We start from the raw sequence: 54,894 nt of genomic DNA, 5'->3' as shown, positions 1-54,894 counted from the left end.
CGCGTGTTCGAGGCGCTGCAGGTCTATCTCGGCTCCACTTACGTTAACGACTTCAACCTGCTGGGGCGGACCTATCACGTCACCGCACAGGCGGAGGCCGATGCGCGCAAGACGCCCGCCGACATCGCCAACCTCAAGACCCGCTCCAATTCGGGCGCGATGGTGCCGATCGGATCGGTGGCGACGTTCGAGAGCAAGACCGGCCCGTATCGCGTGATGCGTTACAATCTGCACCCGGCCGTCGCGGTCGATGGCGATACGGCGCCGGGCTATTCGTCGGGCCAGTCGCTGGTGACGATGGAAAAGCTCGCCGATACGACGTTGCCGAAGGGCTATAGCCACGAATGGACCGGTATCGCCTTCCAGCAGAAGCTCGCGGGCAATACCGCCGGCGCTGTGTTCGCTCTGTCGGTGCTGTTCGTCTTCCTGGTGCTCGCCGCGCAATATGAAAGCCTGGTGCTGCCGCTGTCGATCATCCTGATCGTGCCGATGTGCCTGCTGGCGGCGATGATCGGCGTGAACCTGCGCGGCATGGACAATAACGTGCTGACGCAGATCGGGCTGGTCGTGCTGATCGCGCTGGCGGCGAAGAACGCGATCCTGGTGGTCGAATTCGCCCGCCAGGCCGAGGAAGAGGACGGCTTGTCGCCGGTCGAGGCGGCGGTGCGCGCGGCGCGTGATCGCCTGCGGCCGATCCTGATGACCAGCTTCGCGTTCATCCTCGGCTCCGTGCCGCTGCTGATCGCCAGCGGGGCGGGCGCCGAACTACGGCAGGCGCTCGGCACCGCGGTGTTCTTCGGAATGCTGGGCGTCACCGGCTTCGGCTTGATCTTCACGCCGACTTTCTACGTCGTCTGCCGCGCGCTCGGCGATCGGCTCTCGCGTCGCCGCAAGCGGCCGGACGCCGAGCCGATGCTGCAGCCCGCCGAATAAGGACACATTCTATGTCACGTCTTCGTGCTTCAATTGCCTCGCTATCCGCGCTCGCGCTCGCCGCGTGCGCGGTGGGGCCGGACTATGTCGCTCCTGCCCCTCCTGCGGCGGCGTCCGGCCCCTTTGTTGCCGCCGATACGCCCGCCGTTTCGACTGCGCCGATCGATCAAGACTGGTGGCGGCTCTATAACGACCCGGTGCTGGACGGTCTCGTCGGCGATGCGCTGAAGGCCAATACCGACATCCGCGTCGCGGTGGCGAACATCGCCAAGGCGCGCGCCGGCTTGAAAGGCGCGCGCGCCGACGAGTTGCCACAGACCACGCTGAGCGCCGATCCGACCTACGGCCGCCTGCCCGCGAGCCAGCGTGCCCCGGGCGCCAAGCGGGAGGATTGGTCGATCGATGCCGGACTCGACGTGTCGTACGAGGTCGACCTGTTCGGCCGCGTGCGCCGCGATGTCGAGGCGGCCAAGGGCGACGTCGCGGCCGCGCAATATGACGCCGATGCCGTGCGCGTCGCGGTGGTTGCCGATACGACGCGTGCCTATGCCGATGCCGCGTCCGCCGCGGCGCGGCTCGCGGTCGCGCGGCATATCGTGGAGCTGCTCAACCAGTCGCTGACGTTGACCGAGCGCCGCCATTCGGCCGGGCTTGCCAACGGCCTCGATACCGCGCGGATCGCCACGCTGCGCGATCAGCGCGCTGCCGATGTGCCGGCGATCCAGGCCGAGCGCGATGCCGCCTTGTTCCGGCTCGCGACGCTCACTGGCCGCGCGCCGGCCGATTTGCCGCCGATCGCCGGCGAGCGATCGACCACGCTGGAGATCACCCGGCCGATCCCGGTCGGCGACGGTCAGGCGCTGATCGCGCGCCGCCCCGACGTGCGGGCCGCCGAACGCCGGCTGGCGGCGGCCACCGCACGGATCGGCGTCGCCACCGCCGATCTCTATCCGCACATCTCGCTCGGTGCCTCGATCGGGTCGACCGGCACCTCGATCAGCGACATTTTCGGGGCGGGCCCGCTGCGCTGGCTGCTCGGCCCGCTGATCAGCTGGTCGTTCCCCAACCAGAGCGCGGCGCGCGCCAAGATCGCCGGGGCCAGGGCCGATACCCAGGCCTCGCTCGCCACTTTCGACGGCACGGTGCTGACCGCGCTGCGCGAAACCGAGACGGCGCTGTCTGCTTATGGCCACGATCTCGATCGTCGTACCGCGCTCAAGGCGGCCTATGACCAGGCCCAGCATGCCGCGGTCATCACCCGCGCGCAGCAGCATGAAGGCGCAGTCAATTCGCTCGACCTGCTTGATGCGGAGCGGACCTTTGCCGACGCGCAGGCCGCGCTGGCCGATGCCGACGCGCGGATCGCCGACGATCAGATCAACCTGTTCGAAGCGCTCGGCGGTGGCTGGCAGGGCCCGCCGGCGCAATCTTCCTAGAGCGCCTTTTGTAGCGGTTCGCCGGCGGAAAGGAGGTCCGGCTTTCGGGCTTTTCGAAGATGATGTAGAAATAGCTCCCGTGTTGCGTGAATGGGGGCAGCGTGACTCATCTTCATCTCGATTACGCCATACCGGATGCGGCGCTGTCCGATTACATCACGGTCTTCTATCGATTTCGCTCCGACCTGCCGGGCCTTGAGGAAACCGAGCGGGCCGATCGCGCGCAGATCCGGTTCGTCCTGCATGATGGCGGCGGCGAATATCGCTTCGCCGATGGCCGCGTCCAGCAAGCCATGGACGTGCATATCGTCGGCCCGACGACCGGGCCGCGCGTCATCTGCGCCGATCGCCCGGTCCATGTGTTCGGCGCGGGGCTCGCGCCGTGCGGCTGGGCGGCGCTGATCGGCGTGGACGCCTCTACCATGGTCAACCGCCTGGTCGATGCCGCCGATCTGTTCGGCGATCGGGTGATCGCCGCGCGAGAGGCGCTACGCTCGGCCGCCGACCTTGCCGGGATGCAGGCGATCGCCACCGCCTTGCTGCTCGAGCTGCTGCGAGACAGCTGCAGCGACACGTTGCGCTTCGTGCGCCAGGTCAACGACTGGCTGGCGGCGCATCCGTCGCCCGATATCGAAAGCCTGATCGGCGCGACCGGGCTTTCACGCCGTCAGCTCGAGCGCAATTGCAACCGCCTGTATGGCATGCCGCCCAAATTCCTGGCGCGAAAGTATCGGGCGTTACGCGCGGCCGTGTCGCTGATTCTCGATGGCGATTCACTGGATGAGGTGATCGATCGCGGCTTTTACGATCAGTCGCATCTGATCCGCGAGATCAGGGAATTTACCGGCCTTACGCCGCGTCAGCTCAAGGCCGATCCCGGCCGGATCGCCGCGTTGAGCGTCGGGCTCCGCCACAATCTGAGCGGGCAGATCGATCCATTGGTGAGCGACGCCTGACCCTAGATTCCATCTGCGGGTGCGGGGAGGGGGCGCCGCATCGCGACACCCCCGGCCAGCTCAATCGACCTTGGTCGTGCGCAGATAGGGCCGATGCTCGGTCCAGCCCTGCGGGAACAGGCCCTTGGCTTCCTCGTTGCTGATCGAGGGCGGGATGATGACCTCCTTGCCTTTCTGCCAGTCGGCGGGCGTGGCGATCCGCTTGGCATCGCCGAGCTGCAGCGAATCGATCACCCGCAGGATTTCGTCGAAATTGCGGCCGACGCTCATCGGATAGGTCATCGTCAGGCGGATCTTCTTGTTGGGATCGATGATGAACACCGAACGCACCGCCGCGGTTTCGCTCTGCTCGGGGTGGATCATGTCGTAGAGCCGGGCGACCTTCAGATCCTTGTCGGCGACGATCGGGAACTGGAGGTCGGTCTTCTGGGTGTCGTTGACGTCGGCGATCCACTTGCGATGCTCCTCGGCGGTGTCGGTCGACAGGCCGAGCGGCTTCACGTTGCGCGCGGCGAACTCGCCGGCAAGCTGCGCGGTGCGACCCATCTCGGTGGTGCAGACCGGCGTGAAATCGGCCGGGTGGCTGAAGAAGAACACCCAGGCGTCGCCGGCCCAGTCGTGAAAGCTGATCGGGCCCTGCTGGGTCTCGACGGTGAAATCGGGGGCGGTATCGCCGATGTGCAGGCTCATTGCTGTCTCCTGTGGTTACGTGTGGGTTGAGGGTTCAAAGGGCGGCGGCGCTCTTCCAGAGCATATAGGCGGCGACGACGAAGATCAGGATCGCGAACACCGTGGTAAGCGTGCCCGATCCGGACAGGCGCCTGGCCAACATCGTGCCCAGCACGCCGCCCGCGACGCCACCGACGATGAAGATGCCGGCGAGCGGCCAGTCGACCAGGCCGGACCAGGCATAATTGGCCGCGGTCGTCAGCCCGAAGGCGGTGACCGCGACAAGGCTGGTGCCGACCGCGTTGATCATCGGCATGTCGGTCGACAGGCGCAAGCCCGGCACGATCAGGAAGCCGCCCCCGATACCGAAAAAGCCGGAAAACGCGCCGGTGCCGAAACCGTAGCCCATAATCTTCGGCGCGTTCTCGCGGCTCAGATGCGCGCCCGGCATGCCGCCCGCCTTGCGCCCGCGCAGCATCAGCACACCGACCGCGACCATCACCAGCGCGAACAGGAACAAGAGCTTGTGCCCGTCGAACGCCTTGCCCGCAGTCGAGCCGATCAGCGCGCCGACGATCCCGGCGGCGGCATAGACTGCGCCGCAACGCCATTTGACGGTATGCGCGCGGGCATGGCTGGCGAGCCCGGTGGCGGCGTTGGCGGCGACCGCCAGCGCGCTGGTGCCGATCGCCATGTGCGGGCTCGGCACGCCCACCAGATAGACCATCAGCGGCACTGCGAGGATCGATCCGCCGCCGCCGACCAGCCCGAGCGAGAAGCCGACCAGCCCGCCGGACAAGGCGCCGAGCACATATTGGAGCGGATCGAGCACGCTCGTCAGACGGCGTCGAGCGGAATCTTGAGGTAGCGCGTGCCGTTGTCCTCCGGCTCCGGCAGCCGCCCGCCGCGCATGTTGACCTGCACCGCGGGCATCAACAGCGTCGGCATCGCCAGCGTCTCGTCGCGCGCAGTGCGCATCGCGACGAAATCATCCTCGCCGACGCCGTCATGGACATGGACGTTGGCGTCCCGCTCGGCCCCGATCGTCGTTTCCCAGGCAAAGGCATCGCGGCCGGGCGCCTTGTAATCGTGGCACAGGAACAGCCGTGCCTCGCGCGGCAGCGACAACAGCCGGCGGATCGATCGGTAGAGCTGGTGCGCGTCGCCGCCGGGGAAGTCGGCGCGCGCGGTGCCGAAATCGGGCATGAAGATCGTGTCGCCGGCAAACACGGCGTCGCCGATGATATACGCCATATCGGCCGGCGTGTGGCCGGGCACATGCAGCACGGTGGCGCTCAATTCGCCAATCGTGAAAGTGTCGCCATCGTCGAACAGCCGGTCGAACTGCGATCCGTCACGTTCGAATTGGGTGCCGGCGTTGAACAATTTGCCGAACACCTCCTGCACCCGGCAGATGTCGCGGCCGATCGCCAGCTTGCCGCCGAGCTTCGCCTGCAGATAGGGCGCGGCCGACAAGTGATCGGCATGGGCGTGCGTTTCGAGCAGCCACTCGACCGTCAGCTTTTCGGCCTCGACATAGGCAATGATCGCATCTGCCGAGGCGAAGGAGGTGCGCCCGGCGGCGGGATCATAGTCCATCACCGAATCGATGATCGCGGCTGCGCGTGTGGCGGGATCGTGCACGGCATAGCTTGCCGTGAAGGTCGCCTCGTCGAAAAACGCCTTCACGACCGGCCGCTTGCCATTGTCGGCGCGGGCGGCCTTGATCACCGCGGTTGCGCGCGCCAGCGCGTCTGTCTCTCGAGTGGCCATTGCCACCTCCCGACCAATAACACTTTACAATTACAAATAAGTGTGTAATTTGAAAATGTCAATGTTGCCGATGGGCGCGTTCGCCCCTTTTTGACGGGAGATCACTGTTGGAGTCCACCCCGCCCGCCACGATGCTGCGCCTTGGCGACGAGGCACCAAATTTCACTGCGCGCAGCACGCAAGGCCCGATTTCGCTGAGCGATTATCGCGGCCGCTGGCTGGTGCTGTTTTCGCACCCCGCCGATTTCACCCCGGTCTGCACCAGCGAGTTCGTCGCGCTGGCCAAGGCAGCCGGCGAATTCGCCGCGCTCGATTGCGCGCTGATGGCGTTGTCGGTGGATTCGCTCTACTCGCACCTCGCCTGGATCCGGCTGATCCACGACATGTTCGGCGTGACGGTCGACTTCCCGATCATCGAGGATCCCACGCTGGAGATCGCCCGCGCCTATGGCATGATCGGCTGCGATGCGGTCGATGCGGCGGCGGTGCGCACCACCTATTTCCTCGATCCCGACGGGGTGCTGCGCGCCTCGACCTGTTACCCCGCCGAAGTGGGGCGCTCGGTCGACGAGATGCTGCGCATCCTTACCGCGCTTCAGCGTGTGCACCGCGGGTCGTGTCTGGTTCCCGCCAACTGGACGCCGGGCGACGACCTGCTGCGCGTGCCGCGCGCCTCGGTGGCGGAGATCGTCAAGGAAAAGAACGCCGGCGACTGGTTCTACACCACGATTCCCGACAAGGGGGCGGCATGAGCGACGCACCCGATTTCACCGCGCGCGCCGAGGTGCTGCGCGCGATCGCCCATCCGGTGAGGCTTGAATTGCTCTGGGCGATCATGCCCGGCGAGCTTTCCGTCGGCGATATCGAAAGCGCCACCGGGATCACCCAGCCGGGGCTGTCGCAACAGCTCGGCGTGCTGCGCAAGGCCGAGCTGGTCGAAACGCGGCGCGAGGCGAAGCAGGTCTTCTACCACATCGATGCCGCCCGCATGGGTGAGATCGCCGATCTGCTGTGCCGGCTCGCCGGGACGACCCGGACACCCGGAACCTCGCCGCCCGGCCGGCCGGCCAAGCGCCATGGCAGCGCCGCGACCTTCGCCCGTGTCGGCTGACCGTTTCCCGCTCGATCATCCGTCTCCGCCGGCGGTCCGACCGTCGAATACGCGCTGCGCTGCCTGTTCCAGCGCCTTCATCGCGAGAAGGTAAGGCGCCGGCCCATAGCTCAATCGCGCCGCGCCTGCCTGGGCGAACGCTGCCGGCGCGGGCGAAGTCGCGCTCAGCATGATGTTGACGGGCAGGGGGCTGGCAGAGGTGAACTCGGCGATCATTGCCATATCCGTCAGGCCGGGCACGAAAATGCCGTCCGCGCCGGCATCCGCATAGGCCCGCGCGCGTTCCATCGCCAGCTCTAGCATGGACGCGCCGGCTGTCTTGGCGCCCGGCTGGAAGAAGACGTCGGTGCGCGCATTGATGAAATAGTCGACCCCGCTGGCGTCCGCGGCACGTCGGATCGATCGCAGACGGTCGACCTGATCGGCGACGTCCCGCAGCGTTCCGTCGGCCGGAAAACTGTCTTCGACATTGCAGCCGATCGCGCCGGCCTCGATCGTCCGCGCCGCGGTCTGCGCCGGATCGTCATAGCCGCTTTCGATATCGACGCTGACCGGCAGGGCTGTTGCCGCGGTAATGCGCGCGACATTGGCGATCACCAGATCGAGCGGTACGGTCTCGCCGTCGGTCATGCCGAGCGCGGCTGCCACTGCCCAGCTGCCGGTCGCCAGCGCTTGCGCGTTCGCCGCCGCGACCGCCTTCGCGCTCCCCGCGTCCCATATGTTGAAGAGGACGAGCGGGTCGCCGGGGACATGGAGTGCCTTGAAACGCTCGGCCTTGAGTTGTTGCTCGGTCATGTCTGGTCCTTCAGCAATAGTTGATGTGGAAGCCGGGATAGCGAGCGGCAACCGCTGCGAGAAAGTCTCGCGGCTCGAACAGGTCGTTCGGCGCGAACGCGCCGCCGCCGGGCACCTTGGTGCGACCGTCCGCGATCCGCACTGCCGCCTCGACGACGATCGGCGCGGTAACCGCGTAAATGTCCTCGCCGGTGGCTGCGGCGCGGCGCTGCATCGCGCCGCGCCCGACGACCACCTCGACCATGAATGCCTCGCGCGATCTTCCTTCCGGACGAGTGGGCGTGGCCGGATCGCGCACATCCGCGAGCGCGCTGGCGTTGATGAAGCTCCGTGCGTCGGCGATGCGTCGATCGCGGGCAAGAAGAACGATCTCGCTGAAGGGGATTTCCTCGATCTTCCGGTGTCGGAAGGGCGCGGGGAAATCCCAGTCACGCTGCCCCTCGGCGCGGCCTATCTCGACAAGGGCACGGTTGGCCAATCTTACCCTCGGCACGTTATTGCGCGCGCCCGTAATGCGCGTTCCCTCGGTCGGATGCCAGTGGTCGAGCGCATAGTGAGTCCGCACCGTGTCGACATCGCGCCAATCTCGCATCGCCGCGTGCGCCAGAAGATCGGCCAGGGCGCCGTAGAAGCCCGCTGCCGGGACGAGCTTGATCCCGGTCCGCCACGCGGCGTTCGCATATTGCGAGAAGCTGTCGCGGGCCGATTGCTGCTCCGCCGTTATGTCCAAATAGCTGGCGTTCGCACGCAATGCCGCCGCGATAACCGGCGCTGCCGTGTCGAGAAAGGGGCCGGCGCAATTGATGATCACGGCTGCGCCCGCGAACGCGCGCTCCAGCGCCGCCGGATCGTCGAGCGCAGCGACGTGCACGGCATCGGCGTGCAGCCCGGCCAGCTTCTGCGCATCGCGGCCGATCGCCACCGACGTCAGCCCGCGTCGGCGAAGCTCTGCGATGACGAAACGTCCGGTGTGTCCCGACGCGCCATAGACGGCGATCGGATTCTTGCCCTCGGTGGTTGCTCTCACGCCACCCTCCATCAATTCGCCTTGGTGATGCGGCGATCGATAGACGGCCCCGGATAGTGCAGATATAGCAAAGACCGAAAATAGCTTGTGCTGAAAGAGCAATAATGAAGCTGGCGAATCTCGACCTGTTCGAAGACGTATGCCGCCGCGGCAGCTTCAGTGCGGCGGCGCGGGCGCGCAACGTCGCGCCGTCGGTCGTGTCGCGCGCAATCGCGGCGCTGGAGGCGGAGCTGGGCGCGCTGCTTTTCTATCGGACGACCCGGAAGATCGCGCCGACCGAGGCCGGCACGCTGCTTCTTCGCGAACTCGAACAGCATCTCGAGGCGCTTCGCGTGCTGCCCGCCACGCTTGCCGAGGCGACCGACGTTCCATCCGGCCTGCTGCGCGTTTCGGCGTCGCATTCGTTCGGCATCCATTGCCTCGGCCGGCTCATTCCCGCCTTCTGCGATGCCTATCCGCAGGTGCGGGTGGAATTGTCGCTGACCGATCAGGTCGTCGACATCGTCGGCGAGCGATTCGATCTTGCGCTCCGTCATGGCCCGCTGGCCGATTCGAGCATGATCGCGGTGCCGGTATTGCGCACGCGCTACCATGTCTGTGCCAGCCCGGCCTATCTTGCGGCAAAGGGCAGGCCGGCGCGGCTATCCGATATTACCGCGCGCGATTGCCTGACCTTTCCACTGGCCGGATTTTCCGACGTCTGGCGTTTTCAGGATGCCGGTGGCGAGGTTTCCGACGTGCCGATACGCAGCGCCATGTCGGCGAACAGCGGCATCGTCTTGCGCGATTGCGCGATCCGCGGTCAGGGCATCGTGCTGTTGAGCAACTGGTTGATCGGCGCCGATCTCGCGGCGGGACGACTGATCGATCTCTTCCCCGATCATGTCGCGACGCCCAGCACGTTTCAGACGGCGATTTCCGCGGTTTACCCCAACCGCAAATTCACGCCGAAGAAGGTGTCCGCCTTCGTCTCGTTCCTGCGGATCGAGCTTGCGAAATCAGGCTAGCGCACTGCCGCCCCGCGCGGCAGTTAGCCAACCGCGCGACAATTTCCGGGTTTCGCGAATGGTGCCCCTGGCCGGACTCGAACCAGCATGCCTTGCGGCACTCGATTTTGAGTCGAGCGCGTCTACCAATTTCGCCACAGGGGCAGCGAGGCGTCTCGCTAGACGAAGCGCCGCTCGCTCGCAAGCGCCCGCTTTGACGCAAGTGGATTGAATGCCGGGGTGTGCGGGGATTCAGTTCAGGGTGCGGCGAAGCGCAGAAGGTCATGCTTTGCAGCCCGCCATGAGCTGAACGCCCGCGCACCTAGTTGCGCGGCGCCTGGCGGCGGTAGCTCAATGCCTCGGCGACGTGGATACGGCCGATGCCGGACGCGCCGGCAAGATCGGCGATCGTGCGCGCCACTCGCAACACCCGGCCGTAGCCGCGCGCGGTGAGCCGCATCGCGGTCGCGGCCTGGCGCAGCAACGCCATCCCGGCCTCGTCGGGCGTCGCGACCGCGTCGAGCAGCGGGCCGTCGGCCTCGGCGTTGGTCCGCGCCGCATGGTCGGTATAGCGCGCCGCCTGGAGCGCGCGTGCCGCGGCGACGCGCGCGGCGACCTCGGCCGATCCTTCGGCGGGCGGCGGCAGCACCAGGTCGGCCGCGCTCACCGCCGGCATCTCGACATGCAGGTCGATGCGGTCGAGCAACGGGCCGGACACCTTGGCCTGATAATCCGCCGCGCATTTCGGCGCGCGCGAGCAGGCCAGCGCGGCATCGCCCAGATGCCCGCAGCGGCAGGGATTCATCGCCGCGACCAGTTGGACGCGCGCCGGGAAGGTGACGTGCGCATTGGCGCGCGCCACGCTGACGGTGCCGCCTTCGAGCGGCTGGCGCAGCGATTCGAGCACCGCGCGCTGGAATTCGGGCAGCTCGTCGAGGAACAGCACGCCGAGATGCGCCAGGCTGACCTCGCCGGGTTTGACCTTCAGCCCGCCGCCGGTCAGCGCGGCCATCGAGGCGGAATGATGCGGGCTGCGGAACGGCCGCGTCCGGGTCAGCCGCCCGCCGGTCAGCGTTCCCGCAACCGATTGCACCATCGAGACTTCGAGCGCCTCGGCGGCGTCGAGCGGCGGCAGGATGCCGGGCAGGCACGCTGCGAGCAGTGATTTGCCCGCGCCGGGCGGGCCGATCATCAGCAGATTATGCCCGCCCGCCGCGGCGATCTCCAGCGCCCGCTTGGCGGTTTCCTGACCCTTGACCTGCCTGAGATCGGGGCCGATCGCGGCGTCCTCCGCCTCACCCGGCTGCGGCGTGGCGAGCAGGCCGTGGCCCTTGAAATGGTTGATGAGGGCCAGCAGGTCGGGCGCCGCGACCACCTCGATCTGCCCGGCCCACGCCGCCTCGGCCCCTTGCGCGGCGGGGCAGATCAGCCCCTTGCCCTGCTCCGAGGCGTGAAGCGCTGCAAGCAGCACGCCGGGCGACGCGGCGATTCGCCCGTCGAGCCCCAACTCGCCGACGATCACGTAATCGGCCAGCGTCTCGGCATCGACCACGCCCATCGCCGCGAGCAGCCCGAGCGCGATCGGCAGGTCGAAATGCGATCCTTCCTTGGGCAAATCCGCCGGCGACAGATTGACCACGATCCGCTTGGGCGGCAGCGCCAGCCCCATCGCCGCCACCGCGCCGCGCACCCGCTCGCGGCTTTCCGCCACCGCCTTGTCGGCCAGCCCGACGACGTTGAACGCCGGCAGACCCGGGATCAACTGCACCTGCACCTCGACCGGGCGCGCCTCGAGCCCGAGATAGGCGACAGTCGATACGATCGCGGTCATCGAAATTCCCCCCGAAACCGTGTCATAGCCGGTTTTGGCCGCAAGGGAACCGCGCGCCGGCGGCGCGTGCGTCTTGCCATTCCAACACACCGCCCCCAAATCGACGCGATGGACGAGCCCGGCCCGCCCAAGACCCGCCATCCGGCGATCCGCTATACGTTGCTCGGCACCGGCTGGCTGCTGATCGCGCTGACGCCGGTGGTCGGCCCGCTGCCCGGCCCCGGGGGCGTTTTCGTGCTCGCCGGCGGGCTGACGCTGGTGTTGCGCAACTCGCGCTGGGCGCGGCGTGCCTTCGCCCGGTCGAAGCGTCGCTGGCCGCGGTTCGGCGATCTCGCCGATCGCGGGTTGCGGCGCAAGAGCGCGCGGCGGCGGCGCGAACGCGCGCGACAGGGCGAAGTGCGTTGACTCACGCACGGTCGCTGCGTATGGGGCACCGTAGCTGTGGCCGCCGCTTTCGGCGGCCTTTTGCATTCAGATTCGAATAGGAATGAACGATGAAGCGGACCTTTCAGCCGAGCAACCTGGTGCGGGCACGCCGTCACGGCTTCCGCGCGCGGATGGCGACGGTCGGCGGCCGCAAGGTGCTGCGCGCCCGCCGCGCGCGCGGCCGCAAGAAGCTCTCGGCGTAAACGCTGATACGCGCGGCGCGGTGACCATCCTCACCGCCCGTCGCGATTTCCTCGCCGCCAATCAGGGCAGGCGAGCGCCGATGCCCGGTTTCGTGCTGCTCGTCCGTCATCGCGATGACGGCGACGCGACGATGCGCGTCGGCTTCACCGTGACCAGGAAGATCGGCAACGCCGTCGTTCGCAACCGCATGAAACGCCGCTTCCGCGCGCTCGCTCGCGAGTTGCTGCCCGCGGCGGGCGTTCGCGGTGCCGATCACGTCCTGATTGGCCGCGCCGGCGGTGTGGAGCGCGATTTCGCCCAGCTCCGCGCCGAACTGACCAAGGCGCTGGGGAAGCTGGCGCGATGATCCGATCCAAACGATTCGGCTCGGCAAGCGGCATGATCGCCCGCCTGCTCATCCTGCTCTGCCGGCTGTGGCAACTCGGCCCGTCGGCCATCATGCCGCCGACCTGTCGCTATTCGCCGAGCTGTTCGGCCTATGCAATCGAGGCGCTTCGCCGCTATGGCGCCGCCAAGGGCGGGTGGCTCGCCGTGCGGCGGATCGCGCGGTGCCATCCCTGGGGGGGACATGGTTACGACCCGGTCCCGGACTGTAATCACGAGCGAGGTCGCTGAAGACGTGAACGAAAATAGCCGCAACATCGTGATCTTTGCGCTGATCGCCGTGCTCGTCATGTTCGGCTGGCCGCTGGTGATGCACAAATATGGGCCGAAGAGCACCGCCAACCCGCCGGTCACCCGGATCGAAGGCGGCAAGACCGAGATCGCGCCCAATCCCGGCGCCGGTCCCGCGGTCGACAGTGCCAAGGCGACGCAGGACCGCGCGACCGTGCTCGCCGCGTCGCCGCGCGTGCGGATCGACACGCCGACGCTCAAGGGCTCGATCAACCTCAAGGGCGCGCGGATCGACGATCTGGTGCTGAGCAAATACGCGCAGACCATCGCCAAGAAATCGCCGCCGATCCGCTTGCTGTCGCCATCGGGCACGCCGGGCGCCTATTTCGCGAGCTTCGGCTGGCGCGGGGAGGGAGTTGCCGCGCCGGGGCCCGACACATTGTGGCACGCGTCGGGCGAGGTGCTGTCGCCGGGCCACCCGGTCACGCTCACCGCCGATAACGGCCAGGGCCAGCGCTTCCGCATCGATCTCGCGGTCGACGATCAATATATGTTCACCGTCCGCCAGTCGGTCGCCAATATCGGCCAGGCACCGGTTGCGATCGCCACTTATGCGCTGGTCAATCGCTCGGGCGCGTCGGCCGATCCGTCGAGCTGGATGCTGCACACCGGGCCGATGCTGGTGCATAACGGCGCCGCCGATTACGATGTCGATTACAAGGATGTCGACAAGGGCGCGCAGCGGTTCACCGGCCCCGGCGGCTGGTACGGCTTTTCGGATCAATATTGGTTGACCGCGCTGATCCCCGATCAGGCGCAGACCGTTACCGCGCAATATCGCGCCGGCGGCAACGATACCTATCAGGCCGATTATACCGCCACGCCCAAGCAGCTCGCGCCGGGCAAGCAGATGACGCAGACCGCGCGTTTCTTCGCCGGTGCGAAGGAAGTCCGCCTGCTCGATCATTATCAGGATCAGGCCGGCGTGCCCGATTTCGGCAAGGCGGTCGATTGGGGCTGGTTCGAGATCGTCGAGAAGCCGATCTTCTATTATCTCGACTGGCTGTTCCGCCTGGTCGGCAATTTCGGCGTCGCGATCATCCTGCTGACGGTCACGATTCGCGGCCTGATGTTCCCGATCGCGCAGCGCCAGTTCGCCTCGATGGCGAAGATGCGCGCGATGCAGCCGAAGATGAAGGCGATCCAGGAACGCTACAAGGACGATAAGCCGCGCCAGCAGCAGGAAATCATGGCGCTGTACAAGACCGAGGGCGCCAACCCGCTCGCCGGCTGCCTGCCCACCTTGCTGCAGATTCCGGTGTTCTACGCGCTCTACAAGGTGCTGCGCCTGTCGATCGAGATGCGCCACCAGCCGTTCGTGCTGTGGATCAAGGATCTCTCCGCGCCCGATCCGCTGACGCCGCTCAACCTGTTCGGGCTGCTGCACTATACTCCGCCCCACGTCATCGCGATCGGCGTGGTGCCGATCCTGCTCGGCGTGTCGATGTATTTCCAGTTCAAGCTCAACCCGGCGCCGATGGACGACGCGCAGAAGCAGGTCTTCGCGATCATGCCCTGGGTGTTCATGTTCGTGATGGCGTCCTATGCGGTCGGCCTGCAGCTCTACTGGATCACCTCGAACTGCCTGGCGATCGCGCAGCAGCAATGGCTCTACAGCCGCCATCCCGAGCTCAAGACCAAGCCCGAGCCGAAGCAGGCGACATGAGCGATCCGTTCGACGATGAGGCGATCGAGGCCGCGCGCAAGACCTTCGCCGGCCCGATCGCCTTCCTGAAATCGGCGCCGGCGCTGCACTTCCTGCCCGATCCGCAGGTGCCGGAGGTGGCGTTCGCCGGGCGCTCGAACGTCGGCAAGTCGTCGCTGTTGAACGCGCTCACCGGCCGCAAGGCGCTGGCCCGCACCTCGGTCACGCCGGGGCGGACGCAGGAATTGAACTTCTTCGACGTCGGCGATCCGCTGGGTTTCCGGCTGGTCGACATGCCAGGCTACGGCTTCGCCAAGGCGCCCAAGGACATGGTCAAGAAGTGGCGCTTCCTGGTCAACGATTTCCTGCGCGGCCGTGTCGTGCTGAAGCGCGCTCTGGTCCTGATCGATTCGCGCCACGGCATCAAGGACGTGGATCGCGAGATGCTCGACATGCTCGACAAGGCCGCGGTGAGCTACCGGATGGTGCTGACCAAGGCCGACAAGATCAAGCCGACCGAGCTCGCCGAGACGCTCGCCGCGACCGCCGCCGACGCGCGCAAGCGCCCCGCCGCGCATCCCGAGGTGCTGGCGACGTCGAGCGAGACCGGCCTCGGCATCCCCGAACTCCGCGCCGCGGTGATCGAAGCGATCGGCTGATCGGGGCGCGGTTCCTCCTTTTGGAGGAGCATGGCCAACATCGCTTGAACCATGGCGATCCGACGCGATATTCTTCCTGCAAGACGGGAGAGAATGATGGCGAAGCTCGGACGGATCGCGGCGATTGCAGGCGGCGTCGCCGCGCTGGCAGCAGGGGGCGCGGCAGTCGTCACCTATCGCGAACGCAAGACCGAAAAGCCCGATTACACGATCGTCGAGGCGGATGGCGATATCGAGGTGCGCGATTATCCCGATCTGCTCGTTGCCGAAACGGTGGCGCCCGGCGACCGGCTCTCGGCGCTCAACGACGGCTTCGAACGGCTGGCCGATTATATCTTCGCCAAGCGGCGCGGCCCCGGCGGCTCGGCGTGCCCTGACGAGAAGATCGCGATGACCGCGCCGGTCCTGTCCGATCGCACCGAGCGCGGCCAGTGGCGCACGCGCTTCATCATGCCGGCCGGCCGTGCCGCCGATGACCTGCCGACGCCCGACGCAGGCGTCCACACCGCCAAGTTGCCTGCCCGGCGTATGGCCGCGATCCGGTTTGCCGGCAGCGCCGGAGACGAATCGCTCGCCGATCACGAGCGCCGCTTGCGCGTCTGGCTCGCGCAGCATGGCTTCTCGCCCGATGGCCCGGCCGAGCATGCTTATTACAACTCGCCCTTCGTGCCGCCGCCGCTGCGCCACAACGAGGTGCTCGTTCCCGTCGCGCGCTGACGCTTGCCGGGGTTCGCAGCGGCGTCTAGGCCAGGCGCCATGAAGCTCATCATCGGCAACAAGGCCTATTCATCCTGGTCGCTGCGCGGCTGGCTGGCGTGCAAGCAATCGGGCCTCGCGTTCGAGGAAGTCGTCGTCCCGCTCTACGATTCGGCGTGGGAACAGCGCCGCGAGGGGGACGAGTTCGCGCCGTCATCGGGCAAGGTGCCGATCCTGTGGGATGGCGAGATCGTCGTGTGGGATAGCCTGGCGATCGTTGAATATCTCGTCGACAAGGTCGGCCGCGATCGCTTCTGGCCGGCCGATGACGGCGCCCGCGCGATGGCGCGATCGATGGCTGCCGAGATGCACGCGAGCTTCGCCGCGCTACGCCGCAAGCATTCGATGAACATCCGCCAGATATTTCCGCCCAAGCGCCCTGACGACGACGTCCTCGCCGATATGGAGCGGATCATGGAATTGTGGGCCCAGGCCCGCGCACGGTACGGCGGCGACGGTGATTTCCTGTTCGGCGACTTTTCGGCGGCGGACATCATGTATGCGCCCGTGTGCACGCGGATCGTCACCTGGTCGCTGCCGATCGCGCGCTTCGCCGGCTCCTATGTCGAGGCCGTGCTTCAACACCCCTTCATGCAGGACTGGATCGCCGCCGCGCAGGAAGAGGAATGGGTGATCGAGCAATTCGAGCAGCCGGCGGCCTGAAGCACAGGTTGGAAAGAACTTTCCTACACGCAGATGTTCTGTTAATGTTCTCCGTTGCTGCTCTTTCTCAGCGTCGATCGTCCTTGTTGCGCGCAAGATACATAGGAGCCGGCCTGATGTCGCTTTCCCGGAACTTTCGGAACCTTCCGCGCTGAAAGCGCCGGAGCCGAACCGATTCGGCTTGGATCAATCCGGCTCTAGCGAGCCCGCTGCGTGTCGTAATCGCTGCCGTCGTTATGGACATAGCGATCGTCGGCGGTGAAGCGCATGTCGATGTCGGGATAATCGCCGCCGAGATTGTCGCCGGCGCCGACCACGACGAACACGCAATCCTTGTCGGAGCGGTTCTGGAGATGGTGGCCGTTGCGATCGCCCATCGGAAAGGCGGCACAGTCGCCGGGGCCGAGCACATGATCGCCGTCATCGTCGACCAGCACCGCCTCGCCGGAGATCATCACCAGGAATTCGTCCTCGCCCTCATGCCAATGGCGTTGCGCAGACCAGGCGCCGGGGCGCAGCACGACGTGACTCACGCCGAACGCGGTCAGCCCGCTCGCCGGGGCGAGGCGGCGATACCAGCGGCCCTGGACGGGCTCGTCGAATGGCGACGGATAGCCGGTGCGGTTGGTTTGCGGGATTGTGTCGAGATCGAGCTTGGGCAATGTCACCTCCCATGTCCGCTGCTACCATGCCCGATCCCGTCGCGCTCACCAAGGCGCTGATCGCCTGCCCGAGCGTCACGCCCGCCCAGCCGCCGGTATTCGACGCGCTGGAGGCGATGCTGCGGCCGCTCGGCTTTTCGGTCGATCGCTTCGTTGCCGGGGAAGCACCGCACGGGCCGGTCGAGAATCTGCTGGCGACGCGCGGGGCTGGTGGCCGCCATTTCGCTTTTGCCGGGCATCTCGACGTGGTGCCGCCGGGTGACGGCTGGACGGCGGGGCCGTTCGACGGCGAGGAGCGCGGCGGGCTCGTCTATGGCCGCGGCGCGGTCGACATGAAGGGCGCGGTCGCCGCCTTCGTCGCAGCGGCGGCGCGCGTCCCCGTCGATGCCGGCACTGTCAGCCTGATCATCACCGGCGACGAGGAAGGGCCGGCGATTCACGGCACGCGCGCGCTGATCGATCGGATGGAGCAGCGGCATATCAAGCCGGATGTGTGCCTGGTCGGCGAACCGACCTCGGTCGATCGCCTCGGCGACATGATCAAGATCGGGCGGCGCGGCTCGGTCAACATCTGGATCACCGTGCCGGGCCGGCAGGGGCACGTCGCTTATCCGCACCTCGCCGACAATCCGATTCCCCGGCTGGTCGCGATCCTTGCCGCGATCGAGGCGATCGAGCTCGATCAGGGTACCGACTGGTTTCAGCCGTCGAACATCGAAGTGACCGATATCGCCGTCGGCAATCCGGCGCATAACGTGATCCCCGGCCGCGCCGAGGCGCGGCTCAGCATCCGCTTCAACGATCTCCATCGCGGCGCCGATCTCGCCCGCCGGATCGAAGCGATCGCCCATGCGCATTGCCCCGCCGCGACGGTCGAGGCGCTGATCTCGGGCGAGGCGTTCCTCACCGAGCCGGGCACGCTCTCCAGCCTCATCGCCGATGCGATCGAGCGCAAGACCGGGCAGCGGCCAGCGCTTTCGACCAGCGGCGGCACGTCGGATGCGCGCTTCTTGTCGAAACTCTGCCCGGTCGTCGAATTCGGGCTGGTCAATGCGACGATGCACAAGCTCGACGAGGCGGTCGCCGTCGCCGATCTTCATGCGCTTGCCGAAATCTACGCCGACATCGTGGCGCGGGCGCTAGACGGCTAGCCTTTGCCGTTGGCCCCGCGCCCAGGTGATCAGCGTCGGCTCGTCCATTGGCGGCGCCACGGCATAGCCCTGCAGCACGTCGCAGCCGATCACGCGCAGCACGTTGGCCTGCGCGTCGCTTTCGATCCCCTCGGCCACCGCTTCGCAGCCGAGGCCGTGGACCAGGCTGATCACCGCATGCGCGATGGTGCGCGCTTCGGCGCGGGTCGCGATATGCTCGATCACGCTGCGGTCGAGCTTGATGCGGTCGATCGGCAGTTCGCGCAGCCGCGCCAGATTCGAATAGCCGGTCCCGAAATTATCGATCGAAATCGTCGCGCCGTCGCCGCGCAACAGGGCGAGCGCGTCGAGCACCTCGCGGCTGCACCGCATCGCCAGCGATTCGCTGATCTCCAGTTCCAGCAGCGCGGCCGGTGCGTGGGCGGCGCGCATCCCATGATGGAGCCGGCGGAAGAACAGCGCGTGATCGAGCTCGCGCTGGCTGATGTTGACCGCAAGCCGCTGGCCGGTCCCGTCGGCGCCCCAGCGCGCCAGCGTCTCGGCGACGCGCGCGATCACCCAGTCGCCGATCTCGACGATCATCCCGCTCTCCTCGGCGCGGCGGATGAAGGTCGCCGGCAGGCGCGGGCCATCCTCGGGATGCTGCCAGCGCAGCAGCGCCTCGACCGCGACGACGGCGCCGTCGCGTGCGCCGATCTGCGGCTGAAAGACCAGAGTGAATTCGTCGCGAGCCAGTGCCCGGCGCAGCTCCTCGTCGAGCCGCGCGCGTTCGGCCACGGCGGCGGCGATCGTATCGGTGAAATGCGCGACGCGGCCGCGGCCCTCGGCCTTGGCCTGGTACATCGCGAGATCGGCGGCGCGCATCAATTCGCCCAGCGTAGCGCCATGCTGCGGTGCCAGCGCGATGCCGACCGAGCCGCCGACTTCGACCGCTGTGCCGTCGATGGCAAACGGTTCGGCGAGTGCGCGCTGGATCGACCGGCCGACCCGCGCGGCCGCCATGGTCTCGCGGATGCCGGGCAACAGCAGGGTGAATTCGTCGCCCGCGAGCCGCCCGATCAGCGGCGTCGCAGCGCTCGCCGCAACCGCTTCCTCGGCGACGACGCGCAGCCGCCCGGCGACGGCGGCGAGCAGCATGTCGCCCCGCGCGTGGCCAAGCGTATCGTTGACCGCCTTGAAGCGATCGAGATCGATAAAAAACAGCGCGGCACCGGGCATATCGGGCGCGGCGAGCGCGGCCTCGGCGGCCTCGCGGAAATGTCCGCGATTGGGCAGGCCGGTGACGAGGTCGACACGCGCGGTGCGGCGGATGCCCTCGATATCGCTGTCGAACTGGCGGAACAGGCTGGTCATCGCGGACGCCAATTGCGGAACCCGGTCGGCGATTTCGGGCGGAATCGGGCTGTCGAGATCGCCTTCGGCCGCATCGGCGAGGCGTGCGATGGCAAGATCGATCGCCGCTGCGGTGCTCGACAGCGCGCGTTCGGCCGACGCCCAGCTCATCGCGCCGCACACGATCGCCGGAATCAGCGCGATCGTGATCGTCGCGCGATCGATCACGCCATGCGACGTTGCCAGCAGGGCCAGGATGAACGCCACCACGCCGACGCACAGGGCGAACACGACGGCGCGGCTCTTCAGAGTCACTTCTTCCATCGCGTCGTCTCGTCGTCCCCCCGGGGCAGATTAGGCAGGATGCGCATTCGCTCTCGCGCGCGATTGTGCCGGGAAGGAGTTAAAAAACTTCAAGCGGGCGAATGCCGTCGCCTTTTCAGGATGATGTAGAGTGCGCCCTGGCCGCCGTGGCGGGGGTGAGCACCGCGCACGGCGGCAATCGACGAGGCGTGGCGCGAGGCGGCGAGCCAGTCGCCGACCGCCTCGCGGATCGCGCCGCGGGCGTGCGGCCGTTCGCTGTCGGGACGCGGCGGCTTGCCGGTGATGAGCAGCATCACGCGGTTGCCCTCGGCAATCGCTTGGTCGAGCGCGGCATCGAGCCGGGCATGAGCCGTGGCCAGCGAATGGCCGTGGAGATCGACGGTGCAATCGGGCTGGGCGATCCCGCGCGACAGCCGGCGGTCCCAGCTGGAATCGAGCGTCGCTGCGTGGTGCGATCGCGGCGGAGACCCCGGACGTTCGTGCGGACGATCGAGCGGAATCGGCCTGGGCGGCGCTTTCGGGGGCGGCGTGACCGACTTCGCCAGCGGCGGCGCGACGCGGCCGGGCAGCGGCCGGACGGTCGCCAACACGCGCGCCCACAGCGCCGCTTCGTCGGGGCCGAGCGGCCTGTTCGCCACCTCAGCCCCCGGCGGAAAGCCGCGCGAGCGTGCCTTTGGGCAGCAGCACGAAGGCGGTGCCATGCGCCGACATGCCGCCGGCGATCGCAGCGGCATTGTCGCCGGCTCCCCAGAAGGTATCGAAGCGGTTGGCGCCCTTGATCGCGCCGCCGGTATCCTGCGCGATCCAGATGCCGGTGGCGTCGGTGCGATCCATCGACAGGAAGACCGGCGCCCCCATCGGCACGAATTTGGGATCGACCGCGATCGAGGCGCCGCCCGCTACCGGCAATCCCAACGCGCCGACCGCAGGGCCATCGAGCGGACGGAAGAACACGAAGCTCTGGTTCTCCTGCATGATCTCGCGTCCCTGATCGGGGTGCGCGCGCAGCCAGGCGACAATGCCCTGCATCGAGGCTTCGCCATGGCCGATCAGCCCGCGATCGAGCATCAGCTTGCCGATGCCGGTATAATCGCGGCCGTTCTGATCGGCATAGCCGACGCGCATCATCGAGCCGTCGCGCAGCCTGAGCTCGCCCGACCCCTGGACCTGGAGGAAGAACACCGCCGCCGGATCGGCGCCCCAGGCGATCACTGGCGCGCTGTTGGCGATCGCGCCCGCCTCGATTTCGCTGCGGTCGTAATAAGGGACGAGCGTGTCGCCGCTGACGCGGCCGCGGATTTTCTTGCCCTTGAGCGAGTCGACGAATTGCCCAAGATCGACATCGACGAGGTCCGCCGGGCGGCCGTAGATCGGCACCTCATAGCCGCGATGCCGCTGCCGCGAGGCGCGCACCTCGGGAATGAAATAACCGGTGGCATAAGCGCGCCCGTCCCCAACCTGGTCGGCTTCGAACCAGCGCGAGAAGAAGGCGCGCGCATCGCGATCGGACACGGCGTTCGCCGCGTCACACGCGGGCTGCCAATCGGCGCCGGTCGTCAGCCCCGAGGCATCGGCGCGGCGAACCAGCGAGGGGCAGGAGGTGCGGAAGGCATCGAGCGCGCGCGCTGCCTGCGCGTCGCTTACCGGCAGGCTGGCGATGGCGGGGCCGGCAACCAGCCCGGCGAGCGCCGCGCTGCCGGCGCCGCCGCCCGCGCCGCCGCCCGACGGCATCGGCACAATCGGCGTGGCCGGCGTCGGCTGGCGGGCGGGGGGCAAACCACCGGATGCGGGCGCGCGTGACGGCGCTCCGCGCTCGATCGGCGGCGGCACGATCGCCCCCGAACACGACGCCAGGAACAGGATCAGTGCGGCAGCCCCCCAGATCCGCATGTCCCGTCAGCAGCCTTTCATCCGTATCGTGAAAACGTGCGCGTCATCGTATGCGGCGCAAGGCGCTCCCGAGCCGCGTGTCGTGGATAGCGTCTTCGCCGCGCTCCTCGCAACGACGATGGAGCGCAAGCTCGACAATCACGCCTCGTCGGTTTCGGCGAGCTTCCAGTTCGGATCGTCGCTCTTGAGCGTGCGGGCGAAGGTCCACAGATCGTGGGTCTGGACGGCATCGCTCAGCGAGCCGGCGACGACATTGCCGTCGCCATCGCGCGTCACCGCGGCGATATCGGCATCGAGGCGGACGGTGATGCGGCCGACGCGCCCTTCGACACTGGCATCCTCGATCCGCGCGCTTTCGATCGAAACGAGGCGGTTGTCGAGCACATGGCCCGCCGTCTTGCGCGCTGCGATCGCCTCGGCGAACGCATGTTGCACGGGCTCCTCCGCGAGATGCGACAGCGCTTCCTCGTCGCCCTTCCAGAACGCCTCGAGCGTCATGCGATAGGCCGATTGCGCGCCTTCGAGGAATTGCGTCATGTCGAACGACGGATCGGCAGCGACGATCGCGCGCAGCCCCTTCTCGGCACCCGGCGCGATGTTGCGATTGACGACTTCACGCGATTCGGGCGTCGCGTCGATCGTGCGCGGTGCCGGCGCCACCGCCACGCGCTCCTCGACCGGCTTGAGCGGCTGTTCGTGTCCGGTGCGCTTGCCGAGCACCGAGTAGAGGCGAAGCGCCAGGAACGCGGCGACCATCGCAAGAAGAATGATGTAAAAAAGCACGTCGCCTCCATTGAGCCGGAACACTCTACATAGGCCTTTGCGCGGCGCGGTTCAAATCGATCGGGCAGCGTTGAACTCATGACCGCCGCCTGCTAGGCGCCCGACCTTGGTTCAACGCGGCAGCGGCCGCCGATATCCGCCAGATACGAGGACTTTTCGACGATGGACGACCAGGACAACGCGACGACGGCCGACAATGCGCAGCCCAATGGCGCCGATACGGCGCCCGCCGCGGGCATGATCTCGCAATATATCAAGGATCTGTCGTTCGAGAATCCGAATGCGCCGGCGATCTATCAGAAGACCGCGGCGCCGCAGATCGACGTGCAGTTCAACATCGGCGCGGCACAGGTCAACGAGGAAGTCCACGAAGTGGTGCTCAAGATCGAGGTCAAGGCCGAAGTCGAAGGCACCGTCGCGTTCGTCGTCGACTTTTCCTACGGCGGCCTGTTCGGCCTGCGCAACGTGCCGGCCGATGCGGTGCAGCCGTTCCTGCTCGGCGAGGCGCCGCGCATCATGTTCCCGTTCGCACGCCGCATCGTCGCCGATGCGATCCGCGACGGCGGCTTCCCGCCGCTGCTGCTCGAGCCGATCGATTTCAACGGCCTCTATGTCCAGCAGGCGGCGCAGCGTGCCCAGGCCGGCGAGCCGACCAGCATTGAAGGCATCGGCAACGCCTGACGCCCGTGCGGACGGGGGCCGGGGACGATGAGCCTCGTCAAGAATACCGCGACGATCGGTAGCCTGACGCTGGTCAGCCGCGTCCTCGGCTTCGTGCGCGACATGCTGATGGCGCGCTATGTCGGCGCGGGCTTCGCGAACGACGTGTTCAATGTCGCCTGGCGATTGCCCAACCTGTTTCGCGCGCTGTTCGCCGAGGGCGCGTTCTCGGCGGCGTTCGTGCCGATGTTCAACCGCGTCGTCGCCGGCGGCGAACGCGAGGGCGAAAAGGGTTTGCCGATCGGCCTGCGCTTCGCCGAGGACGTGCTGTCGATCCTGCTGCCGTTTCTCGCGCTGTTCACCACGCTGATCATGGTGTTCCCCAAGCCGATCGTGTGGCTGATCACGTTCGGCTTCAAGGAAAGCGGCGGCGCGGCGAAATTCGAATTCGCCACGCACCTGACGCAGATCACCTTTCCCTATCTCGCGCTGATCAGCCTCGTTTCGCTGATGGGCGGGATCATGAACTCGCTCAACCGCTTCTGGGTCAATGCGGCGGCGCCGATCATGCTCAACATCTGCATGATCGCGGCGTTGGTGTTCTTCCGCTCCGATTCGACGATCGAGACGGCGCGTAACCAGGCGATTGCGGTAACGGTGTCGGGCGTCGCGCAGTTGCTCTGGCTGATCCTCGCCGCGCGCGCCGCGGGGGTGCGGCTCAAGCTCAAGCGGCCGACGCTCGATCCGCAGGTCAAGAAGTTGCTGCAGATGATCTGGCCGGCGGCGATCGGGCAGGGGGCGATTCAATTCAACATCCTGATCATCACCATGCTTGCCGCCGGGTTCCTGCCGCAGGGATCGGTGTCGTACATTTATTATGCCGATCGGCTGAACCAGCTGCCGCTGGCGCTGGTGGGGATCGGCGTCGGCACCGCGATCCTGCCGGTGATCTCACGCCAGATCGGCGGCGGACAGGAGCGCGAGGCGATCCATACGCAGAACCGCGCGATCGAGCTGTCGCTGCTGCTCGCGCTGCCCGCCGCGGTGGGGCTGGCGATCGCTTCGACCGCGCTGATCCAGGCGACCTTCCAGTCGGGCCATTTCACCGCCGCTGACACGCATGCGTCGGCATCGGTGCTCAGCGTATTTGCCTGCGGACTGCCGGCCTATATTCTGATCAAGGTGTTCACGCCGGGCTATTATGCGCGTGCCGACACCAAGACCCCGGTGCGGATCGCGCTGATCGAGATGGCGTGCAACATGGCGCTCAACCTGTTCTTCGTGTTCGGGACCGACCTTTCCTATGTCGGGCTGGCGATCTCGGGGGCGTCGTGCGCCTGGATCAACGTCGCCTTGCTCTATCTGGTGCTGCGTCGCCGCGGGCAGTTCGCGGTCGATGCGCAGTTGAAGCGCCGCGCGATCCGGCTGGCGCTCGCCGCGATCGCAATGGGGGCGCTGCTGATCTTCCTCGAGCCGTACATCCTGCCGCATCTTGTCGGCTCGCTGGTGATCCGTGCGATGTGGCTGCTGGCGCTGATCGTGCCGGCGGCGGCCTGCTATTTCGGCTGCGCCTTCCTGTTCGGCGCCTTCCGCTGGAGCGAGCTCAAGGCGGTGCTGCTCAGGCGGCGCTTGACCTGACGGGCGCGACCGGCGACAGCGCATGCCTATGAACATGCGTGTCGTCTCGGGCATCCAGCCCACCGGAAACCTGCACCTCGGCAACTATCTGGGCGCCATCAAGCAATGGGTGGCGATGCAGGACGACGTCGCGGCGAGCGGCGGCGAATGCCTGTTTTTCCTCGCCGATCTCCACGCGCTGACGCAGCCGGTGGTGCCGGCCGAGCTTGCCGCCAACACGATCGAGATGGCGGCCGCGCTGATCGCCTGCGGAATCGATCCGGCCAAGTCTATCCTGTTCAACCAGGCGCGGGTGCCGGCGCACAGCGAGCTTGCCTGGCTGCTCGGCGGAACGGCGCGGATGGGCTGGCTCAATCGCATGACGCAGTGGAAGGACAAGGCCGGCAAGGATCGCGACGGGCAATCGGTCGGGCTGTTCACGTATCCGGTGCTGATGGCTGCCGACGTGCTGGTCTACAAGACGACGCACGTCCCGGTCGGCCACGACCAGAAGCAGCATCTCGAACTGGCGCGCGACATCGCGACCAAGTTCAATCAGGATTTCGGCGTCGAGCTGTTTCCGCTGCCCGAGCCGCTGGTTTCGGCGGCGGCGCCGCGGATCATGTCCTTGCGCGACGGTTCGGCGAAGATGTCCAAGTCCGACCCGTCGGAAGCGAGCCGCATCCACCTGACCGACAGCGACGAGGCGATCGCGCAGAAATTCCGCAAGGCGCGCACCGATCCCGAGCCGTTGCCCGGCGAGATGGCCGGACTCGACGAGCGGCCGGAAGCGCGCAACCTGGTGACGATTTATGCAGCGCTTGCCGATACCAGCGCCGAGGCGGTGCTGGCCGATTTCGCCGGGCAGGGGTTCGGCGCGTTCAAGCCCGCGCTGGCCGATCTCGCGATCTCCGTGATCGGGCCGATTCGCGATCGCTTCACGCAATTGCTGGACGACCGCGAGGCGGTCGGGCGGCACCTCGCCCAAGGGGCCGCGCAAGCCGCGGCGCGCGCCGCGCCGACCCTGGCCGAGGCGCAGCGGGCGATCGGATTGCAGGTTTGAGGGCGTGACGACGAAGCGTTGCGCAGCAGCGTTCAACTGCTATTCATGGCGCTGTGGTAGACAGAGAATAACTTTGTTCAGTTTGCCGGAATTCCGCCAAGAGGTCGCGTGTCCATGAAAAAATCCCTGATCTTCGCTACCGCTGCCGCCGCGCTCGCGCTGTCGGGTTGCGCGACCGGCCTTAACACGCGCGTCTCGCGTTTCCAGCAGTTGAGCGCGCCCACCGGCCAGACCTTCGTGGTGCAGTCGAAAGACCCGAACCTCGACGGCAGCCTGGAATTCCAGCATTATGCCGACATCGTCGCCCAGCACATGATCCAGCAGGGCTATCAGCGCGCGAGCGATCCGGCCTCGGCCGATCTCGTCGTCGACATGCACTATATGGTCGATCATGGCCGCGAGAAGATCGTCAGCGATCCCGATCCGTGGGGCCCGTGGGGGGGCGGACCGTGGGGCGGGGGCTTCTGGGGCTATCGCGGCTGGGGCTGGGGCTGGCATGATCCGTTCCTGTTCGGCCCCGGCTACGGCTATGGCGACGTCCACAGCTACACCGTCTACACCAGCGAGCTCGATCTCGACATCGATCGCACCGCCGACGGCAAGCAGGTGTTCCAGGGCCGGGCCCAAGCGCATTCGAACACCGATTCGCTGCCCAAATTGGTGCCGCAGCTGGTCGAAGCCATGTTCACCGGCTTTCCGGGCAACAGTGGCGAGACGGTCAAGATCACGGTGCAGCCCGACCGGCGCTGAAAACGCGATCGCGGTTAGGAAAACAGGCCGGTCCGGCGTTGCGGGCCGGCCTTTTTCGTATCAGCCCTCAAGCTCGCGCATCAGCAGCCGGACTGCGCCGTCGACCTCCCGATCGGCGTCGCGCAGTTCCTCGACGCGGCGCACGGCATGGATCACCGTCGAATGGTCGCGACCGCCGAACTTGCGGCCGATCTCGGGCAGCGAGCGCGTCGTCAGCCGCTTGGCGAGATACATCGCGATCTGCCGCGGCCGGGCGACCACGCGGGCGCGCCGGGCGGAGACGAGGTCGAGCGGCTTGAGGTCGAAATGCGCCGAGACAGCGCGCTGGATCTCGTCGATCGTGATCCGCCGCTGGCTGCCGCGCAGCACGTCGCCGAGCGTCGCAGCGGTGAAATCGAGGTCGATCGCCTCGCCGGTGAGCTGGGCATAAGCGACGACACGGTTGAACGCGCCTTCGAGCTCGCGGATGTTGGTCGTGATCCGGCTCGACAGCAGATCGATCACCTCGTCGGGCACCGGCGTATCGACGAGCTCGGCGCGGCGACGCTCGAGAATCGCGCGGCGCAGGCCCGGCTCGGGCGGCTTGATATCGGCGACGAGCCCGCCCGACAGCCGCGAGACGATCCGCGGCTCGACGCCGTCCAGCGCCTGCGGGCAGCGATCGGCGGTGATCACCAGCCGCTTGCCGGCGATCATGAACTCGTTGACCGTGTGGAAGAATTCCTCCTGGGTCGAATCCTTGCCGGCGATGAACTGCAGGTCATCGATCAGCAGCAGGTCGGCATTGCGCAGGCGCTGCTTGAACGCCAGCGTGTCGCGCGCGCGCAGCGCCGTCACGAACTCGAACATGAAGCGCTCGGCGGACATCGCGATCACCGCGGCACCCGGATTGGCGGCGAGAAAGGCGTGGCCGATGGCGTGCATCAGATGGGTCTTGCCCTGGCCGGTGCCGCTGTGGAGGTAGAGCGGGCTAAACCGTGGCGCGCCCGGCTCGGCGAGCGCCTGCGCGGCATTGAACGCGACGCGGTTCGACGCATCGACGACGAAGCGATCGAAGGTGAAGCGCGAATCGAGCACCGGCGGCGGCGCCGTCTCGGCCGGCTTTGCGGCCCGCAAGGTGGTGATGTTGCCAGCCGGCGCTGCCTCGGCCTTGAGGACCGCAGGAGCGGGCGTGGCGCGGCGCGTTTCGATCGAAACGGCGCGGACGTCCGGGATCAGCGCCCGAAATTCCTGCAGCAGACGCTCGGCATAATGACTTTTGACCCAGTTAGTCATGAACGCGCTGGGTAGGGCCAGGTGAATCGAATCAGCCTCGCCGGTTTCGACCAGCTCCATCGGCTTGAGCCATTGATCGAACAGCCGCGCGCCGGCCGATTCGCGCAGATGCTGTCGCACGCGCGCCCAGGCGGCCGCGACATCCCCGCTTCGATCTGCCAATGCCTCGCGTGCCGTCACCCGTTCGGTCTCCCCTCATATCCGGCACAGGCCCCCCGGCCAGTCCGATGTTCGCGAGGCAACATCATCCCGCAGCCGGAAGTGCCGTCCGGCTGACAAATGTCGCTGTGCTGTGAGCCGCGGTGATGAGCACCGCCGCGGCGAGAAGGTCGATTATGGACAGTCGCGTGAGTCGATCAAGTCCACCAACTGTCAGATTTCTGAAATAATTCCGGTTGACTCGGCATTTGCCGCAGAAACCCGTCAACTATTTAACAAGGCGCTGATTTGAGGCTGTAATATTGCGGACTCGGCATGACTAGCAATCGCGAATCGCGGCGAATCCTCGCTTTTCGAATGGGGCGCAGGTTGGGTGCGGCGCACAACGAAAAGGGCTCGCCGAACAGCGTCCGACGAGCCCTTTTCGATCGCTCAAGCAGGATCAGGCGAGCGCGCCGACCCGCTTGGTGAGGCGCGAGAACTTGCGCGCCGCGGTGTTCTTGTGGACGACGCCCTTGGCGACGCCGCGCGCCAGCTCGGGCTGAACGGCGGCAAGCGCCGCAGTCGCGGCCTGCTTGTCGCCGGCCTCAAGCGCCGCCTCGACCTTCTTGATGAAGGTGCGGAGCCGCGAAACGCGGGTCGCATTGATGGTCGCGCGGCGGTCGTTCCGCCGGATACGCTTCTTCGCCTGTGGCGTGTTCGCCATGCCGTCCTCGAATATATCGCCAATGAAAAAGGGCCGCAGAATCGCATCCGCGCCCCGTCAAGGCGGTGCCTCTAGCGAGACACGGGGCTTTGGTCAACCACATGCGCCTATCCAGCGCGGCACGGCTTCGATAGGAGCAGCGGCATGGTGCTGTCGACCCTCGGCTGGATGGTGCTCGCGGTGGCGCTGGCGGGCTGCGGCTATACGTTGGCGGCGGCGTGGACGCTGCCGCGGTTCTTCGCCACATCATCGCTTGCGCTGGGGCGGCGCGAGGCAGTGACGTTACTCAAGCCGCTGCACGGCGCCGAACCGCGACTCGCGGAGAATCTCGCCAGTTTTCTGGATCAGGCGCATGAGGGGCCGATCCAGTTGCTGTGCGGGGTGCAGCGTGCCGACGATCCGGCGATCGCCGCTGTCGAGGCGTTGCGATCGCACTTACCGGCGGCGCGAATCGACCTGGTGGTCGACGACACATTGCATGGCGCTTCAGGCAAGGTTGCCAATCTCATCAACATGAGCCGTCATATCGCGCATCCGATCGTGGTGATGAGCGACAGCGACATCGCGGTTGCGCCCGATTACCTCGCGCGGGTGCTCGGCGCGCTCGACCGCCCCGGCGTCGGCGCGGTGAGCTGCCTTTATCGCGGGCGCGGCGACGCCGGCTGGTGGTCGCGATTCGGCGCGATGGGGCTGAGCTATCAATTCCTGCCCGGCGCGGTGTTCGGGGTGGCGCGCGGGCTGGGGCGGCCGTGCATGGGCTCGACGATCGCGTTCACGGGCGAGACGCTTCGGGCAATCGGTGGATTCGAGGCGCTGGCCGACGTGCTCGCCGACGATTATGCGATCGGCGAGGCGGTGGCGGCGCTGGGACTCGAGGTCGCGATTCCGCCCATGCTCGTCACCCATGCGTCGGACGATGCGACGCTCGGCGCGCTGTGGCGGCACGAGCTGCGCTGGGGAGCGACGGTGCGCGCGGTGGTGCCGGCGGCCTATGCGCTGAGCGCCATTGCGCTGCCGCTGCCGTTCGGGCTGCTCGGCACGATCGTGCATCCGGCGGCGGGGCTGGCGGTAGTGGCGTTGACGCTGGCGCTGCGGGCGCTGCTCGCCGGGCGGGTCGACCGAATTGCCGGCACGCGCGGTTCGGTGTTGCTGCTGCCGCTGCGCGACTTGTTCAGTTTTGCCGTTTTCGTTGCAAGCCTGTTCGCACGATCGGTTGAATGGCGCGGGCGCGCGCTTACAATGGAAGCCGGCGGCCGCGTCTCGGCCAAGTGAGAGAAATGTCTATGCTGCGCACGCTGTTCCTCCAGGCTCCCTCGTTCGACGGTTATGATGGAGGCGCCGGCGCGCGCTACCAGATGAAGCGCGAGGTGAAGAGCTTCTGGTATCCGACCTGGCTGGCGCAGCCCGCCGCGATGGTCGAGGGCTCGAAGCTGATTGACGCGCCTGCGCATGATCTGTCGTGGGACGATATCGCGCATGAATTCGACGAACGCGATCTCGTCATCCTCCACACCTCGACGCCGAGCTTCAATCAGGACATCCGCACCGCCGCGCTGATCAAGGAGCGCAACCCGAACATTCTGATCGGCTTCGTCGGTGCCAAGGTCGCGGTCGAGCCCGACAAGAGCCTGGCGGCGAGCGAGCACATCGATTTCGTCGCGCGCGAGGAATATGATTTCACCATCGTCGATATCGCCAACGGCATGCCGCTGGCGGAGGTCGACGGCATCACCTGGCGCGCACCCGGCGGCGAGTTCATCCGCAACAAGGATCGCGCGCAGATCGAGGACATGGACGTGCTGCCGATGGTCTCGCCGATCTACAAGCGCGACCTTGACACCTCGAAATATTACGGCGGCTATCAGCGCCACCCCTATATCTCGTTCTACACCGGGCGCGGCTGCAAGAGCCGCTGCACCTTCTGCCTCTGGCCGCAGACGATCAGCGGTCACCGCTATCGCCACCGCAGCGTGCCCAAGGTGATCGAGGAGGTGAAATACATCCTGCGCGAGATGCCCGAGGTGAAGGAGATTTTCTTCGACGACGATACGCTGGCCGACGCGCATGATTTCGTCGTCGAGCTGTCGGGGGAACTGGCCAAGCTGGGGTTCGGCAAGAAGGGCTTCGATGTCACCTGGGGCTGCAACGCCAAGGCGAACGTGCCGCAGCCGGTGCTGAAGGCGATGAAGGAAGGCGGCTGCCGCGTGCTGCTGGTCGGCTATGAAAGCGGCAACCAGAAAATCCTGCACAACATCAAGAAGGGCCTGCGCACTGATGTCGCGCGGCAATTCACCAAGGATGCCCATGCGCTGGGGCTGACGATCCACGGCACCTTCATCCTCGGCCTCCCCGGCGAGACGCTGGAGACGATCGAGGAGACGATCCGATACGCGATCGAGCTCAATCCCTATACGATCCAGGTCAGCCTTGCGGCACCTTATCCCGGCACCTTCCTCTACAATCAGGCGGTCGAGAACGGCTGGTTCGACGGCGGCGACCATCTGTTGACCGACGGCGGCAACCAGATTGCGCAGCTTTCCTATCCGCACCTGTCTTCGGCGGTGATCTTCGACAAGGTCGAGGAATTCTACAAGCGCTTCTACTTCCGCCCGCGCAAGATCGGCGCGATCATGGGCGAGATGCTGACCGACTGGAGCATGATGAAGCGCCGCCTGCGCGAAGGCGTCGAGTTCTTCGATTTCCTGCGCCGGCGGAAGGAAGCGGCTTGATCGATCTCGTCGTCACCGCCGACGATTTCGGCGCGGACGAGGCGGTCAACGAAGCAATCGAGATCGCGCATCGCGACGGCGTGCTGACCGCCGCCAGCCTGATGGTGACCGGCAAGGCCGCCGACGATGCGGTCGCGCGGGCGCGGCGGTTGCCGCGGCTCGGCGTCGGCCTGCATCTGGTGCTGGTCGAGGGGCGCCCCGCGCTGCCGCCCGACGAGGTGCCCGATCTGGTCGACGACGCCGGCCATTTCCGCACCAACATGGCGCTCGCGGGCGTAAAGTTCGCGATCAGCCCGGCCGTTCGCCGCCAGCTTGCCGCCGAGATCGAGGCGCAGTTCGCCGCTTTCGCCGCGACCGGCTTGCCGTTCGATCACGTCAACGCGCACAAACATTTTCACGTCCATCCGGTGATCGGCCGGCTGGTGATCGACGCCGCTCGCCGTCACGGCGCGCGCGCGATCCGCACGCCGATCGAGCCGGGCCCGCCCGGCGGTTCGGCGCGGCTGGCGGTCGCCTTCGCCCGGCGCCTGCGTGCCCGCGCGGCGCGTGCCGGGCTGGTCGCGCCCGATCGCGTATTCGGGCTGGCCGAGAGTGGCCGAATGGACACAGCGCGCACGCTGGAAGCGCTGGCAGGGGTTTCAGACGGGCTCAACGAACTCTATCTCCACCCCGCGGTTCGCGATGACTGGGCGGGACATGCGCCCGGCTATCGCTACCGCGCCGAGTTCGAGGCATTGACCGCCGCGGCCGTGCGCGAGCGCGTGGCGGCAAGCGGGGCACGACTCGGCCGGTTTGTGGATTTCGTGTGAAGGTGGCCCGTGTCTACCAGTCCAGCTCTGCCGCCGCTGAGCATCTCGCCCAAGGATTTCCGAGCGCCGCCGTCATCGGGCGCGATCCGGCGCGGCTCGCCCGAACATCTCGCCTTGATGTGCCGCACGCTGCTCGACACGCACGATCCTTATAAACCGGCATTGATCGACTGGCCCCGGCTCGATGACGAGACGCGGGGCAAGATCGTCTCGCTGCCTATCTGGGACATCGCTGTCGCCACCGAAGGCCGCGCCAGCATCAACGTCGCCACCTATGGCGAGCAGGTCGATGATCCGCTGCTCGCCGAAGCGGTGGCAATGAATGCCTATGAGGAACGGCGCCACAAGGTCGTCCTCTCCGACATGGTGCAGGCCTATGGCATCGAGCTTCAACCCGAGCCGCCCTATCCGCGCCCGCGCGACCCCGAATGGTCGTTCATGCGCACCGGCTATTCGGAGTGCATCGACAGCTTCTTCGGCTTCGGCCTGTTCAAACTGGCCAAGGACTCGGGCTTCTTTCCGCCCGAATTGGTCGATACGTTCGAACCGGTGATGCACGAGGAAGGCCGGCATATCCTGTTCTTCGTCAATTGGGTCGCCTGGTGGCGGCGTAATATGCCATGGTGGCGCCGGCCGCTGTTCGAGGCGAAGGTGCTGCTGGTATGGTGCGCGCTGATCCTCGAACGGATCAGCATCGCCAGGGGGATGGAGAATGACGAGAAGGCGGAGGACAACAATTTCACGCTCAACGGTTCGAAAGAGCTGGGCGTCGAGGTGACCTTTCCCGAACTCGCGCGGATTTGCCTGGCGGAGAACGACCGGCGGCTGGCGCAATATGACGCGCGGCTGATGCGGCCGCGTTTCGTGCCGGCGATGATGCGGCTGGCGCTGAAGGTCGTGGGGCGCAACAAGAAGGAGGCGGTCGCCTGATCCGCAGCGCGCGCTTCTGGCTATTGGCGGTGACGCTGGCGGGCCTTGCCCTAACCGTCTGGATGATCGGCGCCGCCGGGCTCGGCGCGGTGCTGCACGCCGTCGGCCGGATCGGCTGGGGCGGGTTTGCGGTCTATTGGCTCTATTCGGTCGCCGCTGCCGGGTTGCTCGGCGCGGCCTGGGCGGCTTCGGCGCCGCCGCTCGCGATCGCGCCCAATTTCGTGCGGTTCACCTGGGCGCGCCTGGTGCGCGAGGCGGCATCTGATATTCTGCCCTTCTCGCAGGTCGGTGGGCTGGTCGTCGGCATCCGCATGCTGATCGCGCGCGGTATTCCGGGGCCCTTGGTCAACGCCTCGGCGCTGGTCGATCTGACCACCGAGATGGCCGGGCAGGTGATCCTCACCTTATTCGGCATTGCCGGGTTCGTCATGCTGCGTCACGGCGGGGAATCGGGCGACGCGTTGACGCCGGTGCTGATTGGAACGGGCGCGCTGATCGCATTGATGGCGGCGTTCTTCAGTGCGCAGCGCTGGGCGCTGGAGCTTGGCCGGCTGCTGCTGACCCGGCTGCTGCCCGCGGCGAGCGCGGGCCTGGGCGATGTCCGGGCGGCGCTGGCGCGGGTTTATGCCGATCGGGCGCGCGTGCTGCTGGCGTTCGGCTTCAATCTTGCCGGCTGGGTCGCGTCGGTGGCCGGCGCGTGGATCGCGCTGCGGCTGATGGGGTTCGAGCTGTCGCTGGCGCGCGCGCTGGTGCTCGAAAGCCTGATCTTCGTCCTGCGCAGTGTCGCGTTCGCCATCCCCGGCGGGCTCGGCGTGCAGGAAGCGGCCTATGCGCTGCTCGGTCCGATGCTCGGGCTGCCGGCGCCGGCAGCGCTCGCGCTGTCGCTGGCGAAGCGCGCCCGAGACCTGGCGATCGGCGTGCCCGCGCTGATTTTGTGGCAAGTCGGCGAGGCGCGCGCGATCGGCCGAGCGAAAGGATTTCGCGTGCAGCGGGTTGGACTTGCCAGTAGCGAGGCGCATATTGGCCTGTCCGGCGACCGCGCGTCGACGGGCACAGAGAGGACATGATGACCGACGTTACCCCCGATACCCCGCTGCTCGATACGGTGAAGACGCCGGCGGATTTGCGCAAGCTCAAGGCGAAGGACTTGCGCCAGCTCGCTGATGAATTGCGCAGCGAAGTGATCTCCGCGGTCGGCGTGACTGGCGGGCATCTCGGCTCGGGCCTCGGCGTCGTCGAGCTGACCACCGCGATCCATTATGTATTCGATACGCCTAACGACAGGCTGGTGTGGGACGTCGGCCACCAATGCTATCCGCATAAGATCCTGACCGGCCGGCGTGACCGTATTCGCACGCTGCGGCAAGGTGGGGGCCTGAGCGGCTTCACCAAGCGGGCCGAGAGCGAATACGATCCGTTCGGCGCGGCGCACAGCTCGACCTCGATCTCGGCGGCGCTGGGCTTTGCCGTCGCCAACAAGCTCGCCGATCAGCCTGGCAAGGCGATCGCGGTGATCGGTGACGGCGCGATGTCCGCCGGCATGGCTTATGAAGCGATGAACAATGCCGAGCAGGCGGGCAACCGGCTGGTCGTCATCCTCAACGACAACGACATGTCGATCGCGCCGCCGGTCGGCGGGCTATCGGCGTATCTGTCGCGCATCGTATCGAGCCGCGAATTCCTGGGGCTGCGCGATCTCGCCAAGAAGTTCGCCAAGCGGCTGCCGCGGCCGTTCTATTCGGCAGCGCGCAAGACCGACGAATTCGCGCGCGGCATGACGATGGGCGGCACCCTGTTCGAGGAACTGGGCTTCTATTACGTCGGCCCGATCGACGGCCACAATCTCGATCACCTGATCCCGGTGCTCGAGAATGTCCGCGATGCCGAGGAAGGGCCGATCCTCGTCCATGTCGTAACCAAGAAGGGCAAGGGCTACGCGCCGGCCGAAAATGCCGCGGACAAATATCACGGCGTGCAGAAATTCGACGTCATCACCGGCGCGCAGCACAAGGGGCCGCCGGGGCCGCCGAGCTATCAGAATGTGTTCGGCGAGACGCTGGCCAAGCTGGCCGAGAGCGATCCGAAGATCTGCGCGATCACCGCGGCGATGCCCTCCGGCACCGGGGTCGACAAATTTGCCAAGGCGCATCCCGATCGCGCGTTCGACGTCGGGATCGCGGAACAGCATGCGGTCACGTTCGCGGCCGGGCTGGCAGCGCAGGGGATGCGGCCGTTCTGCGCGATCTATTCGACCTTCCTGCAGCGCGCCTACGATCAGGTGGTCCACGACGTCGCAATCCAGAATCTGCCGGTGCGCTTCGCGATCGATCGCGCCGGGCTGGTCGGCGCCGATGGCGCGACGCACGCCGGGAGCTTCGACGTCACCTATCTCGCGACCTTGCCCAACATGGTGGTGATGGCGCCGGCTGACGAGGCCGAACTGGTGCACATGACGTATACCGCCGCCGAGCATGACAGCGGGCCGATCGCGGTGCGCTATCCGCGCGGCAGCGGCACCGGGGTGGCGCTGCCCGAGGTTCCGCAGAAGCTCGAGATCGGCAAGGGACGGGTCGTTCGCGAAGGCAAGAAGGTCGCCATCCTGTCGCTCGGCACGCGCCTCGCCGAGGCGCTCAAGGCGGCCGACGCGCTCGAGGCAAAGGGGCTGAGCACGACCGTTGCCGACCTGCGCTTCGCCAAGCCGCTCGACGAGGCCCTGATCCGCCGGCTGGTTTCGACCCACGAGGTGGCAGTGACGATCGAGGAAGCCGCGATCGGCGGGCTCGGTGCGCATGTGCTGACCTTCGCCAGCGACGAGGGGCTGATCGACGCCGGCCTCAAGCTGCGCACGATGCGCTTGCCCGATCGCTTCCAGGATCAGGACAAGCCCGAGAAGCAATATGCCGAGGCCGGGCTCGATGCCGATCACATCGTCGAGACGGTGCTGAAGGCGCTGCGGCACAATTCGGAAGGGGTGGTCGAGGTTTCGGCGTGATCCTTGCCGCGGCGCTGGCGATGGCGGCCGCCACGGTGCCGGGCGGCACGCTGACGATCCATGTCACCAACGTCCGCAATGCCAAGGGCGTCGTTCACATGGATGTCTGCCTCAAGGCGCAGTTCCTCAAGGATGATTGCCCCTGGTCGGCCGATGCGCCGGCGCAACGCGGCGAGACGATCGTCGTCATCCGCGATCTTCCGCCGGGCGATTATGCCGTGCAGGGTTTTCAAGACGAGAACGGCAACGGCAAGGTCGATCGAGCCCTGTTCGGAGCGATCCCCAAGGAAGGCATTGCCTTCTCGCGCGACGCGCCGATTCATCTCAGCCCGCCGAAATGGGATGACGCCGTGTTCGCATTCGACGGCCGCGCCAAGGCGATCTCGCTGAAGATGCGCTACATGCTCGGCGCGTCGGGGCCGGACGACCGTTAGGGCGATGCGCAACCCCGTTCCTCGCGCGGTCGGCGCCGCGGTGGCGCGGCCATGGGCGACGCTGGCCGCGGCGCTCGTTCTGGCGATGGCCGCGATCGTCTACGTCGCGGGGCATTTCGCGATGACCACCGATACGGCGGAGCTGATCTCCCCGACCGTGCCGTGGCGTGTCCATGAGCGGGCAATGGACGACGCCTTTCCGCAATTGCGCGATTCGATGCTGGTGGTGGTCGACGGTAAGACGCCCGAACTCGCCGAGGACGGTGCGGCGCGGCTGGCGGCGGCGCTGGCGGCGGATCACGCGCATTTTCGCAACGTCAGCCGCCCCGATGGCGGCGATTTCTTCGCCCGCGAAGGCTTGCTCTACGGCTCCGTCAAGGAGGTGAACGATGCGACCGCGGCGCTGATCAAGGCGCAGCCGCTGCTCGGGCCGCTCGCTGCCGATCCCTCGCTGCGCGGTGTCGCGACCTCGCTGGAAAGCGTGCTCGATGGGGTCGACAACGGCTCGGCCAGCCTGTCGGACATCGCCGCGCCGATGCGCGCGCTGGCAGAGACCACCAATCGCGTGCTTGCCGGTCAGCCCGCCTATTTCTCGTGGCAGCGGTTGTTCGCAAGCGGCGGCGGTGCGCTCAACGCGCCGACACGGCGGCTGGTGCTGGTCCGCCCGGTGCTCGATTATGGCTCGCTGACCCCCGGTGCGGCGGCCGGCGATGCGGTGCAGGCGGCGGCCGAGAAGCTCGGCATCACCGAAGCACATGGCCAGACCGTCCGGCTGACCGGCGACGTGCCGCTTTCCGACGAGGATTTCTCCTCGTTGCAGGAAAATATCGGACTGGTCGGCGCGGTGATGCTCGCGGCGATGCTGGTGACCTTGTGGTTCGCGACCCGATCGGCGCGGCTGGTGATCGCGATCATGGCGACGATCGTGTTGGGCCTTGTCATCACGCTGGCGATCGGGCTGGCCGCGGTCGGGCGGCTCAACCTCATCTCGATCGCGTTCATCCCGCTGTTCGTCGGACTGGGCGTCGATTTCGGCATCCAGATCTGCGTGCGTTTCACGCACGAGCGCGCCCAAGGGGCGACCACCCCCGTCGCGCTTGCGCAGGCCGCCGCTGCGCTGGGCGCGCCGCTGACGCTGGCGGCCGGCGCGATCTTCCTCGGCTTCGGCGCGTTCCTGCCGACTGCCTATGTCGGGATCGCCGAACTCGGCATCATTGCCGGGATCGGCATGGTGATCGCGCTGGCGATGAGCATCACGCTGTTGCCGGCGTTGGTGACGCTGCTCGATCCGCGCGCGCCCAACGGCGAGGTCGGGTTTCGCGGGCTCGCGCCGGTCGATCGTTTTCTCGAACGTCGCCGAGGCGCGGTATTGGGGGCGTTCGTGCTGGCGATGGTGGTGAGCATCGCGCTGCTGCCGATGGTCGTGTTCGATTTCAACCCCATGCACCTGCGCGATCCCAATGGCCCGGCGATGCAGACGATTGCCGACCTGACGCACGATCCCGATCGCACGCCCAACACGATCGGCGTGCTGGCAACCGATGCCGCGCATGCCCGCAAGCTGGCGGCGGCGCTGTCGGCGCTGCCGCAAGTGCGGCAGGTGGCGTGGCTCGATGGGTTCGTGCCCGACGATCAGCAAGCCAAGCTCGCCGCGATTTCGGATGCGTCGATGCTGCTCGATCTGACGCTCAATCCGTTCGACGTCGCGCCGCCGCCGAACGATGCCGAGCGCGTGGCGGCGCTGTCCACCCTCGCCGACAGGCTTACGCAGGCGGCAGCGGCGCATCCCGGCCCGGCGGCAGGCGATGCGCGCCGCCTCGCGACGGCGTTCGCCAGGATGGCGCATGGCACGCCGGCGCAACGCGCGACGCTGGATGCCGCGCTATCGAAGCCGCTCGCGGTGATGCTCGATCAGGTGCGGCTGGCGTTGCAGGCACAGCCGGTGAGCCTCGCAACGCTGCCCCCAGCGCTGGTCCGCGATTGGCGGACGCCCGACGGGCGGTATCGGCTTGAGGTGTTCCCGGCGGGTAACGCCAGCGACAACCACGTTCTCGAACGCTTCCGAACCGCGGTCGCCAAGGTAACACCCGATATTTCAGGACTCCCCGTCGTCACCCAGGCCGCCGCCTCGACGATCGCCGGCGCGTTCGTCCAGGCCGGCGTGATCGCCTTCGTGCTGGTCAGCCTGCTGCTGCTTGCGGTGTTGCGCAACGCGCGCGAGGTGGCGTTCACGCTGGCCCCGGTGATCCTGTCGATCTTCCTCACGCTCGGCACCTGCGTGGTGATTGGGCAGCCGATCAACTTCGCCAACATTATCGCTTTCCCGCTGCTGTTCGGGGTCGGCGTCGCCTTCCACATCTATTTCGTGATGGCCTGGCGCGGCGGCGCGACCGATCTGCTGCAATCGAGCCTTGCGCGCGCGGTGCTGTTCAGCGCACTCGCCACGGGCACGGCGTTCGGCAGCCTGTGGCTTTCTCACCATCCGGGCACCGCGAGCATGGGCAAGATCCTGATGATCTCGCTGATCTGGACCCTGATCTGCGCGCTGATCTTCGAGCCGGCGCTGCTCGGGCCGCCTATCCGGCGGGATCGGCCAGCGGGTCGCTGAACTCGGGCGTGGTCGAGGGCGGCGGCGAAGCCGCCGGGTCGGCAAGCGGATCGTCGAATTCGGGCGCGGTCGAGCCCGGCTTCGGCGGCGCGGCGGCGGGGTCGGCGAGCGGATCGCTCAGCGGATCGGACAGATCGGTGTCGAGCGGGCTGGTCTTGATCGCCGCGCCACGCCCTTTCAGCGCATCGATCTCTCCGGCGCGATCCTGGAGATAGACCGAGCGCAGCGTGGCATAGGGATCGACCGCAGTGCCGAACAGCGCCTTCAGGTCGCGATCCGCCTCGGCGCGCTGGTCGAGGCCGCTCACCACGCCCTTGGGAATCTGGTATTTGAGCTGATCGAACGGATGGCCGACCGCGAGCGGCAGAACGAGGCCATCGGCCTGGCCGCCCAGCAGATCGCGCACATCGGTGGGGCCGACGAAGGGCAGGAACAGGTAAGGGCCCGGCTTGACGCCGTAATAGCCCAGCGTGTCGCCGAAGCCGTTGGGGCGGTGCGGCAGGTTGAAGCCGGGCAGTTTGGCAATATCCAGCACGCCGCCCAGCCCCAGCGTCGAATTGAACACGAAGCGGCCGAAGGTGCGCAGAGCCTTGCCCGGCTTGAGCTGGAGCAGATCGTTGAGGAAGACGATCGGTTCGGTCAGATTGCTGAGAAAATGGCGGATGCCGGATCGCACCGGCTTGGGCACCGCGTGCTTGTATCCCATCGCGACCGGCCGCAGCACCGCGCGATCGAACTTCTGATGTGCGTTGAACATCGATCGGTTGAAGCCTTCGAGCGGGTCGCCCTTGGCGTGCGGCGGCTTCTCGGCCGCAACGGTGACGTCCTGCGCCGCCTGAACCGGGGCGAGGATCGGCGTGACGAGATCGGCGCGGATCGGCTCGGGCGGCGGCGTGGTGACGAGCGCGATGATGCTGCCGTCGGGTAGCGTCGCGGTCGGCGCCGCCGCCGGCGCGGCGAGCGCGAGGACGACGGGGCCGAGCGCGGGCAGCGTCAACCGCCGGCCTTTGCCGCAAGCGCGTTGAGGTGCGCGATCAACGCCTTGGCCCCGCCCTTTTGCAGCACCGAGGCGAAGTCCGATCGGCGCGTGGCGATCTGGCTGATCGAATTCTTGTAGAACACGTCAATGATCTTCCACGTGCCGCCGCTTGCGCGCAGGCGATAGGCGATCGCGACGTCGCTGCCCTTCGGATCCTTGAGCGTGGTGCGCACCAGCTTGTCGCCGCCGCGCGTCTCGACATTGGGCGCGATGGCGAAGGACTGGCCGGAGAAATCATCGAAATTGTCGGCATATTGCGCCACCGTCATCCGCCGGAACGCGGCGACGAGCGCTTGCTGATCGGCGGCGGCAATCGTGTTCCAGCTCGGCCCGACCGCCAGGCGCGTCATCAAGGGCAGATCGAACGCGCGGTCGATCGCCGGCCCGATCCTGGCCTCGCGGCCCTTCATCCCGGCGGCGGCACCGGCTTTCATCGTTGCTATCAGCGCGTCGTCGAGGCTCTGGACGGTGGCAGCGGCGGGGTCGGCGATCTGGGCGAAGGACGCGCTCGACACCGTCAGCGCGGCGGCAATGGCAACGGGAATTACACGCATGATCGACTCCGTGAGCTTGCCAGGTGCGGCCATAACGGCCGGACAAGGCGAGGTAAATCCGCGGCGCGTCTGCACACCGCTTGCAGCAAAATTTGCCCGATAACGCAATCGGGGCTTTCTCCTTCGATCTTCATTACCTAAATCAAGCTGAACGGCGCCTTGGGGGCAGGCGATCCATCCGGAGGAGCATGCATGCTGCAGCAGACGACCGTGAGCGACGATCCTGCCGTGTCGGCGTTGCGCGTGGTCCTGGCCAATCCCCGCGGATTCTGCGCCGGGGTGGTGCGCGCGATCGATATCGTCGAGCAGGCGCTCGATCGATACGGGTCGCCGGTCTATGTCCGCCACGAGATCGTCCACAATCGCCATGTCGTCGAGCGCCTGCGCGAGAAGGGCGCGATCTTCGTCGATGAGCTTTCCGACATTCCCGAAGGCGCGCTGACCATTTTCAGCGCGCATGGCGTCTCGCGCGCGATCGAGGACGAGGCGCGGGGCCGCCGGCTGCCGGTGATCGATGCTACCTGCCCGCTGGTCACCAAGGTTCATGTCCAGGGCCGGCGCTATGCCAAGGCGGGCCGGACGTTGGTATTGATCGGCCATCAGGGCCATGCCGAGGTTGACGGCACGATGGGGCAGGTCAATGCGCCGATCCATCTCGTCGAATCGGCCGAACAGGTCGCTGCGCTGCCGATCGCCGACGATACGCCGATCGCTTACGTCACCCAGACGACGCTCAGCGTCGACGATACGCGCGGCATCATCGCGGCGCTGAAGGCGCGTTTCAGCGATGTCGAAGGGCCGGACGTCTCCGAAATCTGCTATGCGACGCAGAACCGACAGACGGCGGTGCGCGACCTCGCCCGGGTCTGTGATCTCCTCATCGTCGTCGGGTCGACCACCAGCTCGAACTCCAATCGCCTGCGCGAGATCGGCGTCGAGATGGGCGTGCCGAGCTATCTCGTCGACGATGGCGAGGGTGTCGATCCGGCCTGGCTCGATGGCGTGCATACCGTCGGCCTCACCGCTGGCGCATCGGCGCCGGACAGTTTGGTCGACAGCGTGATCGCGGCGCTGGGCCGGCTGCGCCCGGTTGAAGTCAGCCAGCTCGACGGGGTAGAAGAGAAATTGCATTTCAGCTTGCCGCCCGAATTGCGGCATCGCGAACCGCGCCCGCCGCGCGCGCAAAGGACTTGAGTTTATGGGCCTTCCGCTAGCCGTCACCGCCCGCATCGGCGCTTACACCGTCAAGCAGCATCTGAAAGGCGGGAAGTATCCGCTGGTGCTGATGCTCGAGCCGCTGCTGCGCTGCAACCTCGCGTGCCCTGGGTGCGGCAAGATCGACTATCCCGATCCGATCCTCAATCAGCGGCTGTCGTTTCAGCAGTGCATGGACGCGATCGACGAATGCGGCGCGCCGGCCGTCTCGATCGCCGGTGGCGAGCCGCTGCTGCATCGCGAGATGCCCGAGATCGTCAAGGGCTATATCGCCAAGAAGAAGTTCGTCATCCTCTGCACCAACGCGTTGCTTTTGAAGAAGAAGATCGACGATTACGCGCCGTCGCCCTTCTTCACCTGGTCGATCCATCTCGACGGCGACGAGGCGATGCACGATCATGCGGTCGATCAGGGCGGCACCTATAAGGTCGCGATCGAGGCGATCGAGCTGGCCAAGGCCAAGGGGTTCCGCGTCCAGGTCAATTGCACGGTGTTCGACGGTGCCGATCCCGCACGGCTGGCGTCGTTCTTCGACGAGATGAAGCGGCTGGGCGTCGAGATCACTATCTCGCCCGGCTATTCGTACGAGCGCGCCGCCGACCAGGAGCATTTCCTGACGCGCGAGCGGACCAAGAACTTCTTCCGCGACGTGTTCCGCCGCGGCGACGGCGGCAAGGCGTGGGATTTCACCAACTCGCCGCTGTTCCTCGATTTCCTCGCCGGCAACCAGAGCTACGAATGCACGCCGTGGTCGATGCCGCTCAGGACCGTGTTCGGCTGGCAGAAGCCCTGCTACCTGCTGGGCGAAGGCTATGTGCAGACCTTTGCCGAGTTGATGGAAGGGACCGACTGGGACCAATATGGCGTCGGCAAATACAAGAAATGCTCGAACTGCATGGTGCATTGCGGGTTCGAGGGCACTGCGGCGACCGATGCGATCCGTCATCCGCTCAAGATGATGAAGGTGGGCAAGCAGGGCGTGCGCACCGAGGGGCCCATGGCGCCCGATATCGACCTTTCCCACGCGCGCCCGGCCGAGGACGTGTTCTCGAGCCATGTCGAGCGCGAACTCGAACGGATCAAGCGCGAGGATCCCGAAGGCTTCAAGCGCGTGCAGCGCGCGGCGTAAGAGGAAAGGTCGCCACCCCGGACGTGTTCCGGGGGCCAACCGTCCACAAGCGTTACCACTTGTTGCCCGTTGGATGCCGGAACACGTCCGGCATGATGGTTAGACGAAGGCCGGCGCTTTTCGTAGCCGCTGATACGCCTCGATCACCGCTTGCAGCACGCGCTCGTGGCTGCGATCGCCGCCGTTGCGATCGGGGTGATAGCGTTGCAGCAGCTCGGCGTAGCGCTTGCGCAGCGCCGCCTTGTCGGCATCCGACGCCAGCCCCAGCACCTTGAGCGCGCGGCGGTCGCCGTCGGTTAGTGGCGGGCCGGCGCGCCGCGCGGCTTCGGCCTTGTCCTTGAACCGCGCGCCGATCGCATCGAGCGGGTCGGCGAAATCAGCCCAGCGCGGCGGCGTGTCGCCGCCCGCATGCGCAAAGGCGCGGGTCTCGCGTTCCCAGCCGGCGAACGGGCGCTGGGCGTGGTGGATCTCGTCGGCAGTCATCCCGTCGAAGAAATTATAGCCGGCGTTGAATGCGCGGACGTGATCGAGGCAGAACCAGCGATAGCGCCCCGGCCGATCGCCGCCCGATGCCCCTTCGAGCGGCGGCGCGCGGAACTCGCCCGGCTCGGCGCAGCCTGGGTGTTCGCAGCGCCGCTCGCTGTCGGCGACGCGGCCATGGAAACGGGCATTGGGACGGTCTTTACGCGGGGAACGCACGGGCGGGGACTTGCTCCAAAATTCAGGCAAAGCTGCCTATATAGGCGCCATGACCAACGCTTCCACCGCCCCGATCGTCGACCAGATCACCGCCCGCCTGACCCGCGACCTCGCGCCGACCCGGCTCGAAGTAACCAACGACAGCCATCACCATGCCGGCCACATGGGCGACGACGGCACCGGCGAAACCCATTTCACGGTGATCGTCGAATCGCCCCGCTTCGCCGGATTGTCGCGCGTTGCCCGGCAACGCTTGGTGAACCGGGCGCTGGCCGACCTGTTGGAGACGCGAATCCACGCGCTCGCGATCCGGGCGCACGCACCGGGAGACGCGTGAATGGCGTATCAGCTTTGGTATTGGCCCTCGATCCAGGGGCGGGGCGAATTCGTCCGGCTGCCGCTCGAAGCCGCGGGGATCGACTATGAGGATTGCGCGCGGACGCGGGGCGTCGACGCGCTGATCGCCGACATGGACACGCGCGGGCCTTACGCGCCGTTCGCGCCGCCCTATCTCGATACCGGCACGATGACGATCGCGCAGGTGGCGCACATCCTGACCTGGCTGGCCGACGCGCACGATCTGGCGCCCACGGACGAGGCGACCTTGTTCTGGACGATCCAGCTCCAGCTCACCGTTACCGACATGGTCGCCGAGGTCCACAACGTCCACCACCCGATCGCCGGCGGCAAATATTACGACGAGCAGAAGGACGCGGCGGCGGCCAATGCCGAACAGTTCCGCGCGGAGCGGATGCCCAAATTCCTCGATTATTTCGAGAAGGCGACACAGGCCAACCGGGGCGACTGGATTGCCGGCGACAGATGGTCGCCGATCGATACCAGCCTGTTCCAGCTCGTCGCCGGGCTGCGCTACATGTTTCCGAAGCGGATGGAGGCGATCGAGGATGATTATCCCGGCCTCATCGCGCTGCACGATCACGTCGCCGCGTTGCCGGGCATTGTCGCCTATCTTGCCAGCGATCGCCGCATCGCCTTCAATGAGGACGGCATCTTCCGCCACTATCCGGAGCTCGATTTCGCATGACCAACGACGATCTCGTCCTGCAGACGATTCAGCCTGTCAGCCACGATCTCGGCGGATTCAAGGTGCACCGCACGCTGCCGAACAAGGCGCGGACGATGGTCGGTCCGTTCCTGTTCTTCGATCAGATGGGGCCGGCGCACCTTTCGGTGGGCGAGGGGATCGACGTCAGGCCGCATCCGCACATCAATCTCGCCACCGTGACCTATCTGTTCGCCGGCGCGATCGATCATCGCGACAGCCTGGGCACCTTCGCGACGATCGAACCCGGCGCCGTTAACCTGATGACCGCCGGATCGGGCATCGTCCATTCGGAGCGCTCGCCCTCGGCCGAAAGGGCGCACGGGCCGGAGCTCTCCGGCATCCAGACGTGGATCGCGCTGCCCGACGATGCCGAGGAAATGGCGCCGGCATTCGAGCATGTCGCCCGCGCCGACTTGCCGGTAATCGAGGATAGCTGCGTCAAGGCGCGCGTCGTGATGGGCTCGCTGTGGGGCCGCGCGGCGCCGACGACGACCTATGCCGGCACGATCTACGCCGATATCGCGCTCGCCGCCGGCGGCGCGATCCCGATCGATGCGCAAGCCGATGAGCGCGCGCTCTATGTCGCCGAGGGCGAAGCGAGCCTCGACGGCCTGCCGCTCGAGCCGATGGTGCTCTACGTGCTGCGGCCGGGGGTTGTCGCGACGCTACGGTCGCAATCCAGCGCGCGGGTAATGCTGTGCGGCGGTGAGGCGTTCACGACTCCGCGCCACGTGTGGTGGAATTTCGTCTCGTCGCGCCGCGAGCGGATCAACGAGGCGAAGCGGGCGTGGATGGCTGGCGAGTTCGCGAAAGTGCCCGGCGACGACAAGGAATGGATTCCATTGCCCGAGGTGCCGAAAACGGTAAGCTATCCCTGATATCAAGGGGAGAGGCGATGGCATCCGACCAGCAGCGCGTGGCTCTTTCGACCGGGGTCGAACTCGACGTCGTCACCGCGGGCGATCCGGCCAATCCGCCGATCATCCTGCTCCACGGCTTTCCCGAATCGCATCGCACCTGGCGGCACCAGATCCCGGCACTGGCCGATGACCATTTCGTCATTGCGCCCGATCAGCGCGGCTATGCGCGGTCGTCCAAGCCCGAGGGCGTGGAGAATTACACCCCGGACAAGCTGGTTGCCGACATCATGGCGCTGGCCGATCATTTCGGGATCGGACGCTTCACGCTGGTCGGCCATGATTGGGGCGGCGCGATCGCGTGGATGGCGGCGCTCAACCGGCCCGATCGGGTGGCGCGGCTGATCATCGTCAACGCGCCGCATCCCTTCATCTTCCAGAAGACGATGTTCGACGACCCCGCCCAGCGCGAGGCGAGCCAGTATATCCGCGCCTTCCGCAATCCCGATCTCGAAAAGCATATCGAGACGATCGGGCTTTCCGCCTTTTTCGACGGCAGCTTCATGAAGCACACCGATTTCGAGAAGGTGCGCGAGGAAAAACCGATCTATCTCGAGCAATGGGGCCAGCCCGGCGCGATGACCGCGATGCTCAACTGGTATCGCGCGAGCGCGATCGTCGTCCCCGAAACCGGCGAGGACGCGCCGCGCCCCGCGTTCCTCGATGCGCCATTCCCGCCGATCACGATGCCGACGCTGGTGATCTGGGGGATATGCGATCAGGCGCTGCTGCCGAGCCAGCTCGACGGGCTCGACGCGCTGGTGCCCGATCTCACGCTGGAGAAAGTCGACGCCGGCCATTTCGTGCCATGGGAAGCGCCCGAGGCGGTGACGGCGGCGATGCGCACATGGCTGGCAGGGCATGGCGGCTAGGATAGACTTTGGCGGGATTCAGTCGCGCTGAATCGAGCCGCCTAAATCAGGTCCCCAGGCGCGCCAGCCCGTCGAGAGCGCTTACGGTTTCAAATATTTGTCGAACCAGGCGATCGTGCGCTTTTCGGCATCGGCGCGGTGATCGGGGTCGCGCAGGCCGTGGCCCTCTCCGGGATAGATGACGAGGCTGACGGGCACGTGCATGTCTTTGAGCGCATGCCACCATTCGATCGATTGCGTCGGCGGCACCTCGATGTCGCGCTCGCCGACATAGATGAAGGTCGGGGTATGCGCCTGCTTGGCGTAATTGACCGCCGATACCTTGTTGTAGGCATCGGGATCATCATACATCGTCTTGCCGAAGAACGGCAGCATCCACTGATCGATGCCGTTGGTGCCGTAATAGCTGATCCAGTTGGACAGGCCGGCGGCGGCGACCAGGGCCTTGAAGCGGTTGGTCTGGGTATTGGCGAACATCGCCATGAAGCCGCCATAGCTGCCGCCCATCAGGCCGAGGCGGTTTTCGTCGACCGGCGCCTGTTTCTCGACCGCGGTGATGCCGGCGAGGATGTCGCGCAGGTCGCCGCCGCCGAAATCGCGCTTGTTGGCCTCGACGAACGCCTCGCCCTGGCCATAGCTGCCGCGCGGATTGGGCAGGAAGATATCGTAGCCGGCGTTGATCAGGTCGACATAGGTACCTTCGTCGGCGAAGCGCGGTGTGCTCGCCGCGGCCGGGCCGCCGTGGACGACGGTGATCATCGGCACTTTGGCGCCTGGATCGGACGGCGTGCGCGGCGAGAGCAGCCAGCCCTGGATCTGGTGGCCGTCGTTGGTCCAGTTGACGCTCTCGGCCTTCACCGCGGGGACGATGTCGTCATTGTCATGCGTGATCTGGCGGGGCGCACTAGCGGGGCCGGCGAAGATCGCCGGCGCATGCTCGAAATCCTGCGCGACGGTGGCCATCGTCCGGCCGTCGGCGCTGAACGTAACGCGCGCGTCGCCGGCCGACAGCGTGGCCTGGCGCTTCCACAATGCGGTCTGGGCGCGATCGGCGCCGATCCGCGTTACTTCCATCGTATCGCCCGCCAGCGCCGTCGTGGTGAGGCCGGTCGGCAGCCACAGCAGCGAGGTATTGGTGATCCGGGAACCCGAGGTGATGTCGGTCGGCGTGCCGCCGGTGAAGGGTACGGTGTAGACGTCGCCGCCGACCGAGCCGAAATCGCTCATCAATCCGCCGATATAGGCGACCGTCTTGCCGTCGGGCGATACACGTGGGAAATTGACCTGCGTCGCTGGTTTGGCGATCTGGCGGACGGTGCCGGTCGTCGCGTCGATTGCATCGAGCGTCGCGACCCACCAATTGTCGTCGCCATTGCCCACGGCCGAGGTGACGACGAAGCCTTTGCCGTCGGGCGTCCAGTCATATTCGTAGATATAGCGTCCGGCCGGAGACACCGGCTTGACCGCGTCGGCCGCGACGGTGCCGGCGACGTCGAACACCGCCAGCCGGCGCTCGTCATTATGCTCGCCGATCTCGCCGACCAGCCGCACGCCGGGCTGCGTGGCGCCGGCCTGCTTCTGCGCGCCGAGCGTGACGAGCAGGGCGATGCGCTTGCCATCGGGCGAGAAACGCGGCGTGGACGCGATGCCGGCAATGGTGGCGACAGTGTGGTCGCGGTTGCCGCGCGCGGTCTGCAACGTCAGCGACGTGTCCGACCGGGCGAGGAAAGCGAGCGTCCCGTCCGGGCCGAAGGTGAGGTCCGAATAATCGCAGGCGGCGCATGGGTCGAGCGTCGCCACGACATGGCCGTCAGCAACCGCGCGCTCGACGATCGTGTCATGGCCGCTGCCGGCGTCCTCGATCGTCGCGATGGTCTTGCCGTCCGGCGACACGACGAGAGCATCGTAATCGTGCACCGATGCCGCCAGCGCGGGGGTTGCGGTAGCGGCGAGAAGGGCGGCGATCAGAACGCGCATCAATGAAAATTCCCGGGCAAGAACTGGATGAAGCGTGGCATAGCACAGGCGAAATGCGCCGCAACGGCGACGCAAACGAAACGGGCTCCCGTCGCTTGGGAGACGGGAGCCCGGGCGGCGCGGCGTTCCTCGGAAATCGCCTCCAACCGGCGGCGTGTCTCGCCGGTCAGTGCCGCTTGTCTGGCTTGTATTGCCTTGCCGTCGGGCGAGCGTGCTCGGCGGCATGCGCCCGTACGCCGGGTCTGGCCTCCATTCGCGCATGCGCATGGGGCGTGGCCGCGTGCTGATGCGCTCGCTGCGCCGCTTGCTCGCGAGCATGGGAGGCGGCTCGCGCCCGCATCCGCGCCTGCTGATGCGCTTGCGCTTGTCGGTCGGCGCGACGAGCCTCTGCCTGGGCGCGTGTCGCACGCGCCTTGGCCTCACTGGCCTGTGCCTGCCGCGCTCTCGCTCGCGTTTCGGCGGCCCGACGCGCCTGCGACTGTCTCGCCACGGCTTGCTGGCGGGTATGCGCCGCTGTCCGTTTCGCCTGGTCGGCGTGCGCTGCCGCTTGTTGCCGCGCCTTGGCCGGCGTGTCGGCGTGGGCGCGGGCATGCTTCAGGGCTTGCGCGCGCGCCCGGTGCTCGGCGACGCGCTCCAATGCCTGCTGGTGCGCCCGGGCGTCATGCTGCTGACGGGCGTGGTCGGCGGCCCGGCGGCGGTCGCGCTCAGCCGCTTGCCGAGCCTGGGCCTGCTGCTGCCGGGCATGATCAGCCCGGTCGTGATGCCGCCGTTCAGCACGGTCTTGCGCGTGTTGCTGGCGCGCCGCCTGCTCGCGGCGGGTAAGCTCGGCGCGCCGTTCAGCGTCACGCTGCCGGGCGAGATGTTGCTGGCGCTGCCGCTGCACCGCTTGCTGGCGGCTCGCGGTAAGGCGTGGCGCCTCGGCGTCGTGCCGGGCGTGAGCGCGATCGTAGAGACGCGGCGGTGCGCCACGTTCGCCGGTGCGCCGCCAATCGGCATAATGCGTCGCTGCCTGCTGGCGGATGCGGTGCTCGGCGCGCCAATGCCGCGCCTGCTGCTCGACCGCGCGGCGACGCGCGGCGTCGCGGCGCCAGTCGTTGCGGCGCGCGCGCTCGATCGCCTGGCGACGATCGTCCCATTGGTGCGCGGAAACGCCGCGCCGGTGGTGGTGACGCGAGGCGCTGTAGAGCGCTCGGCCGCGCGCATAATAGCGCGCCGCCGCGATCCGCTCGGCACGCGCCTGTCGCAGCGCGATCAGGCTGCCACCGGCGCCGTACATCGCGACCAGCGAGCCGTCCGAATAGGCATAGCCATAATCGGGATCGCGGACATAATAGGGATAATCGGCGCCGGGAGCGTAATAATAATAGCGATAGCCATCGTCGATCGGCTCGGCGAAGGATTGGTAGCCGTCGCCGCTCTGCCATGCCCAGGGTTCGACGCCATTGTCGTAATCGAAATAATAATCGGGCGGGGCATCGCCGATCGCCTCGTCGAACGCGGCGGCGCGATCGGCATAAGCGTAGTCGGCGCCACCGGCCGGCGTGGCGACCGGGATTGGCTTGGCGGCGGGCAGCGCGCTTGCCGCCGGCGCATCGCTGATCGGAGCGGGAGCGGCATCGGTCATCGGCACCGCGGCGGGCAGCGGCGGCAGCGCCGCGGTATTGGCGAACGCGACGGTGTTGTCGGGCTGCGCGGCCTGGCTCTGCTGCTGGGGATGGCACGCGGCGAGCGTCGCCGCGGCGGCGAGCGCGATTGCCGAACAAGCGCCGATCCTCGATGAGCGCACCATGCGAACCTCCTTCGGCCAAGCGAAAAGTCTTTGACCGTGCAGGCAAACTAGGCGCTGGTCACTGAACTGGCGCTGGATCGGCGGTTCATCACAGGTTGTGGTGGGGCGGCCCGCCGCGACGAGGCTAGATCGCGGCCGCGCAATGCGGCCGTCAGTGCGCGCGACTTCCCTTCGGTGGGGTGCTGTCGCCCGGCTTGTTTGCGGTGTCCGGGCCGAAGAAGCGATCGAGCGCGGCGTTGGCGGCGGCACCGAACACCGCACCGATCTGGCCCGCGACCTGCGCGCCGCGTTCGGTCGGATCGACATCCGGTTTGGCAGGTTCAGCAGCGTGCGCGCGCTTCTTCTGCTGCGCCTTGGCGAGCGCAGTCCCCGCGGCGACCAGCCCGGCCGCGAGCAGCTCCCGCCCGGCCGGCGTATTCGCCGCCTCGATCAGCTTGCCGCCCGACTTGCGCAGCTTCTTCGGGATTTTGACGCCGCCGATCTTCTTGGGCAGCTTGGCATTCTTCTTGGCCATGATCCGGATATACTCCTCATGATGTCACGCGGGGAGAGACAAGCAGGCGAGCGTTCCCTTGCTATCGCGCGTGTCATTGCCGGTTCATCCGCGTGTGCGATAATCGCGAACATTCACTAACAAGTCCATTACCACACCAAAGGAGTCACCATGTCGATCCTTGCCCTCGCCCTTGCGCTTGCGGCCCCGCCGCCGCAGCCGGGTGCGCCGGACATCGCCGGCACTTGGCGCCTGCAGAACGAAAAGGCCCTGGTCCATATCGCCCCGTGCGGCGCCAGCATGTGCGGGAAGATTACCAAGATCCTGAAACCATTGCCGTATCGCAAGAGCCACGATCTCAACAATCCCGATCCCAAGCTGCGCGGCCGGTCGATCATCGGCATCACGATCCTGAGCGGGCTCGATCGCGACGGCGACGAATGGCGGGGCCAGGTTTACGATCCGGTCCATGGCAAGAGCTATCGCTCGGTGGTCTCGCTCGCCGACGACGGCACTCTCGAGGTCAAGGGCTGTGTCGCCTTTCTGTGCAAGACCCAGATTTGGCAGCGCGCCGATTGAGCTGCAGTCGGAAATACAGCTAAGCTGGGACGATGATCGCCCTTTTGCTCGCAGCGCTGGCCGCGCCGTCATCACCGTCGCTCGACGGCCGCTGGGTCAGCCCCTGCCTCGCGATGGGGCAGGGCGGGCGGCACGGCACGATTGTCGCGCTCACTGTCTCGGGCAAGGCGGTGGAGATGACCGGCCAGACCTACGCCCACGCCGATTGCGACGCGCCGACGATCGAGACGCGGCTCACCGGCGCGCTCGGCGATGTCACCGCGCACGAACACGCCGTGACGGCGGTGTTGACCGTGAATGACGTGACGATGAAGCCCGAACTGGCCGATGTCGTAGCGATCTGGAACCAGGGCCGCGCCGCCAAACATTGCGCGTCAAGGGATTGGCGGCTCGACGAGCGCCAGTCGGTGGCTGGCGGCGGCTGCGTGCCGGGGCACCGTTTTCCCGAACGGGGCGCGGCGATCCCCGTGCACGCCACGGTCGATGGCGATCGGCTGACGCTGCCCTATCCGCTACCCGGCGGCGACGGCGCGCCGATTGTGCTCACGCGCGCTCAATAGCGGCTGATCTCGACCGGCAGCTTGCGGTAGCCGTGGACGAAGCAGGCCGAGACACGGGTCGGCTCGCCGGTGACGTTCACCCGCATCCGCCGCTTGGCCATCTCCTCCATCAGCGTCGCGATCTGCAACTCGGCGAGCCGCGCGCCGACGCAGCGATGGATGCCGTGGCCGAACGCCAGGTGACGCCGCGCATTGGGGCGATCGACGACGATATCGTCGGCATCGTCGCCGAACACGCTCTCGTCGCGGTTAGCCGAGATATACCATAATGCCAGCTTGTCGCCTTCGCGGATTTTCTGTCCGTCGAGCTCGTAATCCTGCGTCGCGGTGCGGCGCATGTGCGCCAGCGGGGTCTGCCAGCGGATGATTTCCTGCGTGGCGTTGGCGATCAGCCCCGGATCGGCCTCCAGCTTGGCGCGCGCATCGGGGAACTTGTCGAGACCATAGGCCATCGCCGACATCGAATTGCGCGTCGTATCATTGCCGCCGACGATCAGCAGGATCAGGTTCCCGATGAACTCGAACTGGTCCATGTGCGCCATCGCGTCCGAATGGATCATCATCGAGATAAGGTCGGGCGTCGGCTCCTTGTCGACCTTCTGGTTCCACAGATTCTGGAAATAGGCGCCGCATTCGTACATATGCTGGAGCCGTTGCTTGCGCAGCTCCTCGGTCTTGACCAGCTCGATATCGCCCGCCCAGTCGGACCAGAAAGTCAGCTTGCGGCGATCCTCCCAGGGGAAGTCGAACAGGATCGCCAGCATCTGCGTGGTAAGCTCGATCGAGACGGTATCGACCCAGTCGAATTCCTCGCCCCACGGCAGCGAATCCAGGATTTCCGCCGTGCGCCGGCGGATGTCGTCGGACATGCGCACCATTTCGCTGGGCGTGAAAGCGGGCGCGACGGTGCGGCGCTGGCCGGTATGCACCGGGCGATCGCGGGCGATGAACATCGGCATCCGCACATCGTCCGATCCCTCGATGAAGTCGGCCAGCGTGATGCCGCCGACCTCGGACGAGAAAATCTCGGGCAGCGATTCGATGTGCACGATCGGCTTGTAGGTCGAGATCGACCAATAGGCGCCGTAATCGGACTCGGGGGTGTAATGGATCGGCGATTCCGCCCGCAGCCGTCGGAACGGCTCCTGCCAGGTATCGTCGCGATAGAGTTCGGGCCGGCTGACATCGAGCGGGTCGACCGCCTTGGTATCGAGCGAATCGGTCGCAAGCGTGGCCATCGTGCCTCTCCTTTACGGCACGACACGTCTCATGTTGCTTACATTGATGTCAATAGTTCTTGCGGTCAGCCGTTCGCTATCGCCGCCTTCTTGCGGCGCGGCCCGCCCGACTTGAGCACGCCGCGGCGGAACCAGCGCGCGCCGATCGTGATCATCACGGCCACCCAAAGCGCTTGCCAGGCCAACGCGACGACGTGCCACGTCAGCCCCGGCGTGTTCGCGGCGCGCGCCGCCATCGCGTAGGGGGAACTGAGCGGAAAGACCTGCGAGACGATCGCCAGCCAGCCGCCGGGATGCGCCGCCCCCGCCGAGGCGAGCGCGAACATCCCCACCTGGGTGAAGGTGATCGGCAGCGACAGCATCTGGATCTCGCGGATCGTCGAGGCCTGCGCGCCGATCGACAGGAATACCGATCCGAGCAGCAGATAGGCCATGGTGAAATAGAGGCAGAACAACGCGATGAACATCGGCCAGCCGACCGCCGGCTGCAACTGGTGGATCGCCTGCGCGGCCTCGGGCGGCAGCACATGGCCGATCTGCGCGGCGATCGTTCCCCAGAACAGGATGAACAGCACCGCCGATCCAAACATACCGATCAGCTTGCCGAAGAATACCGATTCGAGCGGCACCGCGGCGGCCAGCACCTCGATCACCTTGTTCGATCGCTCCTCGGCCATCGTTCCTACCGCTTGCCCGGCGAGAAGCAGCGTCAGGAAGAACACCCCGAATACCGCCATGAAGCCGGCGGCATGCTGCCCGCCGATCGTCGAGCTCTTGCGCTGCACTTCGATCTTGACCGGCTCGCTGGCCTCGCGGCCGTCGCGCATTCGCACGGTCGTGTCGGCAAGGGCGGCGAGATAGCTGGCACTGCGCGTCGCGCCGGGGCCATAGAAGATGTGCGGCGCATCGAGCGGCCCCGCGAGCGCGGCATAAACGTCATGATCGCGATCGCCGAGCGCGACGCGCGCTTGCTCCATCGGATCGGCGGCCGGCGCCTCGATATCGAGCGCGGCCGGCGAGCCGTCCTTTGAAAACAATGTGCGCAGCCGCTCGTCGGCCTGTTTGAGCAGCGGCGCGTCGGCAGCATCGGCGATGACCACCAGCCGCTCGCGGTCGGCCGCACCCTCGGCGACCGAGGAGGCGCCCATCCCGCCGATCAGGCTGAACGACGCCATGATCAGCGGCGCCAGCAGGAAAAACAGGAACATCGGCGTCGCCACCGTGGCGATGAAATCGCGCCGCGCGATGGTCAGCGTCTGGCGGATCGCCTTGCGTGAGAGGCTCATGCCGGTTCCTCCGCCAGCGCCCGTTCCAACGCTTCACGGCCAACGATGCGGACGAAGGCATC

The 54,894-nt window shown here is 66.9% G+C and carries 58 protein-coding genes and 1 tRNA gene (2 of these 59 cut by a window edge); 36 read left to right on the top strand and 23 right to left on the bottom strand.

Translation table 11 applies throughout. From position 1 onward, the window contains the following. The 3 genes from K7G81_RS08465 to K7G81_RS08455 all read left to right on the top strand — a co-directional run. Positions 1-933: the final stretch of an efflux RND transporter permease subunit gene (locus K7G81_RS08465; protein ID WP_223030332.1), read on the top strand. It extends 2,247 nt beyond the left edge of the window; the window shows 933 of its 3,180 coding nt (coding positions 2,248-3,180); the start codon falls outside the window, past its left edge; the stop codon is at positions 931-933. An 11-nt stretch (positions 934-944) separates the two neighbouring features. Continuing rightward, positions 945-2,369 (top strand): efflux transporter outer membrane subunit, encoded by a 1,425-nt coding sequence (locus tag K7G81_RS08460; RefSeq protein WP_223030331.1) that lies wholly within the window; start codon positions 945-947, stop codon positions 2,367-2,369. Positions 2,370-2,470: 101 nt separating this feature from the next. Beyond that, entirely contained in the window at positions 2,471-3,325 is an 855-nt protein-coding gene (locus K7G81_RS08455) for a helix-turn-helix domain-containing protein (protein WP_223030330.1), read from the top strand. A gap of 60 nt (positions 3,326-3,385) precedes the next feature. On the opposite strand, the gene K7G81_RS08450 is transcribed toward K7G81_RS08455, so the two are convergent. From K7G81_RS08450 to K7G81_RS08440, 3 genes are read right to left on the bottom strand one after another with little or no spacing between them, the layout of a single operon-like run. After that, on the bottom strand, positions 3,386-4,015 hold the full coding sequence (locus K7G81_RS08450) for a peroxiredoxin (RefSeq protein WP_223030329.1): 630 nt from the start codon (positions 4,013-4,015) through the stop codon (positions 3,386-3,388). Between the two features lie 34 nt (positions 4,016-4,049). Then, positions 4,050-4,826, bottom strand: coding sequence for a sulfite exporter TauE/SafE family protein (locus K7G81_RS08445; RefSeq protein ID WP_223030328.1), 777 nt, complete (start codon positions 4,824-4,826; stop codon positions 4,050-4,052). Between the two features lie 5 nt (positions 4,827-4,831). Then, a complete protein-coding gene (locus K7G81_RS08440; RefSeq protein ID WP_223030327.1) occupies positions 4,832-5,767 on the bottom strand; it encodes an MBL fold metallo-hydrolase in 936 nt (311 codons plus the stop codon). A 131-nt stretch (positions 5,768-5,898) separates the two neighbouring features. Between K7G81_RS08440 and K7G81_RS08435 the strand changes: the two genes are divergently transcribed. Together K7G81_RS08435 and K7G81_RS08430 are read left to right on the top strand one after the other, a co-directional pair. Then, entirely contained in the window at positions 5,899-6,519 is a 621-nt protein-coding gene (locus tag K7G81_RS08435) for a peroxiredoxin (RefSeq protein WP_223030693.1), read from the top strand. Then, positions 6,516-6,878 carry an ArsR/SmtB family transcription factor gene (locus K7G81_RS08430; RefSeq protein ID WP_223030326.1) on the top strand — a complete coding sequence of 121 codons (363 nt, stop codon included), beginning with the start codon at positions 6,516-6,518 and terminating at the stop codon, positions 6,876-6,878. The genes K7G81_RS08435 and K7G81_RS08430 overlap by 4 nt, the downstream gene beginning before the upstream one ends. Before the next feature lie 15 nt (positions 6,879-6,893). Here K7G81_RS08430 and K7G81_RS08425 read toward each other — a convergent pair whose 3' ends face one another. Next, the gene (locus K7G81_RS08425; RefSeq protein WP_223030325.1) at positions 6,894-7,673 is read right to left on the bottom strand and encodes an isocitrate lyase/PEP mutase family protein; all 780 of its coding nucleotides are present in this window, start codon (positions 7,671-7,673) and stop codon (positions 6,894-6,896) included. Between the two features lie 10 nt (positions 7,674-7,683). Further along, on the bottom strand, positions 7,684-8,700 hold the full coding sequence (locus K7G81_RS08420) for a saccharopine dehydrogenase NADP-binding domain-containing protein (RefSeq protein WP_223030324.1): 1,017 nt from the start codon (positions 8,698-8,700) through the stop codon (positions 7,684-7,686). A 104-nt stretch (positions 8,701-8,804) separates the two neighbouring features. On the opposite strand from K7G81_RS08420, the gene K7G81_RS08415 reads away from it, so the two are divergent. Next, positions 8,805-9,707 carry a LysR family transcriptional regulator gene (locus tag K7G81_RS08415; protein WP_223030323.1) on the top strand — a complete coding sequence of 301 codons (903 nt, stop codon included), beginning with the start codon at positions 8,805-8,807 and terminating at the stop codon, positions 9,705-9,707. Positions 9,708-9,766: 59 nt separating this feature from the next. Here the strand turns inward: K7G81_RS08415 and K7G81_RS08410 are convergent. Both K7G81_RS08410 and K7G81_RS08405 read right to left on the bottom strand, forming a co-directional pair. Then, a tRNA-Leu gene (locus tag K7G81_RS08410) sits at positions 9,767-9,851 on the bottom strand. Positions 9,852-10,008: 157 nt separating this feature from the next. Then, positions 10,009-11,517, bottom strand: coding sequence for a YifB family Mg chelatase-like AAA ATPase (locus tag K7G81_RS08405; protein ID WP_223030322.1), 1,509 nt, complete (start codon positions 11,515-11,517; stop codon positions 10,009-10,011). A 108-nt stretch (positions 11,518-11,625) separates the two neighbouring features. On the opposite strand from K7G81_RS08405, the gene K7G81_RS08400 reads away from it, so the two are divergent. The 8 genes from K7G81_RS08400 (at position 11,626) to K7G81_RS08365 (ending at position 16,545) form a co-directional block, all read left to right on the top strand. After that, positions 11,626-11,922: a hypothetical protein gene (locus tag K7G81_RS08400; protein ID WP_223030321.1), complete on the top strand. Its 297-nt coding sequence runs from the start codon at positions 11,626-11,628 to the stop codon at positions 11,920-11,922. Positions 11,923-12,011: 89 nt separating this feature from the next. Continuing rightward, entirely contained in the window at positions 12,012-12,146 is a 135-nt protein-coding gene (gene rpmH, locus K7G81_RS08395; RefSeq protein ID WP_054123767.1) for a 50S ribosomal protein L34, read from the top strand. Positions 12,147-12,166: 20 nt separating this feature from the next. Next, on the top strand, positions 12,167-12,493 hold the full coding sequence (gene rnpA, locus K7G81_RS08390; RefSeq protein WP_369412066.1) for a ribonuclease P protein component: 327 nt from the start codon (positions 12,167-12,169) through the stop codon (positions 12,491-12,493). 32 nt (positions 12,494-12,525) lie between these two features. Further along, positions 12,526-12,762: a membrane protein insertion efficiency factor YidD gene (gene yidD, locus K7G81_RS08385; protein WP_223030691.1), complete on the top strand. Its 237-nt coding sequence runs from the start codon at positions 12,526-12,528 to the stop codon at positions 12,760-12,762. After that, positions 12,716-14,488, top strand: coding sequence for a membrane protein insertase YidC (gene yidC / locus K7G81_RS08380; RefSeq protein WP_255586802.1), 1,773 nt, complete (start codon positions 12,716-12,718; stop codon positions 14,486-14,488). Before yidD ends, yidC begins: the two co-directional genes overlap by 47 nt. Then, positions 14,485-15,126 carry a ribosome biogenesis GTP-binding protein YihA/YsxC gene (gene yihA / locus K7G81_RS08375; RefSeq protein ID WP_223030319.1) on the top strand — a complete coding sequence of 214 codons (642 nt, stop codon included), beginning with the start codon at positions 14,485-14,487 and terminating at the stop codon, positions 15,124-15,126. The genes yidC and yihA overlap by 4 nt, the downstream gene beginning before the upstream one ends. A 93-nt stretch (positions 15,127-15,219) precedes the next feature. Further along, entirely contained in the window at positions 15,220-15,843 is a 624-nt protein-coding gene (locus tag K7G81_RS08370; RefSeq protein ID WP_223030318.1) for an SOUL family heme-binding protein, read from the top strand. Positions 15,844-15,882: 39 nt separating this feature from the next. Next, a complete protein-coding gene (locus K7G81_RS08365; RefSeq protein ID WP_223030317.1) occupies positions 15,883-16,545 on the top strand; it encodes a glutathione S-transferase family protein in 663 nt (220 codons plus the stop codon). Positions 16,546-16,742: 197 nt separating this feature from the next. Here K7G81_RS08365 and K7G81_RS08360 read toward each other — a convergent pair whose 3' ends face one another. Next, positions 16,743-17,207 (bottom strand): cupin domain-containing protein, encoded by a 465-nt coding sequence (locus tag K7G81_RS08360; protein WP_223030316.1) that lies wholly within the window; start codon positions 17,205-17,207, stop codon positions 16,743-16,745. An 11-nt stretch (positions 17,208-17,218) separates the two neighbouring features. On the opposite strand from K7G81_RS08360, the gene dapE reads away from it, so the two are divergent. Continuing rightward, the gene (gene dapE, locus K7G81_RS08355) at positions 17,219-18,358 is read left to right on the top strand and encodes a succinyl-diaminopimelate desuccinylase (protein ID WP_255586799.1); all 1,140 of its coding nucleotides are present in this window, start codon (positions 17,219-17,221) and stop codon (positions 18,356-18,358) included. On the opposite strand, the gene K7G81_RS08350 is transcribed toward dapE, so the two are convergent. From K7G81_RS08350 to K7G81_RS08335, 4 genes are all read right to left on the bottom strand, one after another. Continuing rightward, positions 18,347-20,014 carry a putative bifunctional diguanylate cyclase/phosphodiesterase gene (locus K7G81_RS08350; protein ID WP_223030315.1) on the bottom strand — a complete coding sequence of 556 codons (1,668 nt, stop codon included), beginning with the start codon at positions 20,012-20,014 and terminating at the stop codon, positions 18,347-18,349. The genes dapE and K7G81_RS08350 overlap by 12 nt on opposite strands. A gap of 89 nt (positions 20,015-20,103) precedes the next feature. Next, the gene (locus tag K7G81_RS08345) at positions 20,104-20,652 is read right to left on the bottom strand and encodes a Smr/MutS family protein (RefSeq protein WP_369412065.1); all 549 of its coding nucleotides are present in this window, start codon (positions 20,650-20,652) and stop codon (positions 20,104-20,106) included. A 1-nt stretch (position 20,653) separates the two neighbouring features. Further along, positions 20,654-21,904: a murein transglycosylase A gene (gene mltA, locus K7G81_RS08340; RefSeq protein ID WP_223030313.1), complete on the bottom strand. Its 1,251-nt coding sequence runs from the start codon at positions 21,902-21,904 to the stop codon at positions 20,654-20,656. Between the two features lie 138 nt (positions 21,905-22,042). Beyond that, positions 22,043-22,687 carry a Tim44/TimA family putative adaptor protein gene (locus K7G81_RS08335; protein WP_223030312.1) on the bottom strand — a complete coding sequence of 215 codons (645 nt, stop codon included), beginning with the start codon at positions 22,685-22,687 and terminating at the stop codon, positions 22,043-22,045. A gap of 162 nt (positions 22,688-22,849) precedes the next feature. Here K7G81_RS08335 and secB point away from each other — a divergent pair, with 162 nt between their 5' ends. From secB to K7G81_RS08315, 4 genes are all read left to right on the top strand, one after another. Then, entirely contained in the window at positions 22,850-23,368 is a 519-nt protein-coding gene (gene secB, locus K7G81_RS08330; protein ID WP_223030311.1) for a protein-export chaperone SecB, read from the top strand. Positions 23,369-23,395: 27 nt separating this feature from the next. Next, on the top strand, positions 23,396-24,985 hold the full coding sequence (gene murJ / locus K7G81_RS08325) for a murein biosynthesis integral membrane protein MurJ (protein WP_223030310.1): 1,590 nt from the start codon (positions 23,396-23,398) through the stop codon (positions 24,983-24,985). A 34-nt stretch (positions 24,986-25,019) separates the two neighbouring features. Continuing rightward, on the top strand, positions 25,020-26,027 hold the full coding sequence (gene trpS, locus K7G81_RS08320) for a tryptophan--tRNA ligase (protein ID WP_223030689.1): 1,008 nt from the start codon (positions 25,020-25,022) through the stop codon (positions 26,025-26,027). Between the two features lie 114 nt (positions 26,028-26,141). Continuing rightward, positions 26,142-26,777 (top strand): DUF4136 domain-containing protein, encoded by a 636-nt coding sequence (locus tag K7G81_RS08315; protein WP_223030309.1) that lies wholly within the window; start codon positions 26,142-26,144, stop codon positions 26,775-26,777. A 60-nt stretch (positions 26,778-26,837) separates the two neighbouring features. Here K7G81_RS08315 and dnaA read toward each other — a convergent pair whose 3' ends face one another. Continuing rightward, the gene (gene dnaA, locus K7G81_RS08310; protein ID WP_255586796.1) at positions 26,838-28,214 is read right to left on the bottom strand and encodes a chromosomal replication initiator protein DnaA; all 1,377 of its coding nucleotides are present in this window, start codon (positions 28,212-28,214) and stop codon (positions 26,838-26,840) included. Positions 28,215-28,344: 130 nt separating this feature from the next. Here dnaA and K7G81_RS08305 point away from each other — a divergent pair, with 130 nt between their 5' ends. Next, entirely contained in the window at positions 28,345-28,503 is a 159-nt protein-coding gene (locus tag K7G81_RS08305) for a hypothetical protein (RefSeq protein WP_223030308.1), read from the top strand. Between the two features lie 150 nt (positions 28,504-28,653). Here K7G81_RS08305 and rpsT read toward each other — a convergent pair whose 3' ends face one another. Then, positions 28,654-28,917, bottom strand: a complete 264-nt coding sequence (rpsT, locus tag K7G81_RS08300) for a 30S ribosomal protein S20 (RefSeq protein ID WP_223030307.1) — start codon at positions 28,915-28,917, stop codon at positions 28,654-28,656. Between the two features lie 144 nt (positions 28,918-29,061). On the opposite strand from rpsT, the gene hpnI reads away from it, so the two are divergent. Genes hpnI through hpnN form a run of 8 tightly spaced genes read left to right on the top strand, consistent with a single transcriptional unit; the run spans position 29,062 to position 39,419 of the window. Further along, on the top strand, positions 29,062-30,189 hold the full coding sequence (gene hpnI / locus K7G81_RS08295) for a bacteriohopanetetrol glucosamine biosynthesis glycosyltransferase HpnI (RefSeq protein ID WP_223030306.1): 1,128 nt from the start codon (positions 29,062-29,064) through the stop codon (positions 30,187-30,189). A gap of 11 nt (positions 30,190-30,200) precedes the next feature. Beyond that, on the top strand, positions 30,201-31,646 hold the full coding sequence (gene hpnJ, locus K7G81_RS08290; protein ID WP_223030305.1) for a hopanoid biosynthesis associated radical SAM protein HpnJ: 1,446 nt from the start codon (positions 30,201-30,203) through the stop codon (positions 31,644-31,646). Continuing rightward, complete coding sequence (hpnK, locus tag K7G81_RS08285) at positions 31,643-32,455, top strand: hopanoid biosynthesis-associated protein HpnK (RefSeq protein ID WP_223030304.1); 813 nt, start codon at positions 31,643-31,645, stop codon at positions 32,453-32,455. The genes hpnJ and hpnK overlap by 4 nt, the downstream gene beginning before the upstream one ends. A gap of 9 nt (positions 32,456-32,464) precedes the next feature. Beyond that, a complete protein-coding gene (locus K7G81_RS08280) occupies positions 32,465-33,385 on the top strand; it encodes a ferritin-like domain-containing protein (protein ID WP_439649537.1) in 921 nt (306 codons plus the stop codon). A gap of 29 nt (positions 33,386-33,414) precedes the next feature. Next, positions 33,415-34,452: a lysylphosphatidylglycerol synthase domain-containing protein gene (locus K7G81_RS08275; RefSeq protein WP_369412064.1), complete on the top strand. Its 1,038-nt coding sequence runs from the start codon at positions 33,415-33,417 to the stop codon at positions 34,450-34,452. Beyond that, complete coding sequence (gene dxs / locus K7G81_RS08270; protein ID WP_223030303.1) at positions 34,452-36,377, top strand: 1-deoxy-D-xylulose-5-phosphate synthase; 1,926 nt, start codon at positions 34,452-34,454, stop codon at positions 36,375-36,377. Before K7G81_RS08275 ends, dxs begins: the two co-directional genes overlap by 1 nt. Then, complete coding sequence (locus K7G81_RS08265) at positions 36,374-36,811, top strand: DUF2141 domain-containing protein (RefSeq protein WP_369412063.1); 438 nt, start codon at positions 36,374-36,376, stop codon at positions 36,809-36,811. The genes dxs and K7G81_RS08265 overlap by 4 nt, the downstream gene beginning before the upstream one ends. Before the next feature lie 4 nt (positions 36,812-36,815). Beyond that, positions 36,816-39,419: a hopanoid transporter HpnN gene (hpnN, locus tag K7G81_RS08260; RefSeq protein WP_223030302.1), complete on the top strand. Its 2,604-nt coding sequence runs from the start codon at positions 36,816-36,818 to the stop codon at positions 39,417-39,419. Here the strand turns inward: hpnN and K7G81_RS08255 are convergent. Together K7G81_RS08255 and K7G81_RS08250 are read right to left on the bottom strand one after the other, a co-directional pair. Beyond that, positions 39,388-40,416: an MlaA family lipoprotein gene (locus tag K7G81_RS08255; RefSeq protein WP_255586794.1), complete on the bottom strand. Its 1,029-nt coding sequence runs from the start codon at positions 40,414-40,416 to the stop codon at positions 39,388-39,390. The genes hpnN and K7G81_RS08255 overlap by 32 nt on opposite strands. Beyond that, a complete protein-coding gene (locus K7G81_RS08250) occupies positions 40,413-41,012 on the bottom strand; it encodes an ABC transporter substrate-binding protein (protein ID WP_255586793.1) in 600 nt (199 codons plus the stop codon). The genes K7G81_RS08255 and K7G81_RS08250 overlap by 4 nt, the downstream gene beginning before the upstream one ends. A gap of 192 nt (positions 41,013-41,204) precedes the next feature. Here K7G81_RS08250 and ispH point away from each other — a divergent pair, with 192 nt between their 5' ends. Next, a complete protein-coding gene (ispH, locus tag K7G81_RS08245; protein ID WP_223030300.1) occupies positions 41,205-42,206 on the top strand; it encodes a 4-hydroxy-3-methylbut-2-enyl diphosphate reductase in 1,002 nt (333 codons plus the stop codon). A gap of 4 nt (positions 42,207-42,210) precedes the next feature. After that, positions 42,211-43,356 carry an adenosyl-hopene transferase HpnH gene (hpnH, locus tag K7G81_RS08240; protein ID WP_223030299.1) on the top strand — a complete coding sequence of 382 codons (1,146 nt, stop codon included), beginning with the start codon at positions 42,211-42,213 and terminating at the stop codon, positions 43,354-43,356. A 99-nt stretch (positions 43,357-43,455) separates the two neighbouring features. Here hpnH and K7G81_RS08235 read toward each other — a convergent pair whose 3' ends face one another. Continuing rightward, positions 43,456-44,055 (bottom strand): J domain-containing protein, encoded by a 600-nt coding sequence (locus tag K7G81_RS08235; RefSeq protein ID WP_223030298.1) that lies wholly within the window; start codon positions 44,053-44,055, stop codon positions 43,456-43,458. A 49-nt stretch (positions 44,056-44,104) separates the two neighbouring features. On the opposite strand from K7G81_RS08235, the gene K7G81_RS08230 reads away from it, so the two are divergent. Genes K7G81_RS08230 through K7G81_RS08215 form a run of 4 tightly spaced genes read left to right on the top strand, consistent with a single transcriptional unit; the run spans position 44,105 to position 46,910 of the window. Further along, a complete protein-coding gene (locus tag K7G81_RS08230) occupies positions 44,105-44,392 on the top strand; it encodes a BolA family protein (protein ID WP_223030297.1) in 288 nt (95 codons plus the stop codon). Beyond that, positions 44,393-45,100 (top strand): glutathione S-transferase, encoded by a 708-nt coding sequence (locus K7G81_RS08225; protein WP_223030296.1) that lies wholly within the window; start codon positions 44,393-44,395, stop codon positions 45,098-45,100. Beyond that, the gene (locus K7G81_RS08220; RefSeq protein WP_223030295.1) at positions 45,097-45,999 is read left to right on the top strand and encodes a pirin family protein; all 903 of its coding nucleotides are present in this window, start codon (positions 45,097-45,099) and stop codon (positions 45,997-45,999) included. Before K7G81_RS08225 ends, K7G81_RS08220 begins: the two co-directional genes overlap by 4 nt. Positions 46,000-46,016: 17 nt before the next feature. Then, positions 46,017-46,910 (top strand): alpha/beta fold hydrolase, encoded by an 894-nt coding sequence (locus K7G81_RS08215; RefSeq protein WP_223030294.1) that lies wholly within the window; start codon positions 46,017-46,019, stop codon positions 46,908-46,910. A gap of 81 nt (positions 46,911-46,991) precedes the next feature. Here the strand turns inward: K7G81_RS08215 and K7G81_RS08210 are convergent, their stop codons facing one another. The 3 genes from K7G81_RS08210 to K7G81_RS08200 form a co-directional block, all read right to left on the bottom strand. After that, positions 46,992-48,887 carry a S9 family peptidase gene (locus K7G81_RS08210; RefSeq protein WP_223030293.1) on the bottom strand — a complete coding sequence of 632 codons (1,896 nt, stop codon included), beginning with the start codon at positions 48,885-48,887 and terminating at the stop codon, positions 46,992-46,994. Between the two features lie 166 nt (positions 48,888-49,053). After that, positions 49,054-50,676: a coiled-coil domain-containing protein gene (locus K7G81_RS08205; protein WP_223030292.1), complete on the bottom strand. Its 1,623-nt coding sequence runs from the start codon at positions 50,674-50,676 to the stop codon at positions 49,054-49,056. A 151-nt stretch (positions 50,677-50,827) separates the two neighbouring features. Further along, positions 50,828-51,190 (bottom strand): hypothetical protein, encoded by a 363-nt coding sequence (locus K7G81_RS08200; protein ID WP_223030291.1) that lies wholly within the window; start codon positions 51,188-51,190, stop codon positions 50,828-50,830. Between the two features lie 150 nt (positions 51,191-51,340). On the opposite strand from K7G81_RS08200, the gene K7G81_RS08195 reads away from it, so the two are divergent. Next, complete coding sequence (locus K7G81_RS08195) at positions 51,341-51,748, top strand: DUF2147 domain-containing protein (protein ID WP_223030290.1); 408 nt, start codon at positions 51,341-51,343, stop codon at positions 51,746-51,748. 32 nt (positions 51,749-51,780) lie between these two features. Beyond that, on the top strand, positions 51,781-52,308 hold the full coding sequence (locus K7G81_RS08190; protein WP_223030289.1) for a hypothetical protein: 528 nt from the start codon (positions 51,781-51,783) through the stop codon (positions 52,306-52,308). Here the strand turns inward: K7G81_RS08190 and K7G81_RS08185 are convergent. From K7G81_RS08185 to K7G81_RS08175, 3 genes are all read right to left on the bottom strand, one after another. Next, positions 52,302-53,546 carry a cytochrome P450 gene (locus K7G81_RS08185; protein WP_223030288.1) on the bottom strand — a complete coding sequence of 415 codons (1,245 nt, stop codon included), beginning with the start codon at positions 53,544-53,546 and terminating at the stop codon, positions 52,302-52,304. The genes K7G81_RS08190 and K7G81_RS08185 overlap by 7 nt on opposite strands. 65 nt (positions 53,547-53,611) lie before the next feature. Beyond that, entirely contained in the window at positions 53,612-54,832 is a 1,221-nt protein-coding gene (locus K7G81_RS08180) for an ABC transporter permease (RefSeq protein WP_223030287.1), read from the bottom strand. After that, positions 54,829-54,894, bottom strand: partial view of an ABC transporter ATP-binding protein gene (locus K7G81_RS08175; RefSeq protein WP_255586791.1) — the end only. 867 nt of this gene lie beyond the right edge of the window; 66 of the gene's 933 nt are visible here — the last part of the coding sequence; the start codon falls outside the window, past its right edge — the gene reads right to left on this strand; its stop codon occupies positions 54,829-54,831. The genes K7G81_RS08180 and K7G81_RS08175 overlap by 4 nt, the downstream gene beginning before the upstream one ends.

It is taken from the genome of Hephaestia mangrovi, assembly GCF_019880555.1.
Lineage (GTDB): Bacteria > Pseudomonadota > Alphaproteobacteria > Sphingomonadales > Sphingomonadaceae > Sphingomonas > Sphingomonas mangrovi.
Note: the sequence above shows the minus strand (reverse complement) of the source record. Positions and strands in the feature narration are given on the sequence as shown.

What these genes read in the sequence shown, in the direction of transcription:
- K7G81_RS08460 (WP_223030331.1), top strand. Translation starts at nt 945, where the DNA reads ATGTCACGTCTTCGTGCTTCAATTGCCTCGCTATCCGCGCTCGCGCTC.
- K7G81_RS08450 (WP_223030329.1), bottom strand. Translation starts at nt 4,015, where the DNA reads ATGAGCCTGCACATCGGCGATACCGCCCCCGATTTCACCGTCGAGACC.
- K7G81_RS08440 (WP_223030327.1), bottom strand. Translation starts at nt 5,767, where the DNA reads ATGGCCACTCGAGAGACAGACGCGCTGGCGCGCGCAACCGCGGTGATC.
- K7G81_RS08435 (WP_223030693.1), top strand. Translation starts at nt 5,899, where the DNA reads ATGCTGCGCCTTGGCGACGAGGCACCAAATTTCACTGCGCGCAGCACG.
- K7G81_RS08430 (WP_223030326.1), top strand. Translation starts at nt 6,516, where the DNA reads ATGAGCGACGCACCCGATTTCACCGCGCGCGCCGAGGTGCTGCGCGCG.
- K7G81_RS08425 (WP_223030325.1), bottom strand. Translation starts at nt 7,673, where the DNA reads ATGACCGAGCAACAACTCAAGGCCGAGCGTTTCAAGGCACTCCATGTC.
- K7G81_RS08415 (WP_223030323.1), top strand. Translation starts at nt 8,805, where the DNA reads ATGAAGCTGGCGAATCTCGACCTGTTCGAAGACGTATGCCGCCGCGGC.
- K7G81_RS08405 (WP_223030322.1), bottom strand. Translation starts at nt 11,517, where the DNA reads ATGACCGCGATCGTATCGACTGTCGCCTATCTCGGGCTCGAGGCGCGC.
- K7G81_RS08400 (WP_223030321.1), top strand. Translation starts at nt 11,626, where the DNA reads ATGGACGAGCCCGGCCCGCCCAAGACCCGCCATCCGGCGATCCGCTAT.
- rpmH (WP_054123767.1), top strand. Translation starts at nt 12,012, where the DNA reads ATGAAGCGGACCTTTCAGCCGAGCAACCTGGTGCGGGCACGCCGTCAC.
- yidD (WP_223030691.1), top strand. Translation starts at nt 12,526, where the DNA reads ATGATCGCCCGCCTGCTCATCCTGCTCTGCCGGCTGTGGCAACTCGGC.
- yidC (WP_255586802.1), top strand. Translation starts at nt 12,716, where the DNA reads ATGGTTACGACCCGGTCCCGGACTGTAATCACGAGCGAGGTCGCTGAA.
- yihA (WP_223030319.1), top strand. Translation starts at nt 14,485, where the DNA reads ATGAGCGATCCGTTCGACGATGAGGCGATCGAGGCCGCGCGCAAGACC.
- K7G81_RS08370 (WP_223030318.1), top strand. Translation starts at nt 15,220, where the DNA reads ATGATGGCGAAGCTCGGACGGATCGCGGCGATTGCAGGCGGCGTCGCC.
- K7G81_RS08365 (WP_223030317.1), top strand. Translation starts at nt 15,883, where the DNA reads ATGAAGCTCATCATCGGCAACAAGGCCTATTCATCCTGGTCGCTGCGC.
- dapE (WP_255586799.1), top strand. Translation starts at nt 17,219, where the DNA reads ATGTCCGCTGCTACCATGCCCGATCCCGTCGCGCTCACCAAGGCGCTG.
- K7G81_RS08350 (WP_223030315.1), bottom strand. Translation starts at nt 20,014, where the DNA reads ATGGAAGAAGTGACTCTGAAGAGCCGCGCCGTCGTGTTCGCCCTGTGC.
- mltA (WP_223030313.1), bottom strand. Translation starts at nt 21,904, where the DNA reads ATGCGGATCTGGGGGGCTGCCGCACTGATCCTGTTCCTGGCGTCGTGT.
- secB (WP_223030311.1), top strand. Translation starts at nt 22,850, where the DNA reads ATGGACGACCAGGACAACGCGACGACGGCCGACAATGCGCAGCCCAAT.
- murJ (WP_223030310.1), top strand. Translation starts at nt 23,396, where the DNA reads ATGAGCCTCGTCAAGAATACCGCGACGATCGGTAGCCTGACGCTGGTC.
- trpS (WP_223030689.1), top strand. Translation starts at nt 25,020, where the DNA reads ATGCGTGTCGTCTCGGGCATCCAGCCCACCGGAAACCTGCACCTCGGC.
- K7G81_RS08315 (WP_223030309.1), top strand. Translation starts at nt 26,142, where the DNA reads ATGAAAAAATCCCTGATCTTCGCTACCGCTGCCGCCGCGCTCGCGCTG.
- rpsT (WP_223030307.1), bottom strand. Translation starts at nt 28,917, where the DNA reads ATGGCGAACACGCCACAGGCGAAGAAGCGTATCCGGCGGAACGACCGC.
- hpnI (WP_223030306.1), top strand. Translation starts at nt 29,062, where the DNA reads ATGGTGCTGTCGACCCTCGGCTGGATGGTGCTCGCGGTGGCGCTGGCG.
- hpnJ (WP_223030305.1), top strand. Translation starts at nt 30,201, where the DNA reads ATGCTGCGCACGCTGTTCCTCCAGGCTCCCTCGTTCGACGGTTATGAT.
- dxs (WP_223030303.1), top strand. Translation starts at nt 34,452, where the DNA reads ATGACCGACGTTACCCCCGATACCCCGCTGCTCGATACGGTGAAGACG.
- hpnN (WP_223030302.1), top strand. Translation starts at nt 36,816, where the DNA reads ATGCGCAACCCCGTTCCTCGCGCGGTCGGCGCCGCGGTGGCGCGGCCA.
- K7G81_RS08250 (WP_255586793.1), bottom strand. Translation starts at nt 41,012, where the DNA reads ATGCGTGTAATTCCCGTTGCCATTGCCGCCGCGCTGACGGTGTCGAGC.
- ispH (WP_223030300.1), top strand. Translation starts at nt 41,205, where the DNA reads ATGCTGCAGCAGACGACCGTGAGCGACGATCCTGCCGTGTCGGCGTTG.
- hpnH (WP_223030299.1), top strand. Translation starts at nt 42,211, where the DNA reads ATGGGCCTTCCGCTAGCCGTCACCGCCCGCATCGGCGCTTACACCGTC.
- K7G81_RS08230 (WP_223030297.1), top strand. Translation starts at nt 44,105, where the DNA reads ATGACCAACGCTTCCACCGCCCCGATCGTCGACCAGATCACCGCCCGC.
- K7G81_RS08225 (WP_223030296.1), top strand. Translation starts at nt 44,393, where the DNA reads ATGGCGTATCAGCTTTGGTATTGGCCCTCGATCCAGGGGCGGGGCGAA.
- K7G81_RS08220 (WP_223030295.1), top strand. Translation starts at nt 45,097, where the DNA reads ATGACCAACGACGATCTCGTCCTGCAGACGATTCAGCCTGTCAGCCAC.
- K7G81_RS08215 (WP_223030294.1), top strand. Translation starts at nt 46,017, where the DNA reads ATGGCATCCGACCAGCAGCGCGTGGCTCTTTCGACCGGGGTCGAACTC.
- K7G81_RS08210 (WP_223030293.1), bottom strand. Translation starts at nt 48,887, where the DNA reads ATGCGCGTTCTGATCGCCGCCCTTCTCGCCGCTACCGCAACCCCCGCG.
- K7G81_RS08205 (WP_223030292.1), bottom strand. Translation starts at nt 50,676, where the DNA reads ATGGTGCGCTCATCGAGGATCGGCGCTTGTTCGGCAATCGCGCTCGCC.
- K7G81_RS08200 (WP_223030291.1), bottom strand. Translation starts at nt 51,190, where the DNA reads ATGGCCAAGAAGAATGCCAAGCTGCCCAAGAAGATCGGCGGCGTCAAA.
- K7G81_RS08195 (WP_223030290.1), top strand. Translation starts at nt 51,341, where the DNA reads ATGTCGATCCTTGCCCTCGCCCTTGCGCTTGCGGCCCCGCCGCCGCAG.
- K7G81_RS08190 (WP_223030289.1), top strand. Translation starts at nt 51,781, where the DNA reads ATGATCGCCCTTTTGCTCGCAGCGCTGGCCGCGCCGTCATCACCGTCG.
- K7G81_RS08185 (WP_223030288.1), bottom strand. Translation starts at nt 53,546, where the DNA reads ATGGCCACGCTTGCGACCGATTCGCTCGATACCAAGGCGGTCGACCCG.
- K7G81_RS08180 (WP_223030287.1), bottom strand. Translation starts at nt 54,832, where the DNA reads ATGAGCCTCTCACGCAAGGCGATCCGCCAGACGCTGACCATCGCGCGG.